This is a genomic window from Pseudomonas sp. NFPP28 (genome assembly GCF_900115535.1).
GTDB classification, from domain to species: Bacteria; Pseudomonadota; Gammaproteobacteria; order Pseudomonadales; family Pseudomonadaceae; genus Aquipseudomonas; species Aquipseudomonas extremorientalis.
On the sequence record NZ_FOWT01000004.1, the window covers coordinates 519,044 to 576,714 of the forward strand.

General features: G+C 61.0%; 46 protein-coding genes and 1 tRNA gene (2 of these 47 running past the window's edge). 7 read left to right on the plus strand and 40 right to left on the minus strand.

What is annotated here, in order from left to right; translation table 11 throughout:
- A protein-coding gene (gene gabD / locus BM110_RS13790) for an NADP-dependent succinate-semialdehyde dehydrogenase (protein ID WP_092248696.1) crosses the window boundary here: on the minus strand, window positions 1–1,402 show its 5' portion. It extends 41 nt beyond the left edge of the window; the window shows 1,402 of its 1,443 coding nt (coding positions 1–1,402); it begins with the start codon at window positions 1,400–1,402; its stop codon lies off the left edge, out of view.
- Between the two features lie 371 nt (window positions 1,403–1,773).
- Here gabD and BM110_RS13795 point away from each other — a divergent pair.
- Window positions 1,774–1,850: transfer RNA gene (locus tag BM110_RS13795), tRNA-Arg, on the plus strand.
- Between the two features lie 83 nt (window positions 1,851–1,933).
- Here BM110_RS13795 and BM110_RS13800 read toward each other — a convergent pair.
- The 32 genes from BM110_RS13800 to BM110_RS13950 form a co-directional block, all read right to left on the minus strand.
- A complete protein-coding gene (locus BM110_RS13800; RefSeq protein WP_231999541.1) occupies window positions 1,934–2,998 on the minus strand; it encodes a 2,3-butanediol dehydrogenase in 1,065 nt (354 codons plus the stop codon).
- Between the two features lie 254 nt (window positions 2,999–3,252).
- Window positions 3,253–3,846 carry a hypothetical protein gene (locus BM110_RS13805; protein WP_093513603.1) on the minus strand — a complete coding sequence of 198 codons (594 nt, stop codon included), beginning with the start codon at window positions 3,844–3,846 and terminating at the stop codon, window positions 3,253–3,255.
- Window positions 3,843–4,415: an RNA polymerase sigma factor gene (locus tag BM110_RS13810; RefSeq protein WP_071489758.1), complete on the minus strand. Its 573-nt coding sequence runs from the start codon at window positions 4,413–4,415 to the stop codon at window positions 3,843–3,845. Before BM110_RS13810 ends, BM110_RS13805 begins: the two co-directional genes overlap by 4 nt.
- 153 nt (window positions 4,416–4,568) lie before the next feature.
- A complete protein-coding gene (locus BM110_RS13815; RefSeq protein ID WP_071489757.1) occupies window positions 4,569–6,191 on the minus strand; it encodes a vWA domain-containing protein in 1,623 nt (540 codons plus the stop codon).
- 211 nt (window positions 6,192–6,402) lie between these two features.
- Entirely contained in the window at window positions 6,403–7,053 is a 651-nt protein-coding gene (locus BM110_RS13820) for a DUF799 domain-containing protein (protein WP_058426354.1), read from the minus strand.
- Window positions 7,050–7,412, minus strand: a complete 363-nt coding sequence (locus tag BM110_RS13825) for a DUF4810 domain-containing protein (protein WP_025855472.1) — start codon at window positions 7,410–7,412, stop codon at window positions 7,050–7,052. Before BM110_RS13825 ends, BM110_RS13820 begins: the two co-directional genes overlap by 4 nt.
- Before the next feature lie 29 nt (window positions 7,413–7,441).
- A complete protein-coding gene (locus BM110_RS13830) occupies window positions 7,442–8,122 on the minus strand; it encodes a CsgG/HfaB family protein (RefSeq protein ID WP_093513604.1) in 681 nt (226 codons plus the stop codon).
- A 40-nt stretch (window positions 8,123–8,162) separates the two neighbouring features.
- Window positions 8,163–8,744, minus strand: a complete 582-nt coding sequence (locus tag BM110_RS13835; RefSeq protein WP_093513616.1) for a hypothetical protein — start codon at window positions 8,742–8,744, stop codon at window positions 8,163–8,165.
- A 292-nt stretch (window positions 8,745–9,036) separates the two neighbouring features.
- The gene (locus BM110_RS13840; protein WP_093513605.1) at window positions 9,037–9,813 is read right to left on the minus strand and encodes a tetratricopeptide repeat protein; all 777 of its coding nucleotides are present in this window, start codon (window positions 9,811–9,813) and stop codon (window positions 9,037–9,039) included.
- A 163-nt stretch (window positions 9,814–9,976) separates the two neighbouring features.
- Entirely contained in the window at window positions 9,977–10,672 is a 696-nt protein-coding gene (locus BM110_RS13845) for a hypothetical protein (protein WP_071489754.1), read from the minus strand.
- 79 nt (window positions 10,673–10,751) lie between these two features.
- Window positions 10,752–11,144 carry a DUF2846 domain-containing protein gene (locus BM110_RS13850; protein WP_170856112.1) on the minus strand — a complete coding sequence of 131 codons (393 nt, stop codon included), beginning with the start codon at window positions 11,142–11,144 and terminating at the stop codon, window positions 10,752–10,754.
- Window positions 11,145–11,565: 421 nt separating this feature from the next.
- Window positions 11,566–12,072 (minus strand): transposase, encoded by a 507-nt coding sequence (locus BM110_RS29360; protein WP_139212871.1) that lies wholly within the window; start codon window positions 12,070–12,072, stop codon window positions 11,566–11,568.
- A gap of 110 nt (window positions 12,073–12,182) precedes the next feature.
- Window positions 12,183–13,001 (minus strand): hypothetical protein, encoded by an 819-nt coding sequence (locus BM110_RS13855; protein ID WP_139212872.1) that lies wholly within the window; start codon window positions 12,999–13,001, stop codon window positions 12,183–12,185.
- A gap of 4 nt (window positions 13,002–13,005) precedes the next feature.
- Window positions 13,006–13,416 carry a hypothetical protein gene (locus BM110_RS13860; RefSeq protein WP_139212873.1) on the minus strand — a complete coding sequence of 137 codons (411 nt, stop codon included), beginning with the start codon at window positions 13,414–13,416 and terminating at the stop codon, window positions 13,006–13,008.
- Window positions 13,417–13,500: 84 nt separating this feature from the next.
- Window positions 13,501–13,899, minus strand: a complete 399-nt coding sequence (locus tag BM110_RS13865; protein ID WP_093121862.1) for a hypothetical protein — start codon at window positions 13,897–13,899, stop codon at window positions 13,501–13,503.
- 532 nt (window positions 13,900–14,431) lie between these two features.
- A complete protein-coding gene (locus BM110_RS13870) occupies window positions 14,432–14,686 on the minus strand; it encodes a hypothetical protein (protein ID WP_231808977.1) in 255 nt (84 codons plus the stop codon).
- A gap of 56 nt (window positions 14,687–14,742) precedes the next feature.
- A complete protein-coding gene (locus BM110_RS13875; protein WP_064054208.1) occupies window positions 14,743–15,201 on the minus strand; it encodes an SMI1/KNR4 family protein in 459 nt (152 codons plus the stop codon).
- Between the two features lie 8 nt (window positions 15,202–15,209).
- A complete protein-coding gene (locus BM110_RS13880) occupies window positions 15,210–23,786 on the minus strand; it encodes a two-partner secretion domain-containing protein (RefSeq protein WP_256575407.1) in 8,577 nt (2,858 codons plus the stop codon).
- Between the two features lie 30 nt (window positions 23,787–23,816).
- Entirely contained in the window at window positions 23,817–25,538 is a 1,722-nt protein-coding gene (locus BM110_RS13885; protein WP_092248738.1) for a ShlB/FhaC/HecB family hemolysin secretion/activation protein, read from the minus strand.
- Window positions 25,539–25,906: 368 nt separating this feature from the next.
- Window positions 25,907–26,389: a poly-beta-1,6-N-acetyl-D-glucosamine biosynthesis protein PgaD gene (gene pgaD, locus BM110_RS13890; RefSeq protein ID WP_071489608.1), complete on the minus strand. Its 483-nt coding sequence runs from the start codon at window positions 26,387–26,389 to the stop codon at window positions 25,907–25,909.
- A 2-nt stretch (window positions 26,390–26,391) separates the two neighbouring features.
- The gene (pgaC, locus tag BM110_RS13895) at window positions 26,392–27,732 is read right to left on the minus strand and encodes a poly-beta-1,6-N-acetyl-D-glucosamine synthase (protein WP_071489607.1); all 1,341 of its coding nucleotides are present in this window, start codon (window positions 27,730–27,732) and stop codon (window positions 26,392–26,394) included.
- 2 nt (window positions 27,733–27,734) lie between these two features.
- The gene (pgaB, locus tag BM110_RS13900) at window positions 27,735–29,732 is read right to left on the minus strand and encodes a poly-beta-1,6-N-acetyl-D-glucosamine N-deacetylase PgaB (protein WP_071489606.1); all 1,998 of its coding nucleotides are present in this window, start codon (window positions 29,730–29,732) and stop codon (window positions 27,735–27,737) included.
- A 12-nt stretch (window positions 29,733–29,744) separates the two neighbouring features.
- Window positions 29,745–32,225 carry a poly-beta-1,6 N-acetyl-D-glucosamine export porin PgaA gene (gene pgaA / locus BM110_RS13905; RefSeq protein ID WP_092248744.1) on the minus strand — a complete coding sequence of 827 codons (2,481 nt, stop codon included), beginning with the start codon at window positions 32,223–32,225 and terminating at the stop codon, window positions 29,745–29,747.
- Between the two features lie 299 nt (window positions 32,226–32,524).
- Window positions 32,525–34,021 carry a YdgA family protein gene (locus BM110_RS13910; protein ID WP_093513607.1) on the minus strand — a complete coding sequence of 499 codons (1,497 nt, stop codon included), beginning with the start codon at window positions 34,019–34,021 and terminating at the stop codon, window positions 32,525–32,527.
- A gap of 146 nt (window positions 34,022–34,167) precedes the next feature.
- Window positions 34,168–34,800, minus strand: a complete 633-nt coding sequence (locus BM110_RS13915) for an NADH:ubiquinone oxidoreductase subunit N (RefSeq protein ID WP_092248747.1) — start codon at window positions 34,798–34,800, stop codon at window positions 34,168–34,170.
- A gap of 81 nt (window positions 34,801–34,881) precedes the next feature.
- Entirely contained in the window at window positions 34,882–36,324 is a 1,443-nt protein-coding gene (locus BM110_RS13920) for an efflux transporter outer membrane subunit (RefSeq protein WP_093513608.1), read from the minus strand.
- Complete coding sequence (locus BM110_RS13925; protein WP_058425808.1) at window positions 36,321–37,211, minus strand: efflux RND transporter periplasmic adaptor subunit; 891 nt, start codon at window positions 37,209–37,211, stop codon at window positions 36,321–36,323. Before BM110_RS13925 ends, BM110_RS13920 begins: the two co-directional genes overlap by 4 nt.
- Window positions 37,208–37,417: a DUF1656 domain-containing protein gene (locus tag BM110_RS13930; protein ID WP_010214247.1), complete on the minus strand. Its 210-nt coding sequence runs from the start codon at window positions 37,415–37,417 to the stop codon at window positions 37,208–37,210. The genes BM110_RS13925 and BM110_RS13930 overlap by 4 nt, the downstream gene beginning before the upstream one ends.
- A complete protein-coding gene (locus tag BM110_RS13935) occupies window positions 37,414–39,492 on the minus strand; it encodes an FUSC family protein (RefSeq protein ID WP_092248756.1) in 2,079 nt (692 codons plus the stop codon). The genes BM110_RS13930 and BM110_RS13935 overlap by 4 nt, the downstream gene beginning before the upstream one ends.
- Window positions 39,489–39,899 carry a MarR family winged helix-turn-helix transcriptional regulator gene (locus BM110_RS13940; protein WP_058425810.1) on the minus strand — a complete coding sequence of 137 codons (411 nt, stop codon included), beginning with the start codon at window positions 39,897–39,899 and terminating at the stop codon, window positions 39,489–39,491. Before BM110_RS13940 ends, BM110_RS13935 begins: the two co-directional genes overlap by 4 nt.
- Window positions 39,900–40,172: 273 nt before the next feature.
- Window positions 40,173–40,427 carry a DUF2789 domain-containing protein gene (locus BM110_RS13945; protein WP_058425812.1) on the minus strand — a complete coding sequence of 85 codons (255 nt, stop codon included), beginning with the start codon at window positions 40,425–40,427 and terminating at the stop codon, window positions 40,173–40,175.
- Between the two features lie 33 nt (window positions 40,428–40,460).
- On the minus strand, window positions 40,461–42,065 hold the full coding sequence (locus BM110_RS13950; protein WP_093513609.1) for a glycosyltransferase family 39 protein: 1,605 nt from the start codon (window positions 42,063–42,065) through the stop codon (window positions 40,461–40,463).
- 168 nt (window positions 42,066–42,233) lie between these two features.
- Here BM110_RS13950 and BM110_RS13955 point away from each other — a divergent pair, with 168 nt between their 5' ends.
- Both BM110_RS13955 and BM110_RS13960 read left to right on the plus strand, forming a co-directional pair.
- On the plus strand, window positions 42,234–44,402 hold the full coding sequence (locus tag BM110_RS13955) for a PA5441 family protein (protein ID WP_093513610.1): 2,169 nt from the start codon (window positions 42,234–42,236) through the stop codon (window positions 44,400–44,402).
- Window positions 44,399–45,103 (plus strand): DUF3142 domain-containing protein, encoded by a 705-nt coding sequence (locus BM110_RS13960; RefSeq protein WP_093121898.1) that lies wholly within the window; start codon window positions 44,399–44,401, stop codon window positions 45,101–45,103. The genes BM110_RS13955 and BM110_RS13960 overlap by 4 nt, the downstream gene beginning before the upstream one ends.
- Here the strand turns inward: BM110_RS13960 and BM110_RS13965 are convergent.
- From BM110_RS13965 to BM110_RS13995, 7 genes are all read right to left on the minus strand, one after another.
- The gene (locus BM110_RS13965) at window positions 45,003–46,553 is read right to left on the minus strand and encodes an efflux transporter outer membrane subunit (protein ID WP_256572955.1); all 1,551 of its coding nucleotides are present in this window, start codon (window positions 46,551–46,553) and stop codon (window positions 45,003–45,005) included. The two genes, BM110_RS13960 and BM110_RS13965, sit on opposite strands and share 101 nt — an antisense overlap.
- Window positions 46,550–47,608: an HlyD family secretion protein gene (locus tag BM110_RS13970; RefSeq protein WP_093121903.1), complete on the minus strand. Its 1,059-nt coding sequence runs from the start codon at window positions 47,606–47,608 to the stop codon at window positions 46,550–46,552. The genes BM110_RS13965 and BM110_RS13970 overlap by 4 nt, the downstream gene beginning before the upstream one ends.
- A gap of 15 nt (window positions 47,609–47,623) precedes the next feature.
- The gene (locus tag BM110_RS13975; protein WP_093513617.1) at window positions 47,624–49,159 is read right to left on the minus strand and encodes an MFS transporter; all 1,536 of its coding nucleotides are present in this window, start codon (window positions 49,157–49,159) and stop codon (window positions 47,624–47,626) included.
- Between the two features lie 102 nt (window positions 49,160–49,261).
- Window positions 49,262–50,182 carry a LysR family transcriptional regulator gene (locus BM110_RS13980; protein WP_071489597.1) on the minus strand — a complete coding sequence of 307 codons (921 nt, stop codon included), beginning with the start codon at window positions 50,180–50,182 and terminating at the stop codon, window positions 49,262–49,264.
- Window positions 50,183–50,233: 51 nt separating this feature from the next.
- Window positions 50,234–51,082: an ABC transporter permease gene (locus BM110_RS13985; RefSeq protein WP_071489596.1), complete on the minus strand. Its 849-nt coding sequence runs from the start codon at window positions 51,080–51,082 to the stop codon at window positions 50,234–50,236.
- A gap of 12 nt (window positions 51,083–51,094) precedes the next feature.
- Window positions 51,095–51,946 carry an ABC transporter ATP-binding protein gene (locus BM110_RS13990; RefSeq protein WP_071489595.1) on the minus strand — a complete coding sequence of 284 codons (852 nt, stop codon included), beginning with the start codon at window positions 51,944–51,946 and terminating at the stop codon, window positions 51,095–51,097.
- Between the two features lie 26 nt (window positions 51,947–51,972).
- The gene (locus BM110_RS13995; protein WP_071489594.1) at window positions 51,973–52,866 is read right to left on the minus strand and encodes a TauD/TfdA dioxygenase family protein; all 894 of its coding nucleotides are present in this window, start codon (window positions 52,864–52,866) and stop codon (window positions 51,973–51,975) included.
- A 367-nt stretch (window positions 52,867–53,233) separates the two neighbouring features.
- Here BM110_RS13995 and BM110_RS14000 point away from each other — a divergent pair, with 367 nt between their 5' ends.
- From BM110_RS14000 to BM110_RS14015, 4 genes are all read left to right on the plus strand, one after another.
- On the plus strand, window positions 53,234–53,944 hold the full coding sequence (locus BM110_RS14000; RefSeq protein ID WP_071489593.1) for a GntR family transcriptional regulator: 711 nt from the start codon (window positions 53,234–53,236) through the stop codon (window positions 53,942–53,944).
- Between the two features lie 314 nt (window positions 53,945–54,258).
- Complete coding sequence (locus BM110_RS14005) at window positions 54,259–55,017, plus strand: DUF3050 domain-containing protein (protein ID WP_092248771.1); 759 nt, start codon at window positions 54,259–54,261, stop codon at window positions 55,015–55,017.
- Window positions 55,014–55,961 (plus strand): diiron oxygenase, encoded by a 948-nt coding sequence (locus BM110_RS14010; RefSeq protein WP_092248774.1) that lies wholly within the window; start codon window positions 55,014–55,016, stop codon window positions 55,959–55,961. Before BM110_RS14005 ends, BM110_RS14010 begins: the two co-directional genes overlap by 4 nt.
- A protein-coding gene (locus BM110_RS14015) for an amino acid adenylation domain-containing protein (RefSeq protein ID WP_093513611.1) crosses the window boundary here: on the plus strand, window positions 55,958–57,671 show its 5' portion. 1,664 nt of this gene lie beyond the right edge of the window; only the first 1,714 of its 3,378 coding nucleotides appear in the window; it begins with the start codon at window positions 55,958–55,960; its stop codon lies off the right edge, out of view. The genes BM110_RS14010 and BM110_RS14015 overlap by 4 nt, the downstream gene beginning before the upstream one ends.

The following is a 57,671-nucleotide window of genomic DNA, read 5'->3' on the forward strand; positions in this document are numbered from 1 at the left end:
CGATCCCGTACTTGGAACCTTCACGGCCCAGGCCCGAGGCCTTGATGCCGCCGAACGGCGCCACTTCGTTGGAGATCAACCCGGTATTGACGCCGACCATGCCGTACTCCAGCGCCTCAGCCACACGGAACACACGGCCCAGGTCGCGGGCATAGAAGTAGGACGCCAGGCCGAACTCGGTGTCGTTGGACATCGCGATCACTTCGGCTTCGTCTTTGAAGCGGAACAACGGCGCCAGTGGGCCGAAGGTTTCTTCCTTCGCCACAGCAGCGTTTTTCGGCACGTCAACCAGGATGGTCGGCTCGAAGAAGTTACCTTCCATCACTTTGCCACCGGCCAGCAGCTTGGCGCCTTTGCTCAGGGCGTCAGCGATGTGTTCCTGCACCTTGGCCACGGCTTTCTCGTCGATCAGCGGGCCAGTGGTGGTGCCTTCTTCCAGACCGTTGCCGATCTTCAATTTGGCCACCGCCACTTTCAGCTTCTCGGCGAACGCGTCGTACACCGAGTCCTGGATGTACAGGCGGTTGGCGCAGACGCAGGTCTGGCCGTTGTTGCGGTACTTGGAGATGATCGCGCCTTCGACGGCCTTATCCAGATCGGCGTCGTCGAACACGATGAACGGGGCGTTACCGCCCAATTCCAGGGAAACTTTCTTGATGTCCTTGGCGCATTCGGCCATCAACTGGCGACCGATTTCGGTCGAGCCGGTGAAGGACAATTTACGCACGATCGGGTTGCTGGTCAGCTCACCGCCGATGTCGCCGGCACTGCCGGTGACCACGCTCAACACGCCTTTCGGGATACCGGCACGGTGCGCCAGTTCAACCAGGGCCAGGGCCGAGAACGGGGTTTGCGAAGCAGGCTTGATCACCATGGTGCAACCGGCGGCCAGGGCCGGGCCGGCTTTACGGGTAATCATCGCGGCCGGGAAGTTCCACGGGGTGATCGCGGCGGTCACGCCGATCGGCTGCTTGATCACGATCAGGCGCTTGTCCGGCTGGTGGCCCGGGATCACATCGCCGTAGATGCGCTTGGCTTCTTCGGCGAACCACTCGATAAAGGAGGCGGCGTAGACGATTTCACCCTTGGCTTCGGCCAGTGGCTTGCCTTGCTCGAGGGTCATCAGGCGACCGAGGTCTTCCTGGTTTTCGATCAGCAGTTCGAACCAACGGCGCAGCTTGTTCGCGCGCTCCTTGGCGGTCAGTGCACGCCAGGCCGGCAGGGCCTTGTCGGCGGCTTCGATGGCGCGGCGGGTTTCAGCGGCGCCCATCTTCGGCACGGTGCCAAGAATCTCGCCCGTGGCCGGGTTGTTGACCTTGATGGTCTGACCGTTGTCCGCATCGACCCAAGCGCCATCGATAAAGGCTTGCTGGCGGAACAACTGGGTATCTTTGAGCTGCATGTCGGGTTTCCTTAACAGCACCGCGCGCACGCGGAGCGAATTAGAGTTGTTGAAAGGCGCCTTGTGGGCTGCCGTCAGGGAAATCAGCCCCAGCACGCGGGATAGCGTGAATAGCGCGCGGGAGACAGAGCGTTTGAAATCTCAAACGAATCCTAGGATCAATGGGGGTACAGGGCAATAGTCTGTTCGAAAAAAAGAACGAAAACGGCGCTTTTAGTCGATCTTTCTGATCAGCGTCGTTGGGCCGGATTCTGCCCTTCTGATGGGTGGCGCCCGGCCTAGGGCCTTTATGCAGCGAATTCCTACGCTTGAACGCCCAAAGACCAGCATGGACGCCCAAGGTCGACATGGGTATGATGTCGCCCGCACAAGCATCCGTAGCTCAGCTGGATAGAGTACTGCCCTCCGAAGGCAGGGGTCGTGGGTTCGAATCCCGCCGGGTGCACCAGATACAATGAGAAAGCCCCAGGTCGAAAGGCCTGGGGCTTTTTTGTGGGCGTGGGGCAAAGACCGCATCGCCCGCCCTTCGCTTCAAACCCGGGCAGGCGACACAATGATTTTCACATTATGTTCTTTGTTTTTGACCAGTTCCTCGAAGCCCTGCCCCACGATCTGCTCCAACTGAATGCGCCCTGTCACCAGTGGCGTGATGTCCAGCCGCCCGTCCGCGATAAATGCGATCACGTCAGCGAACTCTCCGTTGTAGGCCAGCGCGCCCATTACCTGTTTTTCCGTGGCCACCAACTCGAAGAAGTTGAATTCGCTGGGCTCCTCGAAGATGCCCACCAGTACGCACTTGCCGGCCTTGCGGATCAGGTCGATGGCCAGTTTGGCGGTGTGTTTGTTCCCGATGCATTCGAAACTGACATCCGCCCCGAGCCCGCCGGTCAGGCGGCGGACTTCGGCCAGGGCATCGCATTGATTGGGATCGAGCACGTGGGTCGCTCCCACTTCCAGCGCCTTGGCCTTGCGTGCTCCGGACATCTCCAGCGCGATCACCTGAGCAGCACCGGCGGCCTTGGCGCACATGATGGTGCACAGGCCAATGGTGCCCGCGCCGACCACCACCACGTTTTGCCCCAGCAGGCTTCCGGCTTTTTTCACCGCGTGCATGCCTACTGCCAGAGGTTCGATCAGTGCCCCGGCTTCTGCCGGAAAGTTCGCCGGCAACTTGTACAACAGGTTGGCGGGCACGTTGACCCATTCGGCAAAGGCACCGTTGTTCATCAGCCCGGTGAAGGCCAGGTTTTCGCAAATGTTGTACAGCCCGTGGGTGCAGTAGTAGCACGTGCCGCAATGCTGGCAGGCATCGGCTGCCACCGACTCGCCCACGCTGAAGCCCTGCACCCCGGCACCGAGCTCGACGATTTCGCCACAAAACTCATGACCGAGAATGCACTGGCCCTTAATGCCGGTCAGCGGGTGCGGCGCATCAACCGGTATGAACACCGGACCGGCCACGTACTCGTGCAGATCGGACCCGCAAATGCCGCACCATTGCACTCGGATCTGCACCCAACCCGCAGGGGGCGAAACGGGCAGCGGCACATCTTCGACGCGGATATCGTTACGGCCGTGCCATACAGCGGCACGCATGCTGCGTTGCGAATTGCTCGAGAGGCTCATGGCGTTTTTCTCCTTGAAGCGGATGGCACTGGCGTGCCGGGCGGTTTACCAGTGCCAGAGCAAGGCCAGTGCCAGCTGCGCGAAAACGCCTGGACACGCCTTTCATAGAGCGTCCGAAGAAAACCCGAGGGTAGCCGGCATCGAGCTCAAATGAGATCCGTGATGCCAGATCGCAAGCGGCGGCCATGAGACCGTGAGACATCGCGTCTCACGGCCTTTGTGGATCAACGCTTTTGCAACGCCTCCAAACGCGCCGGCAGGTCTTCGTCAGGGAAACGCGCATGCAATGCCAGCAGTTCTTCATCCGCGGCTTTGCTTTCACCGGCTTCACGCAAGCGCACAATCTTCTGCAACCCCTCCTCTAACGAAGGCAACACCACCGGCGCACGCTTGCTGAGTTTGGCGCCGGACTCCTCCGCCATCGAGCCCATGACCTGCGCACTCTCTGCCTGGGGCGCGGCGGCCATTCGGGCGACGGGGGCAGGCGCGGACATCGCGGGTGCAGCGGGACGCGGTGCTTCGTCGCGAAGCGCGGAGAAGGTCGCGGTGGAAACGTCGGGTTGCGGCACGGGCGAGCGCATCACCACGCCGATCATCAGGGCCAACCCTGCAACGGTGGCGAATGCCATCTGCCAGCGCGGCCGTTGGCAGGCTTGCAGCCAGCGTTGCCACAGGTTCGGCTGCGGCGCCGAGGCTTCACGGCGGGCTGCGTTGAGGATGAAGGCGTCGAGGGACGCCGGCGGCTCGACGGGGCTGTGTTGACGATAGTGCTGGAGCAATTCGTCGTCGGAATCGGGAGTGTTTCGGGAGTCGATCATGCGGGTATCTCCTCGGCCAGCAGGCGGCGCAGTTTCTGCTGGGCGTAACGCAGGCGGCTTTTCACGGTTTCCAGCGGGGCGTTGGTGAGGGCGGCGATTTGCGGCACTTCGAGGTCGCCGTGCAGGCGCAGCAGGAAGACTTCGCGCTGGTCTTCGGGCAGGTCTTGCAGCGCGGCATCGAGGCGCGCCTGGTCGCGGCTCAGGCTCAGTTGCTGCTCGGGGCCGGCGCTGTCGTCGGCCTGGGCATGCAGTTGTTCGTCGTAGCTGTCGTGCAAGGGGTTGTGGACGCCGTGCTTGCGCCAGTGGTCGATCAGGCGGTTGCGGGCGATCTGGAACAGCCAGGTGCGAAAGCTCGCCCGGCCTTGTGGCTGGGTGGCGCTGCGGATCAGGCTGAGCCAGGTCTCCTGGTAGATTTCCTCGGCCAGTTCGGTCTTGTTGCTCAGGGACACAAGGAATCGGTACAGGCCCTGGCGGTGCCGCGCGTACAAGGCTTCGAACGCGGCACTGTCGCCGGTGCGGTAGCGGGCCAGCAGCGATTCGTCGCTGGGTAGATCATCTGGAACAGCCATGTAGGGGGCGAACTCCTTTTTATCAGCCGAAGCTGGTCTAACTGTGGGAGGGGGCTTGCCCCCGATAGCAGTGGGTCAGTAGCACACTTGATGCTGATACACCGCCATCGGGGGCAAGCCCCCTCCCACATTCGATTGTTGTCATGGCTGTGATCAGGGTTTGAGGCTTTGGGCCAACTCCACCAGTTGCACGAATTCATTGCGCAGGCCAAACGGATCATCGCCTCGGGCCGAGCGGGCCAGTGCAGCGGTGTCCTGCAGGCTCATGCTGCCAGTGTAGCGGCCATCACCCTTGAGCTGTTGGGCAAAGGCCGCCACTGCCGCCGCAAAGCGCAGGTCATCGCTGGCCTTGGTGGGCTCTTGGCTGATGGGCCTTTCGATCAGTTGGCTGGCACCGCCCGCAGCAGGTTTGTAGCGCACCCGCAGCATCGCCAGTTCAGCGGATCGATCCCCGGTCACAGGCGCAGTGGCATAGCGCAAAGGTTCCAACCACCCCTTCTCGCCTTTCGGCACAATTTCGTACAGTGCCGTGACCGTATGCCCTGCGCCAATTTCACCGGCGTCGACTTTGTCGTTATTGAAATCCTCACGTTTCAAGGCGCGGTTTTCATAGCCCAGCAGGCGATATTCACTGACCTGCGCCGGGTTGAATTCCACCTGCAACTTCACATCGCGCGCCACCACCGCCAGGGTCGAGCTGAGTTGGTCCACCAGCACTTTGCGCGCTTCGCGCAGGTTGTCGATGTAGGCGTAATTGCCGTCGCCGGCATCGGCCAGTTGTTCCATCAGGTGTTCGTTGTAGTTATCCACACCGAAGCCCAGGGTAGTAAGGGACACGCCGCTTTTGCGCTGCTCTACCGCCATCTGTTTGAGGCTGTCGAAATCACTGATGCCCACGTTGAAGTCACCGTCGGTCGCCAGCAGGATGCGGTTGATGCCCTTGTCGATAAAGCCTTCGCGGGCCATCTGGTAGGCCAGTTCGATGCCGGAAGCGCCCGCCGTGGAGCCACCGGCGGTGAGTTGATCGATGGCGTTGCGGATCTTGACCTTGTCGCGCCCGGAGGTGGGCTTGAGCACCACACGGGATTCACCGGCGTAGACCACCAGCGAAACACGGTCCTGCTCACGCAACTGATCCACCAGCAATTTCAGCGTGCTTTTCACCAGCGGCAAGCCTTCGCGGCGGTCCATGGAGCCGGACACATCCACCAGGAACACCAGGTTGGCCGGTGCCAATTGCGCCACGGCACGGTCGGACGCCTTGATGCCGATGCGCAGCAACTGGGTATGCGGGTTCCACGGTGTGGCAGCGACTTCGGTGGTCACGCCAAAAGGTGAGCCGTCGGTGGGCAGCGCGTAGTGGTAGGGGAAATAGTTGACCATCTCCTCCAGTCGCACGGCGCCTTCGGGCGGTAGGCTGCCTTGGTTGAGGAAACGCCTGACGTTGGCGTAGCTGCCGGTATCGACGTCGACGCTGAAGGTGGACACCGGCGTCTCGGCCACGCGATGCACCGGGTTGTCCGGCAGATTTGCGTATTGTTCACGGGGTTCGCTGCGGTAGTCCATCACGGCTGACTCCTGCATATGCATCGGTGCAGGCATTGCCATGCGTTTGACCAAAGCACCCTGGGGTGACGCGCTTTGCAGCTCGGCGACGGGCTCGGCCGGCTTGGCCAACTCAGGGGATGAGGACAGCCCACAACCGGCCAACGCCACCACCATGGTAACGGCAAAGCCTTGGGCGGCAGGACGCAGGAAAAACAGAGGGTGGGACATGGGCTGAACCTCGTGAATGAATGATCCGTTCACAAGGTCAGACGCGAGGTGTGGAATGTTCGGGTTAACCCTGATTCAAATAACAGTCCAACTGTGGGAGGGGGCTTGCCCCCGATGGGGTGGGTCAGTCAAACATGGACTGACTGATCTACCGCTATCGGGGGCAAGCCCCCTCCCACATTTGGACCGTGGTGCTCTCAGAATCCGGATATCAGTCCGTGCCGTATTTGGGGTTACGCGGACCGTACAGGATCCCCGCACGTTGCCCCGGTGACAGCAGGCGCGCACTGGTGATACCGGCGATCGGGTGCGCCGCATCGGTGGAGCTGTTGATCACCTGCTTGACCGCCGCCGTGATCAGCATGCCGACGAGGCCGCCGCTGTTGTTGTTGCCCTCTTCGCTGGACGCTCGCGCCGAGCCGGTCCACAGGGTGGTGCCGGTACGCAGGTCCACCAGTTTGGCCGAAGCCGTCACAGCGGTGTCACTGGAGATCAGCATGTACTTGGTGCCGTACTCGGTGACGGTGATGTACAGCGCGGCGTCCGCGCCGAAGATGTCATGCAGCTTGGTCGGTGGCAGGGCCTGGATGTCGTTGGCGGTGGTGAGGCCGTTCTGGCGGAAGGTTTCATCCACCAGGGCAATCGGCAGCACGTAGTAGCCGGCTTCCGCCAACGGGTAGGTCACTTGCGAGACCAGGCTGTAGGACGCCTGCACTTCCGGCGACTCATTGAGCGGCGGCAGTACCAGGATCGACTTCGGTCGTGCCTGCTTGTACGCCGTGTAATCAATGGTCTTGGGGGCTGCGCAACCGCCGAGCAGGGCCAGGGCCAGCAAGGCGCCCGTAAGTTTCAACAGGCTCATTTAGTGGCGACTCCGGTCTTGGCGTTTTTCAGCAGAAAGTCCATGTACGAGGCGGATTCAGGGAACAGCGCCTTCTCGGTGCGGAACTCCTGCACCATCTGGTCATCCTTGCCCATGCTCAGGTACAGCATGCCCAGGTGGGCGTGGTAACCCGGCGGGGCCTTGCGGCCGCTCGCGTTGATCTTCTGCAGATCGCGCTCCAGCGCCTCCACCTGCGCCTCCTTTGGCTCACCCTTGAAGTATTCGTAAACCTGCGGCTGATAACTTTCCCATTGATACAACGGCTGGGGCGCGGTTTGGCACCCGGCGACCGTCGCCACTGCTGTCAGCATCAGGGCCAACTTGACTGCCTTGCTCATCCTTGTACTGCTCCTTGAGGTGCTGCTGATCAGTTGCGCGGGTTCCAGGCGCCGGCATTGATGCCGTCGACGAGGCGGTTGATGGCTTCGCGCATGGCCAGGTCGAGGACCTTGCCATTGAGGGTGGAGTCGTAGCTGGCGGTGCCGCCGAAGCCGACCACTTCACGGTTGGACAGCGCGTACTCACCGGCGCCCTGGGTGGAATACACCACTTCGGAGGTGCTGATGTTGACGATATTCAACGCGACTTTGGCGTAGGCCACTTGGGTCTTGCCACGGCCGAGAATGCCGAACAGCTGGCGGTCGCCGGTTTCCTTGCGGCCAAACTCGGTCACGTCGCCGGTCACCACGTAGTCAGCGCCCTTGAGCTTCTGCACGGTGCCTTTGATCGCGGCTTCCTGGGAGATTTCGCCCATGTTGTCGCGGTCCAGCACGCTGAAGCGGTTGGTCTGCTGCAGGTGGGTGATCAGGATGGTCTTGGCCTGGCCGCCGAGGCGGTCGACGCCGTCGGAGAAGATGCCGCGCATGTAGCTGGAGCGGTTGTCGAACTTGCCTACGGCAATCGGCACGCGCACGCCGGAATAGGCGACGTTGGCGCTGGCGACTTGTTCCACCGGCATCGCGCGGTTGCTCTCCGTGGCACAACCGGCCACGATCAGCAGCGCTGCGGCGGTGAGGCCGGACAGCAGGATTTTGGACAGTGTGTTCACAGGGTGCTCCTAAGTGGGAAAACGGGTACGGCAGCTAACGCTAGCGGGACGGAATGTCACGCAGGTCGTCAACGATGAATCGGCTCAACAAACCGGTGTAGAAGGTCTCGACGCTGGAGTTGCCAGAGTTGGTCAGCACCCCGGCCATCGTTTTCATGTTCTGCCAGTCGCCCTTGTACCCGCCTGGCATCAACCCTTGGCGAGCCTGAGAGAAATGCAGCACCTCGGCGCCGGCTTTCTTGACCTTGACCTGGTAGTTGAAGTCGACACTGGCGAGGATGGTCTTGTCATCGACGATTGCCGTCATGAAACCGCCTTGGGTGTCTTGTATGCGCCGGGTATAGATGACGTTCACATCCAGCAGGTAATCGGCCTTGTCCTTGCTGGTGGCGTAGCGCTTGGCCTTGAGCAGGCGGTCGACCAGATCAACCCCGAGTTGCTGGCGCACTTTGTCATCCGGCAGGAAGCGTTCGTTCTTGCCGACCACCTCGACGTCGAAGGTGTCGAGCCAGTAAGTAGCGGTCTTGGGAATGGTCACCGGCGCCGGGGAGATGTAGTAATCCGGCTTGGAGGCACAGCCCGCCATGAGGCAGGCCGCGAGAAATACGGCAAACACGCGCATGTATGAATTCGTCCCTGAAAAGTATCGTGTTTTGAACAGTGGCGGCATTTTACGGAGTTGAAAGGCGTTCTCAAGCTGTTTTACAGCTCGAGCGGCGCTGAACTTCACGATGAAAAAGATCAGTACTGCGATGGCACAGTCGATGCCCCGTGCAACCAGGCGACGACCGATGCTGGCCAGGACGGTCGGGCGTTCAGGGGTGTTGCTTGCATCCATACGGTGTTGCTCCAGATTCAAGGTGTTTGTGTCTGCGTTGAATGTGAACGGCCCATGGCATCAGGGCTCCAGCACTTCACTTCAAACCGACCTTGAGAGACCGCTCGGACGACCAGGAGTCCTGGCCTGCCTGCAATAGCGGCTCGGCAGGAAAGCGATATTGACCGAATGCGGTGACCACGGCCTGGTCTACCTCGGCGTTGCCCGAGCTTTCGATCAATAGGATTTTCGGCACATTCGAACCCGACAGGCCTTGCACTTGCAGCGTCACCGGCTTGCTCGCGCTGCCGCGTTTGATTTGCTTGTTCAAGGCAATCTCGATGTCCAGTGCCGTACGATTGAGGCTCTTGCGACTGGTGTCACCCCAGGCCTCGTTGTAGCGCTGTACCTGTTCAGGCGTCAGTACCGGCCGTTGCGCACGAATGCGCTGAAGGCCTTTCCACGCGACATCGCCGGCATGCTGGCTGGCCTCCACGTAATACATCATGGCCCCGAACAAATCCTGCGGACCACCGCGCCCCTCTTCCATCAATCGGGCCAAGGCGAGTTTGCTTTTATCGCCGTCGCTGTTGGTCAGCGCCAACTGATAAAGCCGTCGCGCCTCCACATCGTTGCGCACTTGCCCGTGGCCCTCCTCGGCCATGCGCGCCAGCCTCTCGTAACCGACGCCATCCACGGCGGCGACGGACTCATAAAGCGATCTGGCCTTGACAAAATCTTGTGGCAGGCCGCCACGACCGGATTCGTACAAACCACCGAGCGCAGTCTTACAGCGCACGTTGCCGTTATCGCTGGCTTGACGAATGAACTGAGCCTGATCGGCTGTGGGGCTTTTCTCGCCCTCGGACAGCATGCACTGAACGTTGGCCAGACTCTGTTCAAAGGAGCTTGGTGGCCTGGCAGCTTGACACCCGGTGACGAGGCCCGTGATTGCCAGTAGAACCATTGCCTTTTTCATGTGATGCGTCCGTGGAGTCGGGAAACAGGGGCAGCCCAGCATTAACGCACGCGCTGGCTTATTTGAGCTCTTTCACCAAATACCCACTGGAGATCTGCGTAATCCCCGTGAGCGCGCGGCGCAACGCCTCGGGGTCGGTGCGATAGGTGAGCGGCGTGTAGCCGTAGACGTTCTGGCCATTGAACGGCGTGACTGCCTCGCTGGTGCGCCAGACCATTTCATCGCCGCGATTCATCTGCGCCAACACATTGAGGGTGGGGTACACCACACTGCTGAACCCTTGGGTCAGGCGAAAGCCCCACTCGGCCACTGTCAGTTGGATCTGCGCATCGGCGGGTTCGTCGTCACCCACCACTTTGAGGGTTGAGGTCTTGCCCAACGCATCGATAAAGCCCTGTTTGAGCAACACGCCCAAATCGATTTTTTCAGCGTCCATCACCGTAAGGATCGCTACCGGCGTCGGCATCTCGGCCAACTGCCCAAGTTTCATGCCACCTGCAAACCCGGCGCCGCTCAACGCCGCCGTGCCCAACCTGGAAGCACCGCTGGCCATGCCAACGCCCGCGCCAAGCCCGGCCCCCAATGCTGCGCCCCAGGCTTGCTCACGGCCCATGTAGACCATCTGTTGCGACTCCCACTTTACCGGCAACACCTTGACCGTCTTGATCTGAGCGCGGTGTTCGGGCGTAAGGGGGTGGCTGACGCAGCCGCCGAGGATAAGGGTGGTAAAGAGGATGAAGAGGAAGTTTTTCACATCAGTCCTTGAACGTTTGCGCAGGGTGAAAAATGACGGCCTGCCGGACCTGGAGCCCGGCAGGCTTCAACGGTTTAACTCACTTGCTTTCTTTTGCCACGGTGCCCAACGACGCATCCTTGACCAGGTAACGGCCTTCGAGGTCGCTCAGCACTTTGAGGCTGTTGCGTGCGATGGCAAAGCCCATGTCGACTTCCTGCTTGAGGTAAACCACCTGACCCGCCTTGACATCAATCGGCATGTCCGCCCAGTTTTCAGCCTTGGAGCTGATCACGTGCTTGCCCGGTGTCACGAAAAAATAGATGTACTGGTTACCGCGGTTGTAACCCATCTCCGAGTCGGCTTCCTTGTCATCCAGGAACACGTTGAAGCGAACCATCATCCCCACGTTGCTCGGACGCACCACATACACCAAGCCTTTATCGGCGACAGCAGCCTTAGGCAACGAATAGTTCGCCACATCGGCCTGCATCTTCTCCACCGACGGCGTCGAGGAACAGCCAAACAGCGTGGCCAGGGACAGAACAACAGCGGCTTTGCAGAACAACTTGATCATGCGTATCTTCCTTGTGGGTAGCGGTGGGGCGGTTTCGAAAACGCCGACGACGGCCGGTTCACCTTTTCCTGATGCGTCTGGCCATCGCCAGTGTGTCGGCAGTGGATGGCGTTACATGAGGCATTGTGCCATCACTGCGATCCCGTGTGCGGTTTTGTACAAAATGTGGTCTGGCCCGGATTTTCTCCTGATCGGCAAGTAATTATTAAATGAGACTCTCCCCTTTTTTGCGCTTCGCCAGTTACCTTTATTTTCTCCCGCAACTATTCGACGGAAGAAAATAGGGGTCAGAAGAAAATAGGAAAATAAGGAAAATAGGGGTCAGACCACTATTCTTCTACTCTTTTAGATCAAACTTTTTGGGCGCCCTGACACCCCCCTGAGAAACTCGTCTACCTAATGCCTGCTCAATCTCGGCCGCAAACTTGTGATCGCCCAAAACGTAATTACCGTTTGTAGAAGATCGAATTTGCTCTATCAACTCAGGTGAAAGCCGATCCTTGAATAAAGACCGGTAGGATTCGGCTCGTTGCACGGTGCTGCTACCTAACTCTCTATAGACCGCATGTGGGCTTAAAAAGCTTGATGGCTCGCCCTGTGCATTTGCCCTGTAGCTGGTCCAGCGATAGTCGCCCGGATGAGCAACCATGCCAGCTCTAACCGGATTCATTTCGATATATCGATAGCAAGCTAAAACATAGTTATCTTTTTGAACCAGACAGGAGCGGTAACGTCCTTCCCACAACGTGCCCGTTCGTTGATAGGTTCGATTGATGTATTGAACGTAGCGCTGCCCCAGCCCTCTAACTAGTAGAGAAATAGGGGTCAGACCACCAATATACATTGGTGCACTAATCGTGGTCTGACCCCTATTTCCATAAGGCCATCGGGCGCGCATGTTACTGCGTGGCTCGCCAGTGCACGTAACCTTTAACCGCTACGAATCAGCCAAGTTCAATAGCCTCCGGCATCCAGATCCGCAATGGACAACCAATAGTCGACAACGTTATCAAAGCGTTCATCACCGGCCCGAGCCTGCAATTCCACCAGTGCCTGGCGAGCATCGGCGATGGACCAGCCAGTGGAGTTCAAGGTCAGCCATGCACAGTCAAGGCGCCCCGCTTGCATATAAGCCTCGAACAACGGCTTTTTCTCGCGTTCAGGATCAAACCACGCGGGCAATTCCACGCCTTTGGGCACCGGCATGTGCTCGTCGACAACTTCAAAATAGCAACTGCTTTCCCACCAATCAGGGGCTGGGGCGGACGGGTTCGGGAAGTTTCCGGTGTAACGCGTTACGCCGTCAGCAACACTGGCCAGTGGCGTCAACGTCTTGAACGGTTCGACGTTGGCGAAGCCTTTGGGGTCGTCGCCACTTTTCAACGATTGCGCATCCAATGCGTCCAGGCAATCAAGCCCCACCGCCTTGGCGAACTGCTCAAGTTCGGGCGTGACACCCTCCTCAAGACTCATCGACATCATGGCGAGCACGGCCATCAGTTGCTCAGGCGTGCGGGCGATCTCGACGGTCATTCGGTCGCTGCCAACGTACATTTTTACGAAGGTGGGTTCACGATCAACAAACCAGTGCTTCCAGTACCCAATATAGGTAGGCCGAGATCCGTCACTCCATATCGGGATCAGCGCAGGTGGAAACCCATACCACTCGGCAGGGGCCTGCAGCGTGCAAATGGGCGGCTCGATGCTTCCATCGGCGCATGCTACCAGCGTGTCGGGTAACCCCAGCGCTTCCAATGCTGTTTTAACGTTCATGCCTTCACCGTTTTGGCGCCAGGGGCGTCGACCATTCGGGGATCTCTATTCGGTGCAACGGAGAAATAGGCCCCACCCAGATGTTAGAGGTCGCGCTCGTTTGTTGGTGTATCAGTTGATGAGCCTCGCGCGAAGGTACGGGCACAAGATGGCGAGGGTCAACGATCTGCGTTGGGAAATCTGTCTTGCCGAAGTTCCAATGGTGAACTTGGGCAATTTCCTGACCTGCCTCACGGGCAGACTTAACAAAGCGACTGTTCACCGCGCTGAACGCATCTTCGAGTATTTGCTGACTGGGGTTCTGGCCGCTGGCCAATGTATCCAAGTATCGCGTGTAGCCGTTCGGGCGGTTTGCACTGGCCGCAGAACGCATGGCATCGTTCCACATCTGCAGTGATTGCGGGTTATCGGCCACGGTAGAGAAGCCAAAGCTCGGAAATAGGGGTCAGACCACCAATATACATTGGTGCACTAATCGTGGTCTGGCCCCTATTTTCTCCTATTTCATACTCGACCTTGTGTACCTGTCACAGACTTCGGAGTAGTTAAGCGTCACCGCATTAACGTCATCTACAACACAATTCCATTTCTTGCCAAACTCGTACGCCAACCATAAATACATCTCCATTGAGCCTTTCGAATGACCCAACTGCATTTCGATCATTGTCTTAGGAGGGGCACCCAACAAATTTTCCCAATCGAGAATATCTTGCGAATCATAAAAATTCATGAATTTTTCGGAGTTGAGTAATGAAATATACAAAGTGGCCTCGTCCCAATTCAATATTCCACGATTACGTTTTCCGATACTAGCGACTCCGCCTATAGAGTGGATAAAATCAGCAAACGCATCTTCATCAATTGCCACATCCGATATGATTGAAGCTGAGTCGCTCACGATTACAACCCTCCTTTTTTGGCACCATACTCGAACAGTTCGTCGACACTATTAATTACTTTAACCCCTACCTTTTCGTAAGCTTTGATCTGCTGCGGCTTAACCACGTTCGGAGCAAAAAGTATGACCTCCTTACGATCAGGGTTGAGCATAGTGTTATTTTGTAATTTCTGTAACTGTTCGATTTTTCCAGAGAGAAATAGGGGTCAGACCACCAATATACATTGGTGCACTAATCGTGGTCTGACCCCTATTTCCCTGCGACGATTTGTCATACCGCTTAGTATCCTCCGACACTCAGAGGAAAGAGGGGCCTGACCCTGAGGAATCCCCACCGGATTGTCCCGCTCGAGATTGGCGGATATGGAGCTATTGGTGCGCGATGAAGTACACCGGCAAGCTCAGAGGCTAGAGTAGATTTGTGGGGACTCCTCAGGGTCTGCTCCCTATTTTCTGTTTTTTCTTTTTTTCAGTCACACTAGCTAGTTAGCTGCTAAGTAAGTGCCATTCAAATCTGTCCCTTTTATCATCATCAAGGAAAATTGGTATCCACAAAGTCTCTAGCAAAATCTTCTGCGTTTATTTTTACACCAGCTCGCGCAAATTTTTCCGAATTCACGCGCCACACTTCTTTTATTTTCTCCACCAGGGATTCCGGAAAATCCATCTGAGACGCGACGACATCACTCCAACTGCCTTGCACCCCGTACAGCTCGTGCAACTTGGGCTCCAGCGCACTTAACGCCGCACACTGCTCGTCTGTCAGCTCATCAATAGCCGAAAGCACGTAGCATTCCAGTAGCCGGAGAAAAGGCTTCCCCTCATATCGATTCATAACGGCTCTCAAATAAAATCCGGGTGAACTTGCAACTGCTGCAGAAACTTATCGAAGCTATCGGCAAGTTGGGTGCGTTCTGAGCCTTCATGTGAATAATACCAAACAGAACCGGATGGCGAATCCAGCGAAATATAAAACTGGCTGCCACCTCCGTCGCGCCCAATGGGCAACATGAATGGCCCCAACACTTGAGCCCAGTCATCAAGAGCCTTATCCAGGCTGTCGATACCTGCGTCTCCTAGTGAATAAAACCAATCAACGCTGACGCTAGCATCTGGTGATGCGTTCAAAAAGAAACTTCCGGCTTCAGGATGCCCACCGTTGGCACTTCGAATGAATTGAAGGTAGGTTTCTGGAAGCCTACGGCCCAGCCGAGCCTCAAGGGCGCGCACGCTTGAGTCATCACCACTGAAACCCACGCTGGGGCGTCCCCCGACATTGATGTTCAACTCAGCAATATTCATTCTTCCACCTAATTTTTTGGGGCGCCTCTTGGAATTGCCCATTCAGAATATCCACCCGCAGCCCCCGCATCGGGATGCAGTACGCGCCACCAAGGAGAACCAGGTGTGTGTTGGGCGGTCGGTACTAATCGCATGATTCCTTCCTGATTGAAAGCAGTCGACGACGACGCATGCTCCCATGTCCAGCCAGAAGGTGTTTGCCGCCCTCCGACTTTTGAAACCGACGATTTAATATTCGGGATCAGTGTCTCCATCATTTGCGCAAACGCAGAGTCCATGCTCAACGCGTTGTCCAACGCAGCATTGGACCTATTGAAATGCACGTCTCGGCTGCGACCGAAATCGGCCGGGTTCAAGGCAGTTTCAAACGCTACGCTGTAACCTGTCGGCTTTTCTGGAGGTAGTACCGACTCTAGATCGTGGAGTTGCTGCGCCAGTTTACGTTCTGCTTTCGCCGCTTCCGCGACCTTTGCGACTTGCTCCACTTTACCGGCCTGGCTCGCGCTACCCGGCATGCCCATCAGTAGTAAATCGGCGCCGAGCTTGGTGTTCTTTGCATATTGCTCGTAGGTATTACCTTGCAGGCCAAACACCAAACCCTGGCCGCCGTTGCGAGTTATCCATTCACCCGCCATGTCGGAAGACGGCTCGACGAAGGGATCGATCAGTTTGTTCGCCTCCTCCAATGAATTACCGCCAAAGGCAATCTTGAACAGTGAGCTCATACCCTGAGCCATCTCCAAAACGCTCCGCCCCAGGCCTGCTCCACTGCCTTGAGCGCCACCAGCAGAGGGCACCTTGTCTCGATAATCGAGGTTGGCTTTGTAGTAATCCACCAGCCCGGCGCTCTTATAGGTATCGGGGTCACCCAAATAGCTGATGTTAATGTTGCCGTCTCTGTACTCACTGGCGTGTGTCGAACTGAAATTTTTCAGCAAGTTAACAGTTTCGTCGGCGCTGTAAGTGCGACGGGTCCCCTCGGGATACATCGCACTGTTCTCGTAGATAGACGCCAAGGGAGCCAGCGCTTCACCCAAGTGTTTCAGAGTGAGGGGGTCAAACTGACTCTCACCAGCTTTTTCGATCGTAGCTTTCCACGTTTTATCGGTATAGGACGCCAGCGCTGCGGCCATGCGCCTTTCTGCTTCAGCAGGGGAAATTCCCGCTTCCGCCGCTAACTTATCGGCTTCTTTTTGTATTAAACGCGCTTCCGTAGGGTGCGCTTGACGGTTGTATTGCTCGACGGCTGTTGCCGTACTCCCAGCAACTACCGCACCCGCAGCGGTGCCGCTACCGCCCACAGAGGCGCCCACACCGAGGGCGACCAACGCAGCCAACGTCTCCTGTTCCGATCCCCTGATACCATTTTTACCCAGTGCATCCGCAATGCTAGGCATCAAGGCCGCAGAAGCTCCCGCACCCAATGCACCACTCTGCACATTGCCACTGGACAACCCAATAGCCGCCCCCGCCAACGCGTGCAACATCACACGTGCCGCACCGCCTTCAGCCCAAGCCGCCCGAGTGGCCGCATCCGACTTCGGATCAGTCGCACGCGACTGGGCATAATCGCCAATCTTGTTGAAGATATCGCTGGAGGCCGTGTTGGCGACAATACCAACCGTCGTTCCTACAGGCGCGCCACCCAGCCCTGCGGCGATTAGTCCGGACGCGATATCGGCCATTAAGCGTTTGTCGCCACCGACCTGCCAGCGCTGGGCTTCCGTATAAGCGGCATTCGCTGCGAGCACCGTTCCAGCGGCATCCGGCGAACCGGTTTCGGTTTGGGTTTTGGCTTTATCGGCCAGTGCTTTCGCCTCATCCGCCTTGGCTTTGCCCACCGCACTGATCACCCCACTGGCCAACTGCGCCGAGCTTTGGATCAGGTCAATACGCTCTTGCATGGCCTTTTCATCTGGCCGGTCAAGTTTCTGATTGGCATTGGCGGTGTCGCGATTCAACCCCACCAGGTCATTGGCGCCATCGGCATTGCGAACCACAATCGTGCCTTTGCTGACCGCGCTACGGGTGTAGCTATGGTCTTTTTCCTTGAGCGCTATCGGGATGCTGCCGCCCATCGAGGCACCGCTGGTGCTGCTGGACGACACCGAAATACCGGCAGACTGGCTTTTGATTTCGCTGACATTCTTGATGTCGCTGACGATCAGGCGGTCGGTGCTTAGGCGGTTCTTATCAGCTGACGCCTCACTGGCAATCACCGCGCCTTGCAGGGTGGTGTTCTTGCCGACATTGATGTCGTAGCCGCCCGTGCCCGCATACAAACCGCTCTGGTCGGTCACGCCCTTGTAGTCGCTGTTCATATTCGCGGCGGCAAGGTTCGCCGAGCCCGCTACGGTAGAGCCGTAGCAGAACGGAGGGACGCAGATACTGGCGCCGAAGCCTGCGCTGCTCTGTTTGCTGCGCGACGACTCGGTGTCCTGGAGGGAGATGATATTGAGGTTGCCGCCAATATCTGCCTTGATACGGTCCGCACGAACCTGGGCGCCTTTGAGGGTGGTATCGCCACCGCTTTGTAACAACAGGCTGCCTGTATCGAGGGTGCTATTGACCTGAGTGACGGAGTTACCGTTGCCATTGTTCTTGGCACCCTGCGCTCCGAGGTCGAGGGTGAAGCCGTTTTGCTCGCCAATATTGAAGCTGGCGCCAATGGCGGTTTTATTTTTCGACCCTTCGTTTTTGCGGTCGGTGGTGTTTTGTGCGCTTTGCATCAACACATCGTTTTTGGCTAACAACAAGGTGTTGGCGGCTCTCAAGCTGCTGCCAGTGATCTGGATATCACCCTGAGTTCCCGTCGCAGCGCCCGTGGCAACGATCGACAAGTCTTGCCCTGCGTTGAGCGTGCTCTGCTTGGCGGTGATGCTGTTGTATTCGCTGCTGTTCTTGCTGCGATTATTAGCCAGTTCGCTGCCGATCTTGATCAGCGAACCGTTGCCGGGCGTGCCGCCGGTTTTGTTTTTAAAGCCGGAGCTTTGCGCATTGGCGTCCGAGGCCTGGCCGTTCAGGTTGTAAGCGGCGAGGGCCGCCTGGGCGATTTTGACTGCCTTGAGTCGTGGGTCATCAGCACTACGGGCCGCTTTGACGGCGTCGCGCATGCTGGTGGCGGTGTCCACCACCGAGCCCGCAATCACCCGCCCTACCGCCAAACTCTTGGAACTGTCCTTACTGGTCTGACTGGCCGTCTCCATCCCCGAAGTAACGGTGACATTCGCCCCACTCAACTCCATGTTCTTGGTGCTCACCAGATCACTGGCCACCACCTTCAACTCACGCCCCGCCCTCAACGACACATTGCCCGCACTCGAACCAATCGTGCTGCCGGTCAAGGTCATTTCATTGGCCGTGCCGTTGTGCTTCGAGCTGTTGATGTACAGCTTCTGGTTGCCGGTCATGTCGTCCAGACCGAGCTTGTTGCCGGTCAGCACGCCGGTGAGGTCGCGATTTTTTTCCTTGTGCATGTCGGTGCGGGCGAAGGTGTTCTGCGCCGCGTCGATGGTCAGGTCGCGGCCGGCCTGGACGGCGAGGTCGCCGGTGCTGACCAGGTTGGAACCAGTGACCGTGGCGTCGCGCTTGGCGGCGACGGTGACGGTTTCGCCGGAGACCATGCTGCCCAGGGCGGTGGTGCGTTTTTCGTCGACTTTGTCCTGGACCTTGCTCGACTTCAGGCCGCCCCAGCTGCTTTTGCTTTCCTTGCGTTCGTGGCGGGCGCTGTCGGCGTTGCTGACGGCGAGGATGTTCACGTCCTGGCCGGCCACCAGTTGCGTGGCGCCTTTTTCAGCAGTGACGGCACTGCCAGCCAGCAGCAGGTCTGCACCGGCGACGACTGTGCTGTTCGTCCCCGCGCTGACAAGGCTGCCAACGTTGTTCACGACGTCAGTTTCATCCAGGCGGAATTTTTTGCCCTGGGAGGTTTTCTTGGTCTTGCTGTAGAAGCTGTAGTCCTGGTTTTCAGCGGCTTTGAGCTCAAGGTTTTTGCCGGACACCAGGTACGCCTCGCTGCCGGCATTGACCTGGCTGGCGACCAGTTGCAGGTTCTGCCCGGCACTCAGGGTGGCGTCGCCGCCGGCCTTGATCACGCTGGACACTTGCTGCACGTGGTCTTCGATGCTCTTGACCTTTTTTGTGTTGCCCGTGGAGTGCTGCTCGTTGGCCGCCGCAACGGCGTTGAGGTCGCGGGTGGCAATCAGGTTGACGTCGCGCTTGGCCTCGACCTGGCTGGCCACGGCGCTGATGTCGCGCCCGCCAATCACATGCAGATCGCGGCCAGCGTCGACCACGGAGCCTTGCTGGGCGATGGTGGTGAAGCTGGAACGGTTGCCGATGGCGCCGCTGTCGAGGGTTTTCGAGGCGGAGATGTTGACGTCGCCCACGGCCTTGACCGTTGTGTCGGCACCACTCTTGAGCACGCCGCCGACGCTGTTGAAATTGCCACCGGCTTGCAGGGTCAAATCGTTGGCCGATTCGATGCGCGCGGCGCTGTCGACGAAGTCGCTGCGTTCGGTGCGGTAGCTGCTGGCGCTTGCGTGGGTGGTGACGCTGCGTTCGTTGAGCAGGTCGGCGCCGGCGGCGAGGTTGACGTTGCCCGCGCTGATCACACCGCCCGCGCGGTTGGTCAGGTTGTTGCCGCTGAGCAGGTCGAGGCGGCCACCGGCTTCCATCAACCCACTGTTGGTGAGGTTGCCGCCAGCGTTCGCCAACAGGCTACCGGTGGCACGCAAGGTGCCGGCGTTGTTGAGGTTACGGCCGGTGATCAGGTTGACGTCAGTGCCGGAAATCAATGCGCCGTTGGGCGCCAGGCGGTTGCCGGCCTGGGCCAGGTACAGCACCGGCACCAGCACTTGTTGGCCGGCGACGGTAGCGTTTTCCAGCCACACGATGTCGTGGGTCAGGGCGGCGACTTGTTCGGCGGTGAGGCTTACGCCTACGGACAAATTCAGCGCGCTTTTGCTGCTGACGGCGTTGTCCATCAGGTGCTTGAACAGGTCGGCGTCGCTGGTTTGGCCATCGATGAAACGCTGGCCGGTGCGAGCGAGCACGGCTTGCTGGATCAGGCGCTGTTCGTAGAAGCCATCGCCGAGGCGTTTTTGCGCGGTGTCGGGGTCGTAGCCGAGCTTGCTCAGCATGTAGTCCGAGCTCATGAACTGGCGCATGTCGGTGAGCAGCGGGTTGGTTTCGATCAGGTACTTATGCGGGTTGGCCGCGAACTGGCTGGTGGGCAGGCCTTTGGCGCCATCGCTGTCGCTGAGGTGAAACAGGCCGTTCTCGCCAGTGGGCAGGTCGAAGCCGGGCAGGCCCAGTGGGTTGACCTGTTGCTGGGCAACGTCCGGCGGCAGTTGCGGGTTGAGGCTGACCAGGGTCGAGTAGCCCGGCGCATGGGTGTTGGCACCGCTGCCGACGTAGGTGTAGCCACCGCGCACGACGCTGTTGTCGATGCCGGCCTGGGCCTTCACATCCACGCTGCCGCCGGCTTGGATCACGGCGGCGTAACTTTGGTCTGGCGCGCTTAACTGGGTGGTCTTGCGCAGGGCGATCTGCTCGCTCTCCATCTTACCGATGAACGAGGCCAGGCCGGCTTCGACGCCGGTCATGTCCTGGCCTGCCGAATAGCGCTGGGTGAAGGCCGCTGCCTCGCGGTACCAGCCCCCCGGCTTACGCTCGCGTTCAGAGGTAAAGACACGGTCGTATTGGGTGTCGTGGGTTACCAAACCAATGTTGGTCAGTTGGTCGACGCGCACGGTCATACCGCCACCGGCGGCAATGCTACTGCTGCTGTTGAGCAGCTCGCCGCCGGTGAGCAGCATGTTGCCGCCCGAGGTGATGCTGGACGCTGCCGTGGCCTGGGTGACGATGAAGTGATCACGCTGGGTAATCAGGAACGGGCGGTTCTGCTTGGGGCCGTCGCAGTCGCCACCGGTCACGCCAAAGATGCAGGCGGTGGGCGTGATGGAGGCGCTGTAGATGCCGGACTCGGTGTTGAGCACAGTCCTGATGTTCTGGATCGTGCTGGCGGCCAGGATCAGGTTGCGCTCACTTTCGAGGGTGCCCGAGCTGTTGATGATGCTGGTGGCCAGGCCACCCTGGCCGTCGCGGTCGACGCGCAAGTTGCCCATGGCGTAGATCGTGGCGCCGAGGTTTTTCAGGCGGTCGACCTTGAGGTTCAGGTCGCCGCCGCTGAAGATCAAACCGTGGTCGTTGAGCAGGTTGCCCAACGAAAGATCCAGGCTGCCCTGGCTGGCGACGCTGCCGCCCACGGTCCAGTCCTGGCCGCGGCCAACCAGGGCGCGGGTGCCGAGCAGCTTGCCGGTGGCGGTCTGGTTCAGGGTCCCGACATTGACGGTCAGGCGCCCGGCCTGGATCGCGGTGCTATTGGTCCAGTTGGCTTTATCGAGGGTCAGGTCGCCGTTGGTCACCAGGCTGCCGCCGACTTCGTCGAGGCTGATGCCACTGAGGTCAAGCACGCCGGTGCCCACGTGCAACACCTTGCCGCCGGTGTTCTGGAAGCGGGTGGCGGCGAGGCTCAATTGATCGTTGGCGGTCTCCAGGCTACCGCTGTTGTTGAGCAGGCCGCCGATGGCGTAGCGGGTTTTGCCGCTGGTGCCCAAGGCGCGCATTTGCCCGCTGTTGTTCAGGCTGGCGGTCTCGACATCGAGGGCCGTGGCGCTTTCGATCAGGCCACGGTTGGTCAGTGCGCCATTGAGGCCAACGTCGATGCGGTTGCCGGCGATCTCGCCGCCGTTATCCACATTCATACCGGTCAGGTGCACACGATCCCGGGCGAACAGCGCACCGCTGCCGTTGTTGAAATCCGTGGCGTCGATCTGCGCATCACCGGCTTTGGCGGCGATGCGGCCACCGTTGTTGTCGAGGGTGCCGGCGGTGATGGTCACGCCAGCGTTTTCACTGTGGATCAGGCCATTGCCGCTGTTCTGCAACAGGCCGCTGGTGGTCAGGACCAGGCCATCGTTGGCGGCCAGGGTGCCGTTGCTCTGGTTGTCGACGCTGTTGGCGAACACGGTCAGCAAGCCCTGGCTGGCGAGCTTGCCGCCCTGGTTATTGATGTGCGCGGCGCGCTGGATCAGCAACGGCCCGGCGCTGGCCAGCTTGCCGTTACGGTTGATCAGGTCGCCGATCAGATCCAGGGTGATCGCCCCACCGCCGGTCAGGCTACCGGCGCTGTTATCCAGGCTATTGCCGTTGAGGGTGAACGCACCGCTGCTGTCGATGATGCCGCCCTGGCTGTTGTCCAGCAGGCCGCTGACGTTGAGCGTCTGTGCGCCGTCGCTGAGCAGGCGACCTTTGTTGCGGTTGTCGACACTGGCGGCGGTGATGTTCAGCGCCTGCTTGGCGCTCAAGGTCGCGCCCTGGTTATCCAGACTTTGCGCAGTAGCGGTGAGGCTGCGATTGGCGATCACAGTGCCGGTGTTGGTGATGCGCTGGCTGTCGAGGCTGACGTCGCCACCGGCATTACGCGTGTTGTCAGGGTTGACCCCGGCTTCGATGATGCCGCTATTGGTCAATTGGCCGTTGCTGGCCAGGGTGATGCTGTCGCGCGCGGCGAGGGTCTTGCTGTTTTTCAGGGTGCCCTTGGTCTGTGCCTTGAGGGTGGTGCCGGCGTAGACCGCGCCCTTGGTCTCCAGGCTGGCGGCCTTGATGTCCACCGCACCGCTGGCGGCGGCCTGGGCCATGCTCAGGTGGCCGTTGGCATCGAGTTGAATGTCGCCGCCACTGGCGGCCAGCGTACCGTCGAGCTTCACGCCCACACCGGCTTCGGTGCCCACCAGCTTGATCGCGCCGGCGTACATGCCGCCCAAGGCCGACGAGTCAATCGCCAGCTCCGGCTTGGCACTGCCGTCATCGGCACGGGCGGTGGTTTTCAGGCTTTGGGCATCGACGTCATTGCGCCCGGCGATCACCGTGAGTTGTTTTGCGTTGATCTGCGCATTGATCTTGGCCGAACGGGTGATGATCTCGAAACGGTCGACGTTGCTCGCGTTCAGGCCTTTGCCGTCGATGGTCACGGCGCCGCCGTCGACCTGATAGCTTTTCAGTTGCCCCGCCTGATCGATCACCGGTTTACCGGTGGTCAGGGTGACGTTGGGGGTGTTGATGAAGCCGCAACCGTTGCAGCTGATGCCGTAAGGGTTGGCGACGATCACCTTGGCCGACTGGCCCGCCACTTCGGTGTAGCCGCGCAATTGGCTGGGGCTGCCGCCTTTGACTTCGTTGAGGATGACATTCGCCGCACCGCCCTTGAGGTTCGGGTTGCCGACAATGATCCCGCCCAGTTGCGTGCTTTGCACAATGCCGTTGGCGTTGTTGAGGATCACGCCGTTGGGGCCGACGTTGTAGTCCTTGAACTGGTTGTGGGACAGGCCGCTGCCATTAGGGGTGGCGATGTTCACCACCGGCACGCCGTTGCCCGCCTGGCCGACCGTGGTACCGGGGCCACTGACCACGATGCCTTCGGCGCTCGCCAGCAATGGCTGCCAGAACAGCGCGTTGGCCAGGATCAAGGCCAGGCCGCGTTGGCTCAGGGTTTTCAGGGCAGTAACAGGGCGAACGTCCATATTCAAAATCTCAAAGCAGCGGGCGTTGAATTACAGGTAGAAATCCAGGCGGAAATAGATCGGCGCTTCGCGCTCGGTCATCACGCCAGGTCGCTCCAGGGAGTGGGCAAAGGTCACGCTGGTGCTGACGTTTTTGCCGCGGGCGAACAGCTCGAGGGAGTTACTCGACACCCGGCCGTGCTGCTCATCGTTGTAGCGATCGTGGCGAATCACGCCCTGGTCATAGCCGACGCTGGCGCCGTATTCGGCAAAGGCCGGGCGCATCCAGTCGAGGGTCACCGGGCGGGCCCAGCGCACTTCGTTGCGCCAGTAGCCGCCGCTGTCGCCGGTCAGTTGCTGGTCCTTGAACCCACGCACCGAGTACGAGCCGCCGAGGCTCATGCGTTGCGCCGGGTACAACACGTCTTCACTGCGCTGCCCGGTGGCCAGGCTGGAAAAACTCAACGATTCGCCCCACAGCGTGAAAGGTTGCAGGTAGCTCAACGTGGCGGTGTATTTGCGGTAGCGCGGGGTTGGGGTGAGGTTGCCGCGGATACGTTCCTGGTCATCCTTCTGGGCGTCAAAGGCACCGGTGCCGTTCTGCATGCCGACATCCAGGTTGACGAAGGCGCTGCCGATACGGCGTCCATGGTTGATGCCCACCTGGAACTCGCTGAGGCGGTTGCTGCTGACGTCCAGGCGCTCGTCGTTGAAGTAGTTGTTGGTGCGTAGATGGGTCAGGCCGACATTGACCGAGGTCTTGCTCACGTCATCGCGATGCACCACGCGCTCGGCACGCAGCTGGTGGTTCTGGCTGTCGCCTGTCTGCTTGTACTTGTAGCCGTCAAGGTCGCCCGGCGTGCGGTAGTCGCTCTCGCTGTAGGTGTAACTGAAGTTCCACCAGCCCCACGGCACGTTGTAATACAGCATGCTGTTTTTCGAGGTTTTCTGGTGGTCGCTGATGGCGTCGTGACCACCGCGCAGGATCAGTTGATCGGCCAGGCCCAGGGGGCTGTCCCATTCCAGGCCTGCGCCCCATTGCTGTTCGCCGGTGCTTTTCTGCCCGTCGTTGTTACGCGACAGGCTGGCGCGCCAGGGCTTTTGCGGGGTGTTCTTGACCAGCACTTCACTGCCGCCGATCTGGCTGCCGGGGGTCAATTCCATCTGCGCCTGCCTGGACGGCAAGCGGCTGAGCTGGTCGACCAGTTGCTCGACCTCCCGCAGGTTCAGCGCCTCGCCGACCTTGCCAGGAAACGCCATGGCCAGTTCGCGGTCGGTGACGGTGCTACCCTGCGCGCCTTTCAAGCCTTCGAGTTTGCCTTCCACCACCAGCACCTGCAGGTGGCCACTGGAAAGGTCCTGTTGCGGCAGGTAGGCACGGCTGGTGACGCGGCCCTTGGCGATGTAGTAGTCGGTGATCACCTTGAGCAGCTCATTGAGCTGCGCCACGCCCAGGCATTGGCCGATGTAGGGTTTGAGCAGACGCGTGCGGTCGGCGCCGGACAGGCTGTCGGCGCCCTTGAGTTCGATGTCTTTGATCGGGAAGCAGCGGGTGTCGACCGGCGTGGCCGGGGCCTGGGGCTTTGCTTCTTTGCCAGGCAGGTCCTGGAGTTCTTCCAGGCGCCGACGCTGCTCTTCCAGAAGACGGTTCTGGCGGTCGCGGATCAGGTCCTGGTCCCCTGGCGTAGGGGCGGCCATGGCACTGTTCAGGCTCAAATAAGCGAGCACGAAAGTGCACAGAAAGTACCGAGTCCGTGGCAATAACAAAGACATGTTCGATCCGTCGAAAATCAAGGGCCGGCAAACTAACATCGAACTTGCACCAACTCAAAAGACCGAGCTAGTTTCACATTCGTACTAGTTATTCACGCAAGCATTTGATTAATAACAACTAAAAATAATCAATCAGATGAGCGGGCTGTCATCGGAAGTATTATTCCGACCAGCGGCAGCACTATTGATCACGATTCATCGGAGAACTTAGAAATTGCCATTAATTGGCCATCAAGTTCCTGCCGAGATAGGTTAGTACCGGGAAAAGTAGAAAAGTTCGCGGGTGTTTTGTGAATTGGATCCCATTTGTCGGGATTAACCGAAGTCGTTCCCACGTTGCAATGGGAACGACCTTGCAGCGCACTGGCTCAGCTGGCGTCTTTGTTCTGGTCCTTGCCGGGCACCAGGGTCAGCCCCGGCTTTTCTACATCGCGGGAGACATGGGACTTCACACCCGCCACACCGCCCTCGTCGTCATTCTGGATGACCAACACCCCGGGTCGGCGCAACTGCTCCAGGTCCCCTTCACCGAGGCTGAAGCTCTCGCTCAGGCGCTTATCGCTGAGGGCGTTGCCCTCGGCACGGCGCTGGGCAAACTTGCGCCCCTTGCGTTGCTGGTAGCGCGCCCAAGTGACCAGGATCACGGCATTGAACAATGCAATCCACAGGTACACCTGCAGGGTATTGAGCGCGGCAAAAATCGGTGCCTCGATGCGCGGCCCACCGTGGGTTTCCAGCATCGAAGTGATCCCCCGCGCCAGCAGCCAGATCAACCCGGCCCAGGCCATCAGGGTCAACAGCACATCAATGATCCACATCACCAAACGTTGGCGGGTTCTGACCAGTTTCATGATCACGCCTCCTCTTCAATGGGTTTGATGCCGCGATCGGGGCTGACCCAGCGCGCACGCTTGCGATGCTGGTTGAACAGCACCTTGGGGAAACTGACCAGGGTGGTAAACAGGCTCACCAGCCAGAACACCATCGGGTACCACACCGTCCAGAACAGGGTTTTCCACAGGTCTTTTTCGTAGCGGCGGTCGATCATGATGCTCACCGCGAACTGCACCAGGCACACCATCGCCAATACCAGCCCGGTAAACGCCGGCGGTACCAGCGAGTCCACGGTAATGGCCGGTGGCAGCACCATGAATTTGCCGAGTACGTAGAAGATCACCGACAGCAGGAAGGTAAACGCCCAACCGGTGGAGAGGCAGTACTCGAACAACAGCGGCCACAGGTAGCGATGGCGCCATTGCCAGATGCCACGGATGTTCTTGAACAGCACTTCGGCACCGCCCTGGGCCCAACGCAGGCGCTGCTTCCACAGGCCGCCGACGGTTTCCGGCATCAGGATCCAGCACAGGGCGCGAGGCTCGTAGAAGATGCTCCAGTGATCGAGCTGCAGCTTCCAACTGACATCGATGTCCTCGGTGATCATGTCGGTGCTCCAGTAGTCGATGCGGTCCAGCGCCTTTTTACGGAACGCTACCACCACACCCGACACCGTGAAGATCCGGCCGAACACCCGTTGCGTACGCTTGATCAAGCCGATGATCGAAGAGAACTCGCCCACCTGCACTCGACCGATCAGCGTCGAACGCGTGCGGATGCGTGGGTTGCCGGTGACCGCACCCAGGCGCGGGTTGTCGAGCATCGGCGCGACCATGTAGGCGGCAGCGTTTTTGTCGAGCAACGCGTCGCCATCGATGCACACCAGGTATTCACTGCGCGCCGCCACGGCGCCCATGCGCAGGGCCACGGCCTTGCCCTGGTTCTGCGCCAGGTGCAGCACCCTTAGGCGTGGATGCTCCAATGCCAGGGCGTCGAGCACTGCGGCGGTGTTGTCCTTGGAGCCGTCATTGACCGCGATCACTTCAATGTTCGGGTACAACTGGCCCAACGCCGCATGGATGGTGTCGGCCGCGTTATCGCCCTCGTTGTAGCAAGGGATGATGATCGAGATCAGCGGGTTGCCGGCCAGGGTTGGTGCCGGAGTGTCTTCTTTCCACGGCCAATGGCGCTCCCAGTGCAGCCAGAAGTACAGGCCGCCCGCGATCCACAACGCCGACATGAACAGCGGGTAGAAGAACACAAAGTCCATCAGGAACTGCCCGGTGACCAGGAAGATCAGGCCCAGGGGCACACCCAATACCAATGCCAGCACGAATAAAGCCAGGATTCTATCGAACATGGTCAAGGGTTCCATTGGTTGGAAAGGGCCGGACGCACAGTCTTCAGGTCCGGGGAGTTTTCCAGGAAGTTGTCCGGGTAGTAGCCAAAACTCGTGACACCCTGGCGCTTGAGCACACCCATCCACTCAGCCATCTGTTGACTGTCGATGTCCGGTGCGGCCTTGGTGCGCCAGTCTTTGGCTTGCAGTTCGAATACGGTGCGCTCCAGCGCGCCAGGGCGTGCCTTGACCGTCGCCACCAGCTTTTCCAGCCAGGCGTTGGAGGTTTTGTATTCCTGGCCTTCCATCAGCGGCATGGCCATGGGCGCGGTCCAGTCGTAGGTCTGGAGGAAGTCATCGAGGTTCTGCGCGAACCAGGCTTCGCTGCCTGGGTTGAGCATCGGCTCGGCGAAGATATTGCGCGCCGTCAGCAACTGCGGCCCTCCGATGGCGCGGACCTTGGCGGTCAGCTCCTTGGTGAAGTCGATCAGGTAGCGGCTCTTGAAGCGCGTCCAGCGTTGCATCACCGCAGGGTCGGCACGCAAGGCCTGAATCGTGCCCGGCAGGCCGGCGGCGACATAGGCCTTGAGCGCGGCAGGGCTGGCATCTTCGAAATCGTTGAACACCGCATCGTCGTGGTACAGCACGCCGTCGATGGCGTTGTTGCGCGCCAGGTCTTCGTAGATTTCACCAATGATCTTGCGCACCTGCGGATCAAACGGCGACAGACGCTTGTATTGGTCCGGGTCGAGGCCGACCTGGCCGGTTTTCGGGTCCCAACGTGTCACCCGTGGCAGCTTGGGGTCGAGGGCAAAGCTGAGCACCGGCATCCACGCGTACACAGCAGCATGAGCCCGGGTGTGCAACTGCCAGGAGACGCGGTTGAACAGGTCGGCACGTACCGGCAGGTGACGGTTGGGGAAGTACAGTTCATGCACCAGGCCGTCGCCCTTGGGATCGGCGAAGGCTTGCAGGAACACGGTGCCCGCGCCCATGTCCACCACCCGCTGTACGAGCTGGTCGAGGTTGCGTGCCTGTTGGGCCGGGTCCGGGTCGTAGACGTTATCCAGGTCCACGTGCAACACGCGCAGCGGTGCCTTGGCTTGCGCCGCGACAATGCTGTTGGCGAAGTGCTCGCCATCCGGGTCGGACGCCACCAGGAAGCGCGGGCTGTTCATCAAGTCGGCGGAGCTGTCGAGACCATCTTCCAGGGTCAGGGCCATCTGGTAGCCCTGCTCGCCAATGATCGCCAGCGAGGTGCCCTTGGCAGCACCGTAAGGCCATACCCAGACGCGTGGTTTCTTGCCGGTGACGTTCTGGATTTTGTTGGAGATGGCTACGACGTCGGCACGCATGCGCGCATCGAACTGCGCCTGGCTTTCATAGCGACCCGTCGCCGGATCAAAGCGCAGCGAGGTTGCCGCCGGCTCCAGGTTGCCCTGGGGGTTGGCCAGGATGCCTTTATGGTTGTTGTCGGTATGCGCGGCAATTTCCACCAGGCCCGACTGCGACACTTCGCGAATCTGCTGCCAGGTCAGGAACTCCCCACGCGGCCGTGGCTGGCCGGCGAAGTCCACCGGCTGGTTCATCGGCGTATCGATCCAGTAGCCCACTGGCGCCAGCAGCGCCGGCCAGCGATAGGCGCGCAGCACCGGCATCACCCGGGTGTAGAAACTGGAGTAGCCGTCATCGAAGCTGAGCATGATGGCTTTGGGCGGCAACGCCGGCCCACCGTTGCGCGCCGCCAGGATCTGGTCGACGCTGACCGCCTGGTAGCCGTTCTCGCGCAGCCAGGCCAACTGCTCGATCAAACGTTCGGTGCGCACCGCCACCACTGCCTGATCGGGGTCGCGATCCTCGACGTCGTGATAGGCAATGCCCAGGAAATGGTTTTTCGGCCACGGCGCTTCGTTGGCCGGTGTCGGCCGCTCGGCGGGTGGGGTGAAAGGTGCGGGTTGCTGGGCGCAGGCACTGGCCAGCATTACACCCAGGATCAACAGGCAACGGCTGAAGACGGTCATGGTCAGGCTCTTCTAGAAACGGTAAGTGAGGTCGACGAGCAGACGCAGATCGCGTTCGCGATCACCGTCGTATGGTCGGCTGACCAGGCTCAGGTTGGCGCCGGCTTCCAGTACATCGTTCCAGCGAAAGCGTTGGCCGTAGCCCACCAGACCGATGCCACCGGTGGAATAGTCCCGCTGGCTGTAGGTACCCGCACCGACCTGGAACTGCTGACTCCACTGGGTCTCGTAGCGGTGATAGAGCACGTGGTTGATGTTGAGGACGGGCAACACGGTGAAGTCCGACTTCGGGTTGAAGTAGATCGTGTCTTCCTTGCTGTTGCGGCTGGCGCCGACTTCCAGGCCCAGGTCCACCTGCACTTTCGGCGAGCTGTAGAGGCCTTCGCGGCCACTGAGCAAGGCTTCGAAGCGGTCGTTGCCGTCGCTGAAATGGGAAGGGCTGAGGGTCAGTTTCCATTCACGGCTTTCGTTGGCGCGCCAGCGGATGAAACCGCTGCCGCCGTTGGCTGTGATCCCGTCATTCAATGCGCGCAGTGGCGTGGTGGACAGCAGGTAACCCAGGCTGCCGCCGTATTGCCAGTTGTCGTTGATGTCGCGGGCAATCGACACGGCGGCGCCTTGTTTTGAGCCATCGCCGTAGGAATGGTTGGAGACCTCGGCCTCAATGGTCATGTCGCGTGTGCGCCGCTCTACGCCAACCACTTGCCAACGATGCTGCCCGGTCCCCTCTTCGAACGTGGCGCGGGCATAGCCGGCACCGGCGAACAGGCGCCAGTCTTCGTCGATGGGTGGCGTGTAGAGGCGGCTTTCAATGCCCCAGTCACGGCTGCCCGAGACGGCACCGGCATCGCCGTTGTTACCGCCGCCGAAGCTTTTCCCGGTGTAGGCCTCGACCCGCAGCTCGGCCATGTCATGCACTTCGCGCAGGCGTTGCAGGCGCTGCACCTGGCGGTTGTCCGGGTTGCGGGCGACCACGTCGTCGGTGAGGATGTCGAGTTGACGCCATTCCTGCAGGTCCAGCGCGGTGAAGCCCTGGGACATTTCCAGGCCGATGTCGCGCGGGCTCTGCGCTTCGGTTTCCTTGAGCGAGCTTTCAGCGCGTCTAGGCCAGTCGCGGGCGCGGTACATTTCCGCTTGCGCCAGACGCAGGCCGATGCTGCCAGGGGCCTTGCCCACCAACTCCTCCAGGGCCTTTTCGCTGGACGGCAGGTCGGCGCCATAGGTGCCGGCCTGTGCGGACAATTGTTGGGCGTCCATCCACTCATCGTTCGGGTTGCCGATCGGCAGCCCCTTGAGTTCAACCCGGGGTTTCTGGGTGTCGGCCAAGTGCTTGGCGACCGCACGCGCTTCATCCACCTGGTCGTTTTCGAGCAAGGCGTAGAACAGCGCGGTGGTGTCTTCTACGCGGTCGCCCACGTCCGCATCGGGAGCATCCAGCGCCTCGCGGTACAACGGCGCGGCCTTTTCCGGCAGACGCTGATCGAGGTAGGACGCGGCCACCCAACGCTTGGCGTAGGTGGGCAAGCGCACACCTTCGGCCTGGAGGGTCTCGTATTCGCGGATCACCTCTGCGGTACGCGCCCGTGCCTTGAGCGCGCCCAGGCGGTCGATGCGCCAGATCACCACGTCGTCATGGGCGGTGGCGTCAGGGGTCCAGCGAGCAAGGAGCCTGTCGTAGTCCTGCAGCGCACGGTCGGCGATGACATAGCGTTCTTTCTCGGTACGCGTTGCGAACTCGGCGATGCGCACACGCTCGGCGGCCAGGTCACCTTCGAGGCGACGCTGGGTCACCGGGTCGACAAGCCCCGGACGCTGGGCCGAGAGACGCAACGCCGGCTGCGGCAGACGGGCCTTTTGCAGGGCGACCACGTATTCGCGGGCGACCTCAGGCTTGTCGCCGGCGCGAATAAAGGCCTGGTCGAATTCAAACAGCGCGTCGTACTGCAAGCCTGCACGGGTCAGCGCGTAGCCCAGCGCCATCCGGCGGTTGGGATCGTCGGGCTTGGCAGCCACCAGTGCGCGTGTGCGTTGCACCGCTGCGTTGGCTTTGCCACCGTCAGCCTCGGTGAGGGCCAGGCCCAATTGCAGGTCAATGTTATTCGGCTCACGCAGCAGCGCCTTGCGATAGACCGCTTCGGCCTGCGCCCACTGCTTCTGGTTACGATACGTGCGCGCAACCGTGGCCAGCGCCTGGGCGGTCAGGTTGCGATTCTGCCCCTGGGCCTCGTAAACCTTCAGCACCTCGGCATCCTGGCCGGCCCAACCGGCGATCACCAGGTGGTCGCTGATCTGGCCTGGCGTCTGGCGCTCGGCTGGCAATTGGCGCAATTGAGTCAGGGCGGGGGTGAAGTTGCCGTTGCGCGCCTGGATGATCAGGGCGTCATAGGCCGGGTCGGCCATGGCGAAAGTGGGCATCAGCAACTGGCTGCACAAGGTTACCCCGATGAGCAGCCGCAACCGGCCTGAGGCACTGAGTGGGAGTGTTCGCAGCATATCGTGAGCTTCCTTACACACGGAAAGCTGTAACGATAGGTGGTCCTGAGCGGTTTGCATCAGGGTGTCGGCGTCTCGTGACCCGACCTAGCTTTCCTGTAGGAACTATCCCCGACGCGTGGATGGAAAAGGACAAGTCATAACAATTGTTCAGAATTGCACTGCAAATCTGAAATACGAATGGGGGAGCAGGGTTAGCTGCGATAGAGGGTTGCCAGTCGACATAGGTGTCGACGGTTTGACCTTTATCGCAGCTAACCCCGCTCCCCCATTTTTATTTCAGGGCGATGACGAAATTTTTACTGCGCGCCGCCAACCGCACCGACCTTGGACATCACGAAGCTGATGAATTGCTCGACGGTCATTTTCTGGCCATTGAAGGTCACTTCATTGTTGGCGTAGTGCAGCTTGGACACCACATCGCTGCCCACCAGGGTTGCCAGCTGCGTACCCACGGCCATGCCGCTGACCATTTCGCTGGCCATCTGGGATTGCTGCTCGATGGCTTTAGGATCGGTCACACCGCCGACCTGCGCTTGCAGGGCCGCCACGTCGGCGATCATCGGCTTGGACAGCGTCAGGTTGGCGTCCAGCAGCGAGACCATCTGCTTGCCCAGTTCAACCGGCGGCAGCTCCATGGAGGTCGGTTTGGCCAAGTCCAGCACCAGGTTGAATTTGCTCTCGCCGTGGGTGGTTTTCAGCGACAGGTTTTCCAGCGCCAGGTGCGGCTTGGCAGCCAGCAACTGGTTGACGTTGGCTTCGGCCAGGGCCTGCTCGGCTTCGGTGAGTTGCAACTCCGGCACCGGTTGTCCGGCAGCGGCAGCGGCTTGCACCGGCTGCATCTTGTCCTGGTACAGCTTGGTCAGCACCAAGCCCGAAGGCACATCGATGTTCTTCACGCTCAGGGCCATGGCGGCAGAGCCGACCGGTTTGCCCTGGTAGCCGATCTCGTCGATCTTGTAATCGACGCGGCCGGCCATGTTGTTGTCTTTGACTTCGCTGGAGTCTTTCTGCTCGAAGCCCTTGAGGGTCAGCACGGCTTTCTGCGGGCCGAAGGTGACTTTGGTGTCGCTCAGCTCGATGGTGTTCTGCCCGGTGTAGAAGCCGAAGGTGGATTTTTCCAGGTTGCTGGCCACGGTCAGGCCGGCGAACTCAGCGTCGAATGGCGCGCCATTGGCGTCGACAACGGCCAGTTTGAGGCTGTTCACGTAGCCATCCACCTTGACCTTCTTGCCTTCGGCAGTGCTGTCGAAATCCAGGTTGAGGCCGGAGAAGTCCACAGAGGACGTTTCGTCCTTGAACGCCAGGGGCAACAGTTCGAGATTGCCGTTCACCGAACGGCTGTAGCCGATATTGGCCACGCCTTTGAGCGGCGATACATCTTTGGCGGCAGCGAACCACTTCTCGGTGGTGGCGTTCTTTTCCAGTGAATAGTGACTGGTGGCCATGACCGGCAGCCATTTCAACGACACCAGGCGCGAGAACGGCAGCGGGCCGTGTTCGATATGGTCGACAATCAGCAGCTCGGGGTTCGGGTTCTGTTCGCCGAAGACCGAGCCCTGGCCCTTGAGGCGATAGTGCGCGGTACTGCTGAACAGGCCACGGTCCAGGGACACCAGCTCCAGGGAAACGGTGCCGTCGACGCCGGCCATGGAGCGTTGCAGTTCCTTGTTGGCGTCCTGCACGGCCGTTTGCAGCACCGGCTCCAACTGCTTGCCGGTGTACCAGGCACCGCCTGCACTGACGACGCCCACGGCGACAACAAAACCCAAAAGAACGACTGCTGGCTTATTCATGAAGTGACCTGATCAAATCCTGTGAGAAGTGGGCTGTCTTCCTTGAACCCCAAGGGGATTGGCTCAAGCCCGCCGAAAACGGGGGAAGATTAGCACTGGGGGCCGCGAACGGCCCAGCTTTTCAGAGGGATCAGTTCAGCAGTAGTTCAGGAGTACTCCAACTCAATTTCATCCAACTGGTGGTCGAAACTCTTCAACCGCGCCGTCCAGGTGTACACCAGCACCTCAAACTCGCGGTGTATCACGGCGTTGCCCGGGGTATCGGCCTTGGGGTCGCAGAAGTCCAACTGGTAGCGCTCGCGGGCCATTTGCGTGGCTACGTCGGACAATTCCCGCGCGTTATTCAGCCAGTGCCTACCTTCGGCAACTTGTTTATCGAGCGCCACGCACTGTTTTTTCAGGACTTCGAGGCTTTTTTCCAGGGGGGTGCCGGTAAGGTCGCCCATGACTTCCTGGAAGGTACGCCCCGGCTGCCAATAGCTGCCCCAGAAATAGCGGTCGAACACCGTCTCGACCCGGCGCAGCGCGACCTTGGTGTCCCAGATCGCGACACGGGTCTTGCCCTGTTCGAGGAGCTTTCGCTTCACCCGCTGATTTTGGTAGGAGGCCCAGGCCACCACACCGATGGACAGGGTGCCGATCACCAGGCAAGCGCTGTCGAGAAACACCATGGCTTTGTCGAGTTGGTGAGCCAGCATGACGCCGTAGAAATAAGCAGCCGATAACAGCACCAGTGCGAAGAGCACGCACCAGAAAGCGGGAGCATAAGGGTTTTTCATTATTGGAATCCCCATGAGCAAACGCGAGCAGTGTCAGGTGGAGCGTCACGGCGCCCCACCTGACCAAGCATAGCTTTTAGCTCAGGGTTTGCCGGGCTGTGACGCTTGCGTTCGTCCGCTTTCCCAGCCGCCGCCCAAGGCCAGGAACAGATCGATCTGGCTCATGGCAACCTGGGTGTTGGCCGCCGCCAGCTGGGCGCGCACATCGGTATAGGTGCGGGTGGCTTGCAGGTCGGCCAGGAACGACGCGCGACCGGCCTGGAAGAAGCGATGGGTCTGGCCCGCCGCTTCCTTCGCCGACTCACCGGCCTCATTCAGGGCATCACGGCGTTGCAGTTGCGCGGTGTATTGCGCCAGGCCGGTCTGGGTTTCGCGGATGGCATTGAGCACCACGCCGTCGAAGTGGGCCAGGGCGCCCTGGGTGGCGGCTTCGGCTTCGTGGATGCGTGCGCGGGCGCCGTTGGTCGGCACCGTCCAGCTGACCATCGGGCCGAAGCCCCAGCGGTTGGTGGGCGCCGTGCCCAAGTCGTCCAGTATGCCGACGGTACCCACGGTGGCGCCAATGCTGATGTCAGGGTACAGCGCAGCGGTGGCCACACCGATACGCGCCGTGGCGGCGGCCAGTTGGCGTTCGGCCTGGCGCACGTCGGGACGGCGCTTGAGCAGCGCAGCGCCATCGCCCACCGGCAGCAATTGCGCGATATGCGGCAGCTCGGCGCAAGTGCCGGTGCCGGCCGGCAATTGATCCACCGGCTTGGCCAGCAGCATCGACAGGCGGAACAGTCCGGCCTGGCGCGCTGCTTCGTAGCGCGGCATGTCGGCGCGAAGGGATTTGTATTGGGTCTGCGAACGGGTGACCTGGGTTTCATCGCCCCGCCCGGCGTCGCGCAGGCGTTGGGTCAGCTGGGTGCTCTGGGCTTGCAGGTCGAGGGACTCGTTGGCGATGGCCAGCTCTTCATTGGCTGCGCACACCTGGGTGTAGGAACGCACGACATCCGCCACCAGGGTGATGCGGGCGATGTCGGCAGCGGCCTGAGCCGCATCCGCGTTGGCCTGGGCGCTTTCGATACCGCGCTGCAAGGCGCCGAACAAATCGAACTGGTACGAGGTGGTGATCCCCACGCTGCCGATGTTGGCCACCGGGACTTTTTCCGTCAGCAAAAACGCTTCACCGGATTCCTGCAGACGCTGGGCCTCGGCCTTTGCGCCCGCGCTCCAGCCGCCTGCGGACTCAGCTTCCTGGGTCTGGAACCGCGCGCGCTGCAGGTTGGCGGCGGCCACCCGCAAGTCGGTGTTGGAGGCCATGGCCTGGCGCACCAGTTCATCCAGGCGCGGGTCCTTGTACAGCTTCCACCAGTCGGCCGGCACCGGGGCCGAGACGACGTTGCCACCCTCGCCGGCAATCTGCCCTTGCAGGTCGCTCCGGTTGATGGCGGACTTTTCCGGCAGCGTGTAATCCGGCCCCACCACTTGGCAGGCCGACAGCAGCAACCCCAGCGTAGCGGTGGCCAGCAGCTGCTTCATGGCTTGTCTCCGTCTTTAACCTTGTCGCCGATGATCGAGACGGTGGCCGTGCGCCCGGCGATCATGCGGAAGTCCGCCGGCACATCGTCAAAGGCGATACGCACCGGAATCCGCTGGGCCAGGCGCACCCAGCTGAACGCCGGATTGACGTTGGGCAGCAGGTTGGAGCCACTGCTGCGGTCGCGGTCTTCGATACCGGCGACGATGCTTTGCACGTGGCCATGCAGGCGGGCGTTGTCGCCGATCACCCGGATGTCCACGCCCATGCCGACATGGATACCGTCGAGCTTGGTTTCTTCGAAATAGCCGTCGATATGGAACGAATTGCTGTCCACCACCGACAGCACCGGGCGCCCGGCGGTGACGAACTCCTGGGTACGCGGCGCACGGTCGTTGACGTAGCCGTCCACGGGGCTGCGGATCACCGAGCGGTCGAGGTTCAGTTGCGCGGAATCCACCGTCACCTGGGCTTCGGCCAGGGCCGACTGGGCACGTGCCACACGGGATTGGCTTTCTTCCAGTTGCTCGCTGGGCACCAGGTTGCCCAGGCCTCGGTTGCGCTTGTACTCGCGCTGGGCCTGGGCCAGGGTTTCCTGGCGGTCGGCCACGGCGGCCTGGGCTTGGCGCAGGGCCAGCTTGAAGCGGTCCTGGTCGACGGCGAAGAGCACCTGGCCTTTGGTCACCAACTGGTTGTCGTGCACGTCCACGCGCTGGATCAGCCCGGACACGTCCGGGGCGATCTGCACGATGTCGGCACGGATGTGGCCGTCACGGGTCCAGGGGGCAAACATGTAGTACATGACCATGCGCCACACCACGACGACCGCGAACGTCACGATCAACAACGTGAGGACTACACGGCCGATGGTCAAAAAAGGTTTTTTCATGTCATCAGGTATCGACTGAGTGAGTCCACCGCGCCCAGCAACAGCGCGTACAGCCCCACATTGAACAATGCCCGGTGCCAGACCAGGCGATAGAAGTGGAGGCGGGTCAACAACCCGTGCACCACCAGGAACAACACATACGTAATGCCCATCAGCACCAGCAGCGTGGGCAGGAACACCCCGCTGATATCCAGATCACCGATCATAAAGGCGCTCCATCAGGCAGCGGCGCTTGCATCTCAGTGCCGCCAATGAACTCCACACCTGGCAGCAACGCCAGGCGCAAACCGGCCAGCGCGTGCAGCAAGTGCAGGCGGGTGTCGTCTTCGTCTTGCAGGCCTTGGCCGTTGAGGGCACGGCGCGTGCGGTCCAGGGTCATCAGCAGACCGCTGGGCGCGGGCAAGCGTTCACCGGCCTTGAGACACGCCTTGAAGTAACCGCCCACACCTTCCACCACTTGGTTGAGCAACACCCGTGGCACGCCGAGGATGCGCGGCGAGTAGGCCAGCAAATCGAGCAGGTTCAACGCCACGCGCAAATCGCGCAGGGCGGTGCCGGTGTCCTGGTTGATCAGGGCCAGGCGCGGCAGGTGTTGCATCAAGCGGTCGAGCATCTGCACGGCCATGTGGCGGTGTTCGGCCAGGGTCGCAGGTTCGGTGAGGCTGACGATGTCGCGCCAGCTGAAACGGGTCAGGCGCTTGGCCGCCAGCTCGGCGCCGAAAGGCCGCGCGATCAGCGTCCACACAAAGGCGAACAGCAGGCCCACCGGCCCGGCCAGGTTGACGTTGGCGAAGTTGAGGAAGTCGGCGTCGTAAGCACCCTGGATGCTGATGAACGACGAGGTGTTCACCAGCGTCAGCAACATGCCCAGGTAGAAACGCGGCTGTACGGTGAGCGTGCCGATGCAGATGAACGGCACCGCGAAGGCCAGCACCAGCATCGGAAAGTCGTGCAGATTGGGCAGCACCAGGAACAGATAGAGACTGGCGAACAACACCGACATGGCGGTCCAGAAAAAGAACCGGTAGATCTGCGGCGCCGGGTCGTCCATCGAGGCAAAAAAGCTGCAGGCGACGGCGGCCAGGATCACCGCGCTGCCGCCGTCGGTCCAGCCGAGCAGGATCCACAATACCGACGCGACAATGATCGCGGTGACGGTGGAAAACGCCGAGTAGAACATCAGCCCACGGTCGAGGAACGGCGTGAGCCGGCCCAGGCGCCAGTGGCGGTAGACGGCGCGCCAGGTGTCCTGGCTTTCGCACTGGATGGCGGCTTGCAGGCTGCGGCAGTCCTGCCACAGGTCGATCCACTCGGCCAGACGATACAGCGCATTGGAGAACAGCAGCGTGTGACGATCGTCGAGCGCTTCGCCGCTGGGCTGCAGGGCGTCGACCTGATCACGCAGGACGCGCCAGCGTTCCATTGGCGCCGCTTCTTGGGTGTCCTCCAGCCACTGGCTGGTCGCTTCCAGCAGCGGCGTGATTTTATCGAGGAACTCGGGCGCGCGATGTTCGATGGCATAGAGCGCGTCGTCGAGGGCGTCCACCACCGGCAGCAGGTGAATCATGCGCCCGCGCAGCTCCTTGGTATTGCGCACCGTCTGCGGCCGTGCGCCTTCGTGAGGCAGCTGGCCGATCATCAATTCGAGGGTATTGAAGGTGGCGACCATGCCGCCGCGCAAGGTGCTGATTTCTTCAGGCGCCACATTGCGCGTGATAAAGCGTTGGCTGTAGACCTGGGCATCGGCAAACCACTTGGCCACCGAGCCATCGAACACCGGCATCAGCCGGCGCGGCCAGAACATCGCACCCACCACCGCCGCTACGGCGATACCGAGGAAGATTTCTTCGGTACGCGCTTCAGCTACATCCCACACCGCCAGCGGGTTATCCACCACCGGCAAGGCGATCAACGGCAAGGTGTAGCCGGCGAGCATCAGCGCGTAGTTGTTCGCCGTGCGCAAATGCATCGACAGGAACAGCAAAGTGCCCGTCCACAGGGCAATCACCACCACCAGCATGTAGGGCGACTGCACGAACATCGGCACGAACAGCACGGCCGCCGCCGCGCCCATGAAAGTGCCGATGGCACGGTACAGCGCCTTGGAACTGGTCGGGCCGACAAACGGGCTGGAAACGATATACACCGTGGCCATCGCCCAGTACGGACGTGGCATTTGCATAAGCATGGCGATGTACAAGGCAATCATCGAGGCCGCGAAGGTGCGCACCCCGTAGAACCAATCACGAGCGGGCGGGAAACCGGTAAAAAATCCGTTCAAAGCGACGCCGCCTCGAAGGCACGCAGCACGCGCAGCGCGGCCTCCATATCACCTTGGGTCATGTCGGCCAGCACTTCTTTGCGCAGGCGTACCAACTGCACTTCCACCGCCTGTACCAACTCGCGGCCACGCTCGGTGAGGCTGAGGGACTTGGCGCGACGGTCGTGGATGTCTTCGGTACGGCACACGTAACCGTCGGTGCACAGCCGGTCGAGCAAGCGCACCAACGACGGGCTTTCCATCCCCGAGGCCTGAGCCACTTTGACCTGGTGCACACCGTCGCCCAGGCGACCGATCATCAACAACGGCACGGCGCAGGCTTCGGAGATGCCATAGCTCACCAGCGTGGTCTGGCAGATTTTGCGCCAGTTACGGGCGCCCACCACCATGCTGCTGCTGAGGTTCATCTGGAGTTGTTCGAGGGATTGAGGCACTGGATAGTTCGCATACAGTTAGTTTGCTAACTATCAATATGATAGGTGAAGCCAGATGCGTCAAGTTTTGAAACAATTTTGCGGATGGGTGGTGGGTGGTAGCGGTAAGTAAAGCGGGTCTTGGGGGCCGGTGCTGAATTCCCGCCATCAACCCCATGGCCCGTGCGTCAGAAAAAGTTCACTAACGCGGAAAAACCTCAGATTTTTTTAACCTTCACCAGATTTTTTCAACTTTTGCCCTTTCTGCTAAGTTTTTTGCACCCCTCGCCCACCCCGCAACATCAGATTCAACTCATCCACCACTTCTGCCCAATCCGCATCCTCCAGAATCTCCTCGCGCAAAAACGCCTTCTGGCTGTCCGTCCAGAAAAACGCATCCGCCAGGTTCAGCTCCGGTTTGAGCGGTGAATGCACCGCCACGAATTTCTCGATACTCACCGGGTCATCGGGCAGCCCGAGCTGTTTGAACAGTGATGGCAAGCTATGTACGGGCGATTGCATGACGGGCTCCTGATAGAAAAGCATTTACCCAGTCTAGCGGCAGCCCTCGGGTTGCGCCGACGGGACATTGCACAACACGAACAAGCGCGCCCTGGCGCCTCCGCCATCCTGGCGACTGAGTTCGCGCCAGCCTTCGGGCAGCGGGGCGAATTCGTCCGGCGCTTCATTGCTGCTGATCAGCCACACACGGCGGGTTTCGGCGGGCAGTGCCGACAGGCGGTCGAGGTAGATGCGTCCGCCGTCCTGGTCCACCAGGGTGCCGAAACCATAGGCATTCGGCCGGGTTGAGGCGCCATCCGGCTTAGGTGGGGTGTAGAGCTGCAATTGGGCATCGGTCTGGTCGTAATACACATAGCTCAGGTACCACAACATGTCGCTGAGGACGATGCGGTCGTCTTCCTGGTAATTGCGGTTGACGAACTCCACCGGCACATTGAACTGGTCGTGCTCATCCACGGTGAAATTGTTCTTCAATCCCACCAGCTCGACGCCGACGAATAGCACAAACAATGCCGCGCCCAGCAGTGCAAACCGCGACGGCAGACGATCAATGGCCATCGCCAGCAGGATCGGCAAGCCCAGGGCGTACACCGTCAGGTAACGTTCGATAAACACCGGGGAAATAAACGACACGCCGTAGACCAGCAGCAGTGGCAACAGGAAAAAAAGCAACAACAGGCTGGCCGGTCGGTGGCGTTCGCGATCGCGCCAGGCGGTAATGACAACCACCGCCACCAGCAGCAGCGGAAACAGCCAGAACAGCGGCGCCCAGAAGCCGACGCCTTCATCCTGCAGCACGAACTGCCAGATCATCGACGGCAGGGAGAACAGGCTGACGGGATCTTCCCAACCGATGTCGCCCCCCACCTTGAGCTGTTCGACATGCTGCACCAGGTCCAGCAGGTTCGGCAGCCACGGCAGGTACAACAGCACAATCGCAGCGTTGGCCGCCCACCAGGCCGGACGCGTGATCAGGCGCTGGCCTCGCGGCGCCGTGCCACACAACACACCCAGGTAAGCCCAGTGCACCAGCACACAGAGCGCGGTGAAGTAGTGGGTGTAGAAACCGGCACTCATCAACACCACATACGCCGCCAGATAACGCGTGCGCTCGGGCTGGCGCACCCAGTACACCAGCGCCAGCGTGGCGCCCAGCAGCCACACGCCGAGCAGCGAATACATGCGCACTTCCTGGCTGTAGCGCACCGCCGTCGGCAACAGCGCCAGCAGGATCCCCGCCAGCACCGCCGCCCGGCGGGTGGAGAGTTGCCGGGTCAGCCAGACGCCCAGGCCCACGGCGACCACACCGGGAATGGCGCTCATGCCGCGAATCGACCAGATGCTGTCGCCGAACAGCTCGATCCAGCCGCGCAGCAGGAAAAAATACAGCGGCGGGTGCACGTCGTGTGCGGCGTGGAACCACAGGTCGCCCACGGCGTATTCGCTGAGCAGCAGGCTCGAACCCTCGTCACCCCAGATCGCCGACGCCGTCAGGTGGTAAAACCGCAGGGCCATGGCCAGCGCCAGGATCGGCAACCACCAGAGACCGCTGATCCAGCCGGCACCTTCCCACGTGAGGCGATTGAGTGCCGGTAACGTCCCGACCTTTTCGTTTTGCTCTACCACAGACCGACGCACCTCAATTCCCCTGATTGCCCAAGCGCAAACACCGCCACTCTAGGACAAAAGCCCAGGATCCGCCGCTGGAATCGGACAAATCAGCAATTTGTGCAGGGCTTCTCCGAAGCAACCGCAGGAACAGGCTATTATTGCGCCCCTCCAAGGACTCAGGATCAAGGACACGTCATGCGCATCGGTTTTCTGTCACCCCTGGCACTGGCATTGCTCGCCGTTATTTCCCTACAGGCTCAGGCCAGTTCCGACGACTCGTGCTACCCCGACTGGCGGGTTTCGCGTGACAGCCTCGATTCGTGCAGCAACCTGCCTTTCCTCAGCCCCGGCAACGACAGTCGCGTCAACCTGCGCCTGCTGCTGGCCGACCAAAACGCGGCGCCCCTGGCACCCAATGCCTTGAGCGAAGACGATCTGTCCCAGGGCTTTGGCGCGGTGCCCTTCCCGGTCTACCGCCTGGCGCCGGTTCCGAGCACCAACGAAGAACCGGATAACAAGCCCGACGACTCGCGCACTGCCGAACTGGACGCGCTGCTCCAGCCCCTGGGCATCAAGCGTGACGAGTACAAAACCGCCGGGGAAGAGTTTCTGAGTGGCGAAGGCAGCCGCTGCCGCAGCAACGACGATGACAGCGCCACCGCGTTCATCAGCCAGGTGACCAAGGCCGACATGCCGGCGGCCGAACGCGAGTTGCTGGTGAAGGCGCGCTTGCAGTTGCTGACGACCTGCTCGTGGGAAGGCCAGGTAGTCGACGCCCAGCAGATCCAGTCCGCCGATGGCCAACTGTTGCGCACTTACCTGCAAGCCGCTGCCGACTTCTACAGTGGCCGTTTCGGCGATGCCGAACGGGGGTTTGCCGCCGCCAGCTCCAGCCCTCTGCCTTGGCTGAAGGAAACCGCGCTGTACATGACGGCACGCACGTCCTTGAACCTGGCCCAGGCCGAGGCCTTCGACGAATACGGCATGCCGCAACTCGCGCGTGTGGACAAGTCGGCCTTGAACGACGCCGAACAAGGTTTTCTCGGCTATCTGAAGACTTATCCACAAGGCGTTTACGTGGCCTCCGCCCGAGGCCTGCTGCGCCGGGTTTATTGGCTGGGGGATGACAACAGCAAGCTTGCCGAGGCCTACGCCTGGGCCATGACCCAGGCCACTGACACACAGCGCAATGTGTCGGTGGATGAGCTGGTGGAGGAAGCCGACCTCAAGCTGCTGATGGTCAACAGCGAGACCGTCTCCACACCGATGATCCAGTTTGTCAGTGACTTGATGGTGATGCGCGGCGGCAACCAGCCCGCCCTCTCCCGCGCCGATCTGGAAAAACAAAAAGCCGCGTTCGCCAGTGCGCCGGACTTGTATGACTACCTGCTGGCGGTCAACGCGCTGTACAGCGAGCATCAACCGGACGCCGCCCTGAAGCTGTTGCCGCAAAGCGTGCCGTCGAACCTGAATTACTTCGCCTTCAGCCAACAGACCCTGCGCGCACTCGCCCTGGAAGAGAAAAAAGACTGGAAAGGCGCCGAAGCGCTCTGGCTGCAACTGCTGCCCCTGGCGAAATTGCCGCTGCAACGCGATCAGGTGGAACTGGCCCTGGCGATGAACTACGAACGCAGCGGCCAGTTGGCCAAGGTGTTCGCCGCCGACTCGCCGATCAGCGCCAAGCAGGTGCGTTACATCCTGCTGCGCAACGTCGCCGGCCCTGAGTTGCTGCGCCAGCAGATCGCCCAGGCCAGCGACCCGCTGGAACGCCAGACCGCACAATTCGTGCTGCTCTACAAAGACCTGTTGCGCGGCCAGTTCGCCACCTTCGCCGAGGACCTCAAGCAACTGCCGGCCAGCGCCCCGGAAGACAAGCTGGGCACCAGCCTGGGCTACGTCTACAGCGCCAGCCAGACCTTGAAGCTATTCCAGTGGAACGGTGACAAAGCCGAGTCCGGCTACGCCTGCCCGAGCATCGCGCAGATCGCCACAACCTTGCAGGCCGATGCCAAAAACCCACAGGGCCTCAACTGCCTGGGCGAGTTCATCCTGCGCAACGGCCTGGACGGCATGCCGCTGGAACAGGCACGCGCCGCCGGCAGCCTGGGCAGCACCGCGTCGGACTTCAAGGGTGAAACCTTCTCGCGCCTGGACGGCTACAAGCAAGTGATCGGCAACGCCAAGGCGCCGAAGAACGACAAAGCCTATGCATTGTTCCGCGCCATCAACTGCTACGGGCCATCGGGCTACAACAGCTGCGGCGGCGTCGAGGTGGAGCCGGCCGTGCGCAAGGCGTGGTTCCGCCAGTTGAAAACCGGCTTCGCCGACACCCAGTGGGGCAAGTCCCTGCAGTACTACTGGTGAAGCACCTGTGGCTCGGCTTGCTGTTGCTGGCAAGCCCGGCCTTCGGCGCTGTCGACGCCCGCGACTATGACGCCTTCTGGCTGTGGAGTGGCGTCACCCCACAGCCGGTACTCAAGCAGGCCAAGACCCTGTATATCCTCCAGGGCCAGATCAACTCGACTCGCCGCGCCCCTCAGCTCGGCGTGCGGATGATCGCCCAGGGCATCAGCGTGCCGCGCCTGACCCAGGGCGACATCTGGATCGTATACCGCGCCCACACCCTGCGCTGGCCCGAGCCGGTCTACCGCCAACTGCTCGGCCAGGTGCAACGCTGGCGCGACGCGGGCAACCCGGTGGTCGGTATCCAGATCGACTTCGATGCGCGCACCCAATACCTGCACGAATACGCCGGGTTCTTGCGCGACCTGCGCCGGCGTTTGCCGGCCGACCTGCGCCTGAGCATCACCGGCCTGATGGACTGGAGCAGCAACGCCGACCCGGCTGCCATCGCCCAACTCAAGGGCGTGGTGGATGAGGTGGTGGTGCAGACGTACCAGGGGCGCCATAGCATCCCGGATTACGCGGCGTACTTGCCACGCATGAATCGGCTGGGGCTGCCGTTCAAGATCGGGTTGATTCAGGGTGGAGAGTGGGAAGCGCCGGGGTATTTGCAGGGGAGCGAGTGGTTTCGGGGGTACGTGGTGTTTTTGCAGAATCCCTAACCTGAGCCGCGCCCGCCGTTCGCAACGGATACACCGATTCCCATCCTCCGCCCAACGCTTTATACAAGCCAACCATCGCCAGAGAGACGCCGGTCGAGCTTTCGACCCACTGCTCCTGCGTGGCCAACAGTGCGCTTTGCACGGTGAGGACGTTGACGAAATCCACCACGCCTTCCACGTACTGCTGCTGCGCCGTGCGCAGGGCAATCCGGTTCTGGCGCACGGCTTCGGCCAGGCTGTCGCGACGCAATTGGCTGGCGTTGTAGCGGGTCAACTGGTCGTCGATCTCATGCCAGGCGCGCAGCACGGTTTGCTGGTAGGCGAGCGCCGCTTCCTGTTGCTGGGCTTCGCGCAGGTTCAACATGCCTTGCAGGCGCCCGCCGTTGAACAGCGGCAGGCTGAACTGCGGGCCGAAGGCAAAGGCACGGGAGCTCCAGGAACCGAAGTCCGAGAGTTGCATGGCCTGGGAGCCGAGGCTGCCGGACAAGGTAATGCGCGGGTAGAAGTCGCCCTTGGCCACGCCGATGCTGGCAGTGGCGGCGTGCAGGCGGGCCTCGGCCTGGCGGATGTCCGGGCGGCGTTCGGCCAGTTCCGAAGGCAGGCCGATCGCGACCTGGCGCTGGGTTTGCGGCACGGCAGCGTCCTTGGACAGTTGCGCGTGCAGCGCCTGCGGCGGCGCCCCCATCAACAGGCTGAGGGCGTTGATCAGTTGGTCCTGGCGCTGTTGCAGATCCGGCAGGCGCGCCTCGATGGCGGCGACCTGGGCGGCGGCTTCGGCGACATCCAGGTCGGTGGCCACGCCGTCGGCCAGTCGCAATTGCGACAGCTTGAGGCTGTGACGGGCGACGTCGAGGTTCTGTTCGGTGACGGCGCGGGTGTTCTGCACGCCGCGCAATTGGATGTAGTCCTGGGCGGTCTCGGCGAGTACCGACAGCAGCACGGCGCGGCGGTCGTCTTCGGCGACTTGCAGGGTGGCGTCGGCGGCTTCGGTTTCGCGTTTTACCCGGCCCCAGAAATCCAGCTCCCAGGAGGCGGAGAAGCCCGCGTCCCACTGGTTGAACGCCGCACGGCCGTTCTCGCCGGATGGGTCGCTCAGGCCTTGGCCGCTGTTGCGTTTGCGCTGGTAAGCCCCCGTCGCATCAACCTCGGGGTAGCGCTCGGCGGTCGTCACCTGGCGTACCGCCCGGCTTTGTTGCAGACGGCTGCTGGCCAGTTTCAGGTCAAGGTTGTCGGTGAGCGCACGGCGTGTAAGGGCCGAAAGCTGCTCGTCGTGGAACACATCCCACCAGCGTTCCTGCAAAGGATCACTGACGGCGCGGCTGGCTGCCTGGCGCCCCTGTGGCTCGCTCCATTGCGTCACTTGCGGGCCCTGCGGCGTGTGGAAATCCGGGCCGACCGTGCAGGCACTCAGGCTGATGAGGCTCAAGGTGAGCCAGGCAACTCGCTTCATTGCTGGGCCACCTCACGCGCTTGCACGACCGGCCGAGTGTCGACGCTGGCTTCCACCGACATGCCGACACGCAGGCGTTCAATGTGAGCCTGGTTGGGTTCGAGGATGATCTTCACCGGAATGCGCTGTACCACCTTGGTGAAATTGCCCGTGGCGTTGTCCGGTTTGACCGAGGCAAACGTCACGCCTGTCGCAGGCGCGAGGCTATCCAGATGGCCGTTGAGCAACTCGCCGTCCAGGCTGTCGACACGCACCTGCACCGCTTGGCCGGCGTGCATGTGGGAAAGCTGGGTTTCCTGGAAGTTGGCCACCACGTAAGCGTCCTCCAGCGGCACGACCGCAAGGATCTTGCTGCCCGGTGTGACATAGGCGCCCACCCGCACCGCCCGCTCGCCGACCATGCCATCCACCGGCGCGACGATGCGCGTATACGACAGTTGATAACTGGCCAGTTCCAGCGCGGCCTGGGCACGTTTGAGCCCCCCTTCGGCGGCATCGCGCTGGGCGGTGAGGATTTCCACTTGCTTGCGCTCGGCCGCCAGCACCGCCGTAGCGTTGGCCAGGCGTGCGGTGGCCTGGTCGATGCGGGTCTTGGCTTGCTGGGCGTTCTGCACGGTGCCGGCACCGACACCGGCGAGGTGGTTGTAGCGGTTCAGTTCGTGTTCGGCAAAGGCCATTTCGGCGCGATCCGCTGCAACGGTGGCCTGGGCCTGGGCGATCACCGAGCTTTGGCGCTCCAGGGTCGCGGTGGCGTTTTTCAGTTGGGCCTGGGCGACCAAGGCGTCGGCATCGGCAGCCTGGGCAGCGGCGCGGAAGTCGCGGTCGTCGATCAGTGCCAACAGCTGGCCGGCCTTGACGCGCTGGTTGTCTTCCACCAGCACCTCCTTGATGAAGCCGGCCACACGCGGCGCCACCAGGGTGAAGTCAGCGGCGACGAAGGCGTCGTTGGTGGTCTGGCGCTTGCTGCCCAACACGCCCGGCGCGACCAGGTACACCAGCACACCCACGGCAACTATGGCGATGACGGCGACGGCGATTTTGTCTTTGCGTTTCATGAACAGTCCTTTCAATCAAGTCGGTGCGCGCGGCGGAAAAATCCGCGTGGGCATCCAGAAAATCAGCAGGATCAACGCCACCGCGACCGCAGCCATGGCGTAGTACAAATCCGAAGAAGTCAGCACCACGGCCTGCTCATGCAGGCGGTGCGCCAGGCCCGGCGCATCGCCGTCGGCCAGGGGCGAATTGCCCAGACGATCGACCAACATGGTCGAATGGAAGTGCAGGCGCTGGGTGGTCAAGGTATCGAGCACGCCGGTGGCGATCACGGCGGCCAGGCCCTTGATGGTGTTGAACCAGGCCGAAGCAAACGGCCCGTCCATGGGCTGGATGCTGCCGGTGGAGAGCATCAGCAGCGGCAGCACGGCCATCGGTTGCCCGAAGATTTGCAGCAGGTACAGGCCGTAGAAGTCGTCGCGAATCCACGCTGACGTCAGATGCGCACTGCCCACGCAGCACAGCACCAGCATGCCCAGGCCGATCCCCAGCACCCAGCGGCAATCGACCCAGCGCAAGTTGCACAACGCCGCCACCAGCGGCAGCGCGATCAACTGCGGGATCGCCATCAGCAGCATCACCGGCGCGGTTTGCAGTGGACGGTAACCCTGCACCTGAGCGAGAAAACTCGACGGGATGATGATCACCGAGGTCAACACCATCAGCACGCCCGCCAGCACAATCAGGGCGAACGCCAGGTTGCGCAGGCCGAGCATCTGCAGCTTGAAGAAGGGAATGGGCTGCGACCATTCGTTCAGCATGAACAGCACCAGCAACACCCCCCCGCCACACAGCAGGAAGGTGATCAGGCCCGACTCGAACCAATCCAGGCGGTTGCCTTGCAGAATGCCGATCACCAGCATGCAAATCGCCGGGAAGCCCAGCAGCAGGCCGCGCCAGTTGAACTGCTTGAAGCGCTCCAGACGCAGCGGGTCTTGCGGCAGACCATAGGCCACGGCGGCCATGGCCAGCAGGCACGGCGCGACGATTTGCCAGAATGCCCACTGCCAGCCGACGTACTCGGTCCACAGGGCCGCCAGCGGTGTGCCGAGGCTTGGGCCGAAGGTGGCGGTGAGTGCGTAGCCGGCCAGGCCGTACAGCTTGACGTTGGCCGGCAGGAAACGCAGGGCCACGGTCATCAGCATCGGCGGCAACGCGCCGCCGGCCAGGCCTTGCACGGTACGCAAAACCAGCAGGCTTTCGTAGTTCGGCGCGAACGGGCACAGGATGCCGAGCACCGTGAACAACCCGATGGCATACAAGGTGAAGCGACGCAGGGAAAACGTTACCGAACACCAAGGCGCAAAGGCCATGGCCGCCACGGAAGTGGCGGTGTAGGCCGCGACCAGCCAGGTGCCTTCGTCAAACCCGATGTACAGCGCGCCACGGATATCCGCGAGAGCCACTTTGGTGACCATCTCGTTGAGACCGGAGACCAGCACCGCCAGTAACACCCCGACCAGGCCGATGATGATGCGCGGGCCGAATACGGGCGGGGTCATGGCAGTGGGTCTGGCTGCGGCCGCAAGGGTGGGGGCAGCGAGGGAAGTCATGAACAGGTAACTCGGAATGATCAATACCCGAGCAGTTTAATCAGGCACACACATGACAAAAAGTTACTTGTTGGCAGGATATAAGTGCGCCAAACGCAATTCTCAGGCGGGCTGGGCTTCGAGCCACGTGGCGTGACAGCTCTCACGCATGGTTTCACGCAGCCATTTGTGGGCGGGGTCCTTGTCGAAGCGCGGGTGCCAGGACTGGGCCAATACCAGGGTCGGCAACGAGATCGGCAAGGCGAAGGCGCGCAGTGGCAGTTTCAGGCGCGTGGCGCTCAGCAGCGCTTCCTTGGGCACCGGCAACAGCAAATCGGAATCGGGCAGCATGAACATTGCACCGTGAAAGCCCGGAGCGATCATCGCCACGCGACGTTCCAGGCCCTGGGCGTTCAGTGCGGTATCGATCGGCCCCCGCGCAATACCGCGCCGCGAGATGCTGATATGGGAATAGCTGGCGAAACGTGCAGCGGTGATTTCCTCATCGAACAACGGATGGTCCTCCCGCGCCAGGCCGACGAAGGTAGTGGAGAACAGGTTCTGCACCTTCACTTCAGGGCTGGCGGGCATGGTGTTGCTCACCCGCAGATCCAGGCGACCTTCGCGCAGCGCCTCGTCGTCGGTGTCGCCTTCGGGCACGAAGCACAGTTCGCACAGGGGGGCCATGCGCTCCATGGTGTCGAACAGGCGCCCGCCATACACACCGATGAAAAAGTCATTGGCACGCACGCTGAAGCGGCGACGCAGGGTGCTCAGGTCCACCTGGTCCGCCGAGCGGAACAGCAGCGCCGCCTGCTCCACCACATTGCGCACCTGGCCTTGCAACTGCAGGGCCTTGGGCGTGGGCACCAGGCCACGACCGGCGCGCACCAGGATCGGGTCGCCCACGGCTTCGCGGATACGCGTGAGCGTGCGGCTCATGGCCGCCGGGCTGAGGTTCATGCGGCGCGCGGCACCGACCACGCTGCCCTCGTCGAGCAGGGCGTCGAGGGCGACCAGCAGGTTCATGTCCGGTAGTTGCATGCCAGGCACTCGTGATCGGTGGCGCGTGAATTTGACGCAATCGTAGCGTATTCAACGTTGCATGCCCCAGCGTTTCACGGTCAAGCGCTCGAATGTGTCGAACACCAGGTTCTCCACCAACAGTCCGATCAGGATCACCACCGCCAGTCCGGCGAACACCTTGTCGGTGTACAGCTCGTTGCGGTTCTGGAAGATGTACCACCCCAGGCCACCCTTGCCGCTCGTGGCACCGAATACCAACTCGGCGGCGATCAGGGTGCGCCAGGCAAATGCCCAACCGATCTTCAGGCCCGCGAGGATCGACGGCAGCGCCGCCGGGATCAGGATGAACAGCACAAAACGCATGCCCTTGAGGCCATAGTTGCGACCGGCCATGCGCAGGGTTTCGGACACGCCGAGGAACCCCGAGTAAGTATTGAGTGCCAGCGCCCACAACACGGAATGCACCAACACAAAAATCAAGCTGTTCTGCCCCAGGCCGAACCACAGCAGCGCCAGCGGCAGCAACGCAATCGCCGGCAACGGGTTGAACATCGAGGTCAGGGTACTCAGCAAGTCGCGTCCCAGTTGGGTCGACACCGCCAGGGTGGTCAGGGCGAACGCCAGCACGATGCCGATCAGGTAGCCTTTGATCAGCACGGCCAGCGAGATGCTGACTTTGCTGAGCAATTCACCACTGAGCAGGCCGTCGTACAGCGCATGAAAAGTCTGCAAGAAACTCGGCAACAGCAGGTCGTTGTCCTGGTAGCGTGCAACGGCTTCCCAAAGTATGGCGAGCACAATCAGGATCAGGCCCTTGCGCAGCCAGCCTTGTTGCCACAGGCGCTGTCGCAGGGGCAACTCGCGTTCCACAGGGACGCTGAGCAGCGGTTCCAGGGTGATTTCAAATTCCTCGCGCATTGGGTTGACCCTTCAGTAAGCGATGCGGATATCGGCGAAACCCAACTCACGTTCGGCCTCGGGTGCTTCATCGAACAGCAGGCGATGAATGCGCCGCGCCGATGCCTGGAACGCCACGCCCCCAAGGCTGTGCAGGTCGTATTGATGGCTGTGGACTTCCGCACGTACGCGCCCGGGATGAGGCGACAGCAACAGGATGCGATTGCCCACCACCAGCGCTTCTTCGATGGAGTGGGTGACGAACAGCAGGGTAAAGCGCACCTCTTCCCAGAGCAGCAGCAACTCTTCCTGCATTTTGCGTCGGGTCAGGGCGTCGAGGGCGGCGAAGGGCTCGTCCATCAGCAGGATTTTCGGCTGCATGGCCAGGGCGCGGGCGATGGCGACGCGGGCTTTCATGCCGCCGGAAAGGGTATGTGGATAGGCATCGGCAAAGGCGCTGAGGCCGACTTTGTCGAGGTAGTGCAGCGCGCGCTCTTCAGCTTCGGCGCGCTTCAAGGTCTTCGAGGCCAACAGCGGGAACATCACGTTCTGCTTGACGGTTTTCCACGGCGGCAACTGGTCGAACTCCTGGAACACCACGATGCGATCCGGGCCGGGTTGCTCGACCTTTTGCCCCAACAGGCGGATCTCGCCTTCGCAGGGTTTGATAAACCCGGCGATGGACTTGAGCAAGGTGGATTTGCCACAGCCCGACGGGCCGAGCAGCACGTAGCGGTCGGCCGGGTCGATCTCGAAACTCACTTGGTGGGTGGCCCGCACCACCCGCTCGGGCGTGCGATATTCCAGGCTGACGTTATCCACCGCCAGCAGCGGCTGCGCCGTGTTCAGAGTGCTGGCCGCGTGGCCTTGCAGGGGCATGTTCATTTCATCTCACTTGGCGCAAATGGGGATCAGAAAGGCGCATCGCCCTGGATGGTGGTGCGAAACAGCTTGCGGCGCAGGTGGCTTGGGCAGCCGGCGGCCAGGTGGATCAGCGAGCGGTTGTCCCAGAACACCAGGTCGTGGGGCTGCCATTGGTGGCGATAGATGTTGTGTGGCAACACGCTATGGGCGTAGAGCTGGGCCAGCAGGTCACGGCTTTCGTCTTCCGGCAGGCCGACGATGCGGGTAGTGAACCCTTCACTGACGAACAGCGCCTTGCGGCCGTTTTCCGGGTGGGTGCGCACGATGGGGTGCACGACTTCCGCGACCTGGGCGAGCTGCTCTGGGGTCAGCGTGGGGCGCCAGTTACCTTCGAATTTGGTCTCGCTGTAACGCGCGGTGTAGGAATGCGCGGCGCTGCGGCCCTCGACGGCTTTACGCAGGTGCTCGGGCAACTGGTCCCAGGCTTTGTGCATGTCGGCGAACAGGGTATCGCCACCTTCAGACGGCAGTTCCTGGGCGTGCAGCATCGAGCCCAGGCTCGGCAGCTCTTTGTAAGACAGGTCCGAATGCCAGAATTTTCCCGCATCTCCCAGGCCGATGGATTGGCCGTTTTCGATGATGTTGGAGACGATCAGGATTTCCGGGTGGTTGGCCAGCAGGAACTGTTTGAGCACGTGGATCTGCAGCACACCGAAGCGGCGACTGAAGGCAATCTGTTGTTCGGGGGTGATGCGTTGGTCGCGAAACACCACGACGTGGTGGTCCAGGTGCGCTCGATGGATGCGGGTGAAATCCTGATCGTTGACCGGACGCGACAGGTCCAGGCCGATGATCTCGGCGCCGACACTGCCGGAAAAAGGAAGAATCTCGAAGGTTTGGGCGGTGGCGGTCGCTGTTGGAACAGTAGAGGTGGCGGACATGAGGTCACTCCCGGTCAGTCAGGAGAGCGACTTTATAGATATAAGAACCTCAATTTAAATACCGTTAATGAATATCCATATGCAGGAAAGTACCGTGAGAACTCACCCCTCTGGCACCTGGGAAATAAATTGCAACGGCAAAGTGTTTTGAGTACATCGCCGGCGGTCTTGCCATTGGTGGCTGCTGGAACAGGCTCAATGAACCTGGTTGCGTAAGAAGCCATAAATGCCGGCTGTGGGCGCTGAGAGCATGGTGTTGAACCGCTTACAAGCCGAAACCGTGCCCGTTTGACAAGCTCATGGGCAGTCTCTAGTGTGCATTGGATCCAATTAGCTACCCAATTAGAAAAAGGAGGATAGCGTAACCGTGACGCAGAAGCCGAACCCTTTGAACAGCATCAAGATAAGCGGTCCTATTCCCGCGCATCTTGCTCGTTCCGTGATTGAAGAAACCTTGCGCAACGCCATCCTGGATGGTCGATTGCCCTGCGGTACCGCTATGCGTCAACAGGAACTGGCCAGCCTGTTCGGAGTCAGCCGCATGCCGGTGAGGGAAGCCTTGCGCCAGCTGGAAGCCCAATCACTGCTGCATGTGGTAACGCACAAAGGCGCCGTGGTTGCCCCCTTGATCGAGGACAACTCGGCCGAGACCTATGAACTGCGGATGCTCCTGGAATCTGAGGCGCTGCGCTTGTCGATTCCTTTGCTCACCGAGGCCGATATTGCCGAGGCGGACGCCATTATTTGTGCTCTTGAGCAGGAAAAAGACTATGCCGAAATGGGCCGCCTCAATCGACTGTTTCACATGGCCCTCTATGGCAAAGCCCCGAACCAAAGGCTACTCAAATTGGTGGAGCATGGGTTGAACGAAGAGGAGCGTTTCCTGCGTTATAACCTTGAGGCCATGGGGCTGGGCGAGACGTCCCAGGAAGACCACCGCGAACTGCTGAACCTGGTGGCGCGGAAGAAAACCCAGGAAAGCATCCTGACGCTGCGCAATCACTTGATGCGAGGCATGGAAGTGATCACAGCGTACCTCAATGGTCTGGATGCCCAAGGCAAGAAAGATACGCAGTAAGGCACACGGCCCTCTTGCCCCGACCTTCCCTGTGGCGGGGCATCCTGACTGACGGTGAGCGCCTCGCCCCGAAGAAACTTCCCACTTACAACCAAGACGCCAACTTACATAAATATTATTTAGAAAAACTTCTAACATATTTGTATGTTCGCCAACTTGTTTAACCCGCTTATTATATTTATTAACAACCCCGGCACTCGTCATATTTAGCGACCCTGCACGCCAGCAGCCGTTTAACAACGACTTCCCCCTGCCAACCATAAAGAACTCATCGCTGTTTACACAGCAGACGCGACAACTTATAGGCATCAACCATGCATCAACCGTTACTTGAAACAGCAAAACTGCAGTTATGCAGTCATTCGTTATTTTCAGAAATAACTTCCTTACGGAAGTTACAACTTTTCATGGAGAGCCATGTATTTGCAGTCTGGGACTTCATGACCCTCGCCAAACGCCTGCAACAGGATCTGACCTGTACACGCCTGCCCTGGCTGCCACCGACAGACCCGCTGGCCGCACGTCTGATCAATGAGATCGTATTGGGCGAGGAGTCGGACGAACATCCCGCGCAAGGCTATTGCAGCCACTTCGAACTCTATCTGGAGGCCATGGCCGAAGTGGGCGCCAGCACCACGTCTATCAACCGCTTTATTACGCTGCAACGCCAAGGCCTGGAAGCACATGCTGCCTTACAGGAAGTCGAGGTTCTTCCTGGCGTGGCGCGCTTTGTCAGCGACACCTTGAACCTTGCGCTGAGCGCTCCCACCCATTGTGTGGCTGCAACATTCCTGTACGGACGCGAGCATGTCATCCCGATAATGTTCGAGCGCATCCTGCAATCCGATCAACGCCTCCACCACCAGGCGCCTACCTTGTGCGCCTACCTCAAGCGTCACATTGAGATGGACGCCCAGGAGCATGGGCCGGCCGCCGAGCGGTTGCTCGAACGGCTCGCCAGCGCAGACCCGGCGCACGCGCAACAGGCCCATGACGCAGCCCTTACCGCCATGGAAAACCGCATCGCGTTCTGGGATGAGGTTCAGGGCTCGTTGCAAGAGGTGCGCCCATGAACACCGGCGACTACCCATCCATCGCCGACGACTGGGAGCGCCGTGCAACCATCCGTACACGCCCTCGCCGTTTGCTGGAAAACGATGACAAGCTGATCTACCCACTGTGCCGCCAACCGTTGGTGCTCAGTGCGACTTTTCTTGAACACTGCCCGCAATGGCGCGATTTCGTGCTGGTGCAGAGCTTCTACAAGTTCATCAACGACGTGGTGATATTCGAGACGGAGATCGTCGACAAGACTGCGCGCAGCATCGCCAAGAACCGCTTCTCGATCCCCTTCCCGCTGGCGTGCCGCGTTGATGCAATGACAGTCGTCGTGGACGAGGACTACCACGCGCTGGTCGCACTGGATTTCCTGCAGCAAACCGTGGCCCTGACCGGCATACAGCCGTTGGAGCTACCCAGGCAAATCGAATTGACCCGCGCACTGCCGACAGCACAAGCCCAGGCGCCAGCCCATCTGCACGATGCAGTAGAACTGATTGCCGTGGCCATCGCCGAAAACACGGTGACCCATGATGTAGCAGCATTCTCCAAGGACAGCAGTGTCAAAGCCTCCATCCGTGGCTTGATGGCCGACCACCTGTTTGATGAAGGCCGCCACGCGCACTTCTGGACGCGACTCGTACGCATGTATTGGCAAGCCGCGAACGCGGACGATCGCGACAGTATTGCCAAGGTACTGCCGACGTTCCTGGCTCAGTACCTGACGAACGATCTGCAAAAAGACTTTGACCTTCACTTGATCGAACACCTCGACATCGACGCCAGCCTGCGCAACGCGTTGCGCAATGAAATCGCCGCGCTCACCTTCCCCATCACCCGCCGGCACCCGTTGTTGAGCAATATCCTTGACTTCCTGCAACACAGCGGTTTGCTGCAGACACCGAGCGTGGTGCACGCGTTGAAAGACTATTTGCCGATGCCCGGGGGCGCGACATGAAGCGCCTGACAATCGGATTTTCCGGTGCCAGCAGTGCCTTGGACGCCATCAGACGGGAGCTGGAACAGCATGGGCATGTCTCGAGCGATGAAGGCGTCGACCTGTGGATAGACGACGGACGTCAGCCGCTGCGGGACCCGACAGACCCAACCCCAGCGTTGAGCCTGCGCCTGGGCGTTGGCCCGGTACCCGACTGCGGACTGCCCGCGCTGCAGTTGCGCGCCTATGGAGCCAGCCGGAGCTTGTCGGGAGTCCTGGACATCGCCGACGAACCAACGGGCAACGGGCAACGGTTACGCCAGCAAGTGAGCCACGCATTGGTGGAATGGGTCGCGCTGCACGTCAGTCGTTTCTCACGGGACCCTGGATATTTCTCCGTGAGTGCGGTTGCCAATGACTGGCCAGAGCAGGGTTTGGATGCGCTTGACGCGCTGGCGTTTGTCCATCGATTCAACCGCACCGAAGACCTCGCTGTACTGCGCGAAGCTCAGGTGCCCTTGATTGAACGCGTGCAGGCCAGCCTCCATAGGTCCGCTGATCGACCGGCGCTGAGGATCGCCGGTAGTGTAGTGACCTACCGCGAGCTGCACGTCCAGGCCCTCACGATCCAGCAACAGTTACACCCCATGCTGGGCAATACGCAGGCGCCCCCCGTGGTTGGCGTGTGCCTGGAAAAATCCATCGAGTTGTACGCGAGTATCCTTGCGGTGCTCGGCTGTGGAGCGGTGTATCTACCGCTGGGCCCGGACCACCCGCCACAACGCCATCAAGTCATGCTCGAGACCGCAGGGGCGCATGTGTTGCTGGACGCCGGTCAACATCCTTTGCGAGCGCACTTCACTGCACTGGATGTCACCCGTCTCGACCTCAGGCATGTCGACCTCACGCTTGCGCTGATGCCAGCTCGCCCCCACCCCGATGCGCCCTGCATGACGCTCTTTACGTCTGGCACCACAGGCCAACCCAAGGGCGTGCTGCTCAGCCAGGCAAACCTGGCGCATTTCACGGCCTGGTTCAGGTCCTGTATGAACGTGGATGACCAGAGCCGTGTCTTGCAGTTCTCACCATTGAGCTTCGACTCATCGCTGATCGATATTTTCCCCGCCCTGATAGCGGGTGCCGAGTTGATCGTCCCCAGCGCCGAGCAACGGCACGCCCCTGAGCAACTGTTGGATCTGCTCCACCAGCAACGCGTCACCCATGCCTTTTTGCCGCCTGCGCTGTTGAGCATCCTGCCGCTTGATCAACCATTGGGCCTGACGCACCTGCTGACCGGCGGCGATGTGTGCGAACCCCATGTCATCGAACGCCTGGCAGGGCAGTGCCGGTTTCACAACCTGTACGGGCCCACGGAGACCACGGTGCTGGCCACCCATCGGACACTGCTCCCCGGTGACTGCAACCGCAACCTCGGCTACCCCATCGCCAACAGCCAGGTGCTGATCCTCGATGACACTCTGCAACCGGTGGATGAAGAGGTGATGGGTGAGGTGTACATCGTCGGCCCCGGAGTCAGCTTGGGGTATGTGGGCACGTCGCAACCGTCTGCCAGTCCTTTCGTGGAACTGGCGGTACCAGGGAGTCAGCCACTGCGGGCCTACCGCAGTGGCGACCTGGCACGATGGACCGCCGACGGGATCGTGCTGGGTGGACGGCGTGATGACCAAGTGAAAATCCGCGGGTTTCGGGTCGAGCCGCAGGAGATTGAAC

Bases quoted from the DNA above. Each gene is read 5' to 3' on its own strand.
- BM110_RS13800 (WP_231999541.1), bottom strand. From the start codon at position 2,998: ATGCGTGCCGCTGTATGGCACGGCCGTAACGATATCCGCGTCGAAGAT.
- BM110_RS13805 (WP_093513603.1), bottom strand. From the start codon at position 3,846: ATGATCGACTCCCGAAACACTCCCGATTCCGACGACGAATTGCTCCAG.
- BM110_RS13810 (WP_071489758.1), bottom strand. From the start codon at position 4,415: ATGGCTGTTCCAGATGATCTACCCAGCGACGAATCGCTGCTGGCCCGC.
- BM110_RS13815 (WP_071489757.1), bottom strand. From the start codon at position 6,191: ATGTCCCACCCTCTGTTTTTCCTGCGTCCTGCCGCCCAAGGCTTTGCC.
- BM110_RS13820 (WP_058426354.1), bottom strand. From the start codon at position 7,053: ATGAGCCTGTTGAAACTTACGGGCGCCTTGCTGGCCCTGGCCCTGCTC.
- BM110_RS13825 (WP_025855472.1), bottom strand. From the start codon at position 7,412: ATGAGCAAGGCAGTCAAGTTGGCCCTGATGCTGACAGCAGTGGCGACG.
- BM110_RS13835 (WP_093513616.1), bottom strand. From the start codon at position 8,744: ATGCGCGTGTTTGCCGTATTTCTCGCGGCCTGCCTCATGGCGGGCTGT.
- BM110_RS13840 (WP_093513605.1), bottom strand. From the start codon at position 9,813: ATGCTGTCCGAGGGCGAGAAAAGCCCCACAGCCGATCAGGCTCAGTTC.
- BM110_RS13850 (WP_170856112.1), bottom strand. From the start codon at position 11,144: ATGCAGGCCGATGTGGCGAACTATTCGTTGCCTAAGGCTGCTGTCGCC.
- BM110_RS29360 (WP_139212871.1), bottom strand. From the start codon at position 12,072: ATGTATATTGGTGGTCTGACCCCTATTTCTCTACTAGTTAGAGGGCTG.
- BM110_RS13855 (WP_139212872.1), bottom strand. From the start codon at position 13,001: ATGAACGTTAAAACAGCATTGGAAGCGCTGGGGTTACCCGACACGCTG.
- BM110_RS13875 (WP_064054208.1), bottom strand. From the start codon at position 15,201: ATGAATATTGCTGAGTTGAACATCAATGTCGGGGGACGCCCCAGCGTG.
- BM110_RS13880 (WP_256575407.1), bottom strand. From the start codon at position 23,786: ATGGACGTTCGCCCTGTTACTGCCCTGAAAACCCTGAGCCAACGCGGC.
- BM110_RS13885 (WP_092248738.1), bottom strand. From the start codon at position 25,538: ATGTCTTTGTTATTGCCACGGACTCGGTACTTTCTGTGCACTTTCGTG.
- pgaD (WP_071489608.1), bottom strand. From the start codon at position 26,389: ATGAAACTGGTCAGAACCCGCCAACGTTTGGTGATGTGGATCATTGAT.
- pgaC (WP_071489607.1), bottom strand. From the start codon at position 27,732: ATGTTCGATAGAATCCTGGCTTTATTCGTGCTGGCATTGGTATTGGGT.
- pgaB (WP_071489606.1), bottom strand. From the start codon at position 29,732: ATGACCGTCTTCAGCCGTTGCCTGTTGATCCTGGGTGTAATGCTGGCC.
- pgaA (WP_092248744.1), bottom strand. From the start codon at position 32,225: ATGCTGCGAACACTCCCACTCAGTGCCTCAGGCCGGTTGCGGCTGCTC.
- BM110_RS13910 (WP_093513607.1), bottom strand. From the start codon at position 34,021: ATGAATAAGCCAGCAGTCGTTCTTTTGGGTTTTGTTGTCGCCGTGGGC.
- BM110_RS13915 (WP_092248747.1), bottom strand. From the start codon at position 34,800: ATGAAAAACCCTTATGCTCCCGCTTTCTGGTGCGTGCTCTTCGCACTG.
- BM110_RS13920 (WP_093513608.1), bottom strand. From the start codon at position 36,324: ATGAAGCAGCTGCTGGCCACCGCTACGCTGGGGTTGCTGCTGTCGGCC.
- BM110_RS13925 (WP_058425808.1), bottom strand. From the start codon at position 37,211: ATGAAAAAACCTTTTTTGACCATCGGCCGTGTAGTCCTCACGTTGTTG.
- BM110_RS13930 (WP_010214247.1), bottom strand. From the start codon at position 37,417: ATGATCGGTGATCTGGATATCAGCGGGGTGTTCCTGCCCACGCTGCTG.
- BM110_RS13940 (WP_058425810.1), bottom strand. From the start codon at position 39,899: ATGAACCTCAGCAGCAGCATGGTGGTGGGCGCCCGTAACTGGCGCAAA.
- BM110_RS13945 (WP_058425812.1), bottom strand. From the start codon at position 40,427: ATGCAATCGCCCGTACATAGCTTGCCATCACTGTTCAAACAGCTCGGG.
- BM110_RS13955 (WP_093513610.1), top strand. From the start codon at position 42,234: ATGCGCATCGGTTTTCTGTCACCCCTGGCACTGGCATTGCTCGCCGTT.
- BM110_RS13965 (WP_256572955.1), bottom strand. From the start codon at position 46,553: ATGAAGCGAGTTGCCTGGCTCACCTTGAGCCTCATCAGCCTGAGTGCC.
- BM110_RS13970 (WP_093121903.1), bottom strand. From the start codon at position 47,608: ATGAAACGCAAAGACAAAATCGCCGTCGCCGTCATCGCCATAGTTGCC.
- BM110_RS13975 (WP_093513617.1), bottom strand. From the start codon at position 49,159: ATGACTTCCCTCGCTGCCCCCACCCTTGCGGCCGCAGCCAGACCCACT.
- BM110_RS13980 (WP_071489597.1), bottom strand. From the start codon at position 50,182: ATGCAACTACCGGACATGAACCTGCTGGTCGCCCTCGACGCCCTGCTC.
- BM110_RS13985 (WP_071489596.1), bottom strand. From the start codon at position 51,082: ATGCGCGAGGAATTTGAAATCACCCTGGAACCGCTGCTCAGCGTCCCT.
- BM110_RS13990 (WP_071489595.1), bottom strand. From the start codon at position 51,946: ATGAACATGCCCCTGCAAGGCCACGCGGCCAGCACTCTGAACACGGCG.
- BM110_RS13995 (WP_071489594.1), bottom strand. From the start codon at position 52,866: ATGTCCGCCACCTCTACTGTTCCAACAGCGACCGCCACCGCCCAAACC.
- BM110_RS14005 (WP_092248771.1), top strand. From the start codon at position 54,259: ATGCATCAACCGTTACTTGAAACAGCAAAACTGCAGTTATGCAGTCAT.
- BM110_RS14010 (WP_092248774.1), top strand. From the start codon at position 55,014: ATGAACACCGGCGACTACCCATCCATCGCCGACGACTGGGAGCGCCGT.